General features: G+C 40.8%; 34 protein-coding genes and 1 pseudogene (1 of these 35 running past the window's edge). 2 read left to right on the plus strand and 33 right to left on the minus strand.

Translation table 11 applies throughout. The annotated features are described in order from the left end of the window. The first annotated feature begins 124 nt into the window (after positions 1-124). Entirely contained in the window at positions 125-2,935 is a 2,811-nt protein-coding gene (locus FC093_RS18765; protein ID WP_137263349.1) for a glycosyl hydrolase, read from the plus strand. Positions 2,936-3,022: 87 nt separating this feature from the next. Here FC093_RS18765 and FC093_RS18770 read toward each other — a convergent pair whose 3' ends face one another. The 28 genes and pseudogenes from FC093_RS18770 to FC093_RS18900 form a co-directional block, all read right to left on the minus strand. Further along, on the minus strand, positions 3,023-3,904 hold the full coding sequence (locus FC093_RS18770; protein ID WP_240743364.1) for a sugar phosphate isomerase/epimerase family protein: 882 nt from the start codon (positions 3,902-3,904) through the stop codon (positions 3,023-3,025). After that, the gene (locus FC093_RS18775; RefSeq protein WP_137263350.1) at positions 3,901-5,304 is read right to left on the minus strand and encodes a DUF4974 domain-containing protein; all 1,404 of its coding nucleotides are present in this window, start codon (positions 5,302-5,304) and stop codon (positions 3,901-3,903) included. Before FC093_RS18775 ends, FC093_RS18770 begins: the two co-directional genes overlap by 4 nt. A gap of 794 nt (positions 5,305-6,098) precedes the next feature. Next, positions 6,099-7,052: a dihydrodipicolinate synthase family protein gene (locus FC093_RS18780; protein WP_137263351.1), complete on the minus strand. Its 954-nt coding sequence runs from the start codon at positions 7,050-7,052 to the stop codon at positions 6,099-6,101. Between the two features lie 53 nt (positions 7,053-7,105). Next, on the minus strand, positions 7,106-8,698 hold the full coding sequence (locus FC093_RS18785; RefSeq protein WP_137263352.1) for a sodium:solute symporter: 1,593 nt from the start codon (positions 8,696-8,698) through the stop codon (positions 7,106-7,108). 133 nt (positions 8,699-8,831) lie between these two features. Then, positions 8,832-9,947, minus strand: coding sequence for a sialidase family protein (locus FC093_RS18790; protein ID WP_137263353.1), 1,116 nt, complete (start codon positions 9,945-9,947; stop codon positions 8,832-8,834). Between the two features lie 7 nt (positions 9,948-9,954). Beyond that, complete coding sequence (locus FC093_RS18795) at positions 9,955-10,632, minus strand: DUF3826 domain-containing protein (RefSeq protein WP_137263354.1); 678 nt, start codon at positions 10,630-10,632, stop codon at positions 9,955-9,957. Positions 10,633-10,795: 163 nt separating this feature from the next. Further along, on the minus strand, positions 10,796-13,579 hold the full coding sequence (locus FC093_RS18800) for a glycoside hydrolase family 2 protein (protein WP_137263355.1): 2,784 nt from the start codon (positions 13,577-13,579) through the stop codon (positions 10,796-10,798). A 113-nt stretch (positions 13,580-13,692) separates the two neighbouring features. Beyond that, entirely contained in the window at positions 13,693-15,246 is a 1,554-nt protein-coding gene (locus FC093_RS18805) for an MGH1-like glycoside hydrolase domain-containing protein (protein ID WP_137263356.1), read from the minus strand. Beyond that, positions 15,246-17,054 carry a sialidase/neuraminidase family protein gene (locus FC093_RS18810; protein WP_137263357.1) on the minus strand — a complete coding sequence of 603 codons (1,809 nt, stop codon included), beginning with the start codon at positions 17,052-17,054 and terminating at the stop codon, positions 15,246-15,248. Before FC093_RS18810 ends, FC093_RS18805 begins: the two co-directional genes overlap by 1 nt. Before the next feature lie 51 nt (positions 17,055-17,105). Continuing rightward, positions 17,106-17,867, minus strand: coding sequence for an SGNH/GDSL hydrolase family protein (locus FC093_RS18815; protein WP_137263358.1), 762 nt, complete (start codon positions 17,865-17,867; stop codon positions 17,106-17,108). Between the two features lie 211 nt (positions 17,868-18,078). Next, positions 18,079-21,246: a DUF6298 domain-containing protein gene (locus tag FC093_RS18820; RefSeq protein ID WP_240743365.1), complete on the minus strand. Its 3,168-nt coding sequence runs from the start codon at positions 21,244-21,246 to the stop codon at positions 18,079-18,081. An 8-nt stretch (positions 21,247-21,254) separates the two neighbouring features. Next, a complete protein-coding gene (locus FC093_RS18825; RefSeq protein WP_137263359.1) occupies positions 21,255-22,934 on the minus strand; it encodes a pectate lyase family protein in 1,680 nt (559 codons plus the stop codon). Between the two features lie 52 nt (positions 22,935-22,986). Continuing rightward, positions 22,987-24,795, minus strand: coding sequence for a RagB/SusD family nutrient uptake outer membrane protein (locus FC093_RS18830; RefSeq protein WP_137263360.1), 1,809 nt, complete (start codon positions 24,793-24,795; stop codon positions 22,987-22,989). Positions 24,796-24,810: 15 nt separating this feature from the next. Beyond that, entirely contained in the window at positions 24,811-28,038 is a 3,228-nt protein-coding gene (locus FC093_RS18835; RefSeq protein WP_137263361.1) for a SusC/RagA family TonB-linked outer membrane protein, read from the minus strand. A gap of 154 nt (positions 28,039-28,192) precedes the next feature. Further along, positions 28,193-28,855 (minus strand): DUF3826 domain-containing protein, encoded by a 663-nt coding sequence (locus FC093_RS18840; RefSeq protein ID WP_137263362.1) that lies wholly within the window; start codon positions 28,853-28,855, stop codon positions 28,193-28,195. 15 nt (positions 28,856-28,870) lie between these two features. Continuing rightward, positions 28,871-32,425 carry a malectin domain-containing carbohydrate-binding protein gene (locus tag FC093_RS18845; RefSeq protein WP_137263363.1) on the minus strand — a complete coding sequence of 1,185 codons (3,555 nt, stop codon included), beginning with the start codon at positions 32,423-32,425 and terminating at the stop codon, positions 28,871-28,873. Position 32,426: 1 nt separating this feature from the next. After that, positions 32,427-35,249, minus strand: a complete 2,823-nt coding sequence (locus FC093_RS18850; protein ID WP_137263364.1) for a glycoside hydrolase family 95 protein — start codon at positions 35,247-35,249, stop codon at positions 32,427-32,429. Between the two features lie 3 nt (positions 35,250-35,252). Next, complete coding sequence (locus FC093_RS18855; protein ID WP_449404369.1) at positions 35,253-38,015, minus strand: alpha-d-galacturonidase; 2,763 nt, start codon at positions 38,013-38,015, stop codon at positions 35,253-35,255. A gap of 92 nt (positions 38,016-38,107) precedes the next feature. After that, entirely contained in the window at positions 38,108-39,016 is a 909-nt protein-coding gene (locus FC093_RS18860) for an AraC family transcriptional regulator (protein ID WP_137263365.1), read from the minus strand. A gap of 44 nt (positions 39,017-39,060) precedes the next feature. Further along, positions 39,061-40,140 carry a Gfo/Idh/MocA family protein gene (locus FC093_RS18865; RefSeq protein ID WP_137263366.1) on the minus strand — a complete coding sequence of 360 codons (1,080 nt, stop codon included), beginning with the start codon at positions 40,138-40,140 and terminating at the stop codon, positions 39,061-39,063. 17 nt (positions 40,141-40,157) lie between these two features. After that, positions 40,158-41,003 carry an amidohydrolase family protein gene (locus FC093_RS18870; RefSeq protein WP_240743368.1) on the minus strand — a complete coding sequence of 282 codons (846 nt, stop codon included), beginning with the start codon at positions 41,001-41,003 and terminating at the stop codon, positions 40,158-40,160. Positions 41,004-41,041: 38 nt separating this feature from the next. Continuing rightward, a complete protein-coding gene (locus tag FC093_RS18875) occupies positions 41,042-42,187 on the minus strand; it encodes a CaiB/BaiF CoA transferase family protein (protein ID WP_137263368.1) in 1,146 nt (381 codons plus the stop codon). Continuing rightward, entirely contained in the window at positions 42,184-43,353 is a 1,170-nt protein-coding gene (locus tag FC093_RS18880) for a CaiB/BaiF CoA transferase family protein (RefSeq protein WP_137263369.1), read from the minus strand. Before FC093_RS18880 ends, FC093_RS18875 begins: the two co-directional genes overlap by 4 nt. Continuing rightward, on the minus strand, positions 43,350-44,513 hold the full coding sequence (locus FC093_RS18885; RefSeq protein ID WP_137263370.1) for an extracellular solute-binding protein: 1,164 nt from the start codon (positions 44,511-44,513) through the stop codon (positions 43,350-43,352). The genes FC093_RS18880 and FC093_RS18885 overlap by 4 nt, the downstream gene beginning before the upstream one ends. Beyond that, on the minus strand, positions 44,510-44,953 hold the full coding sequence (locus tag FC093_RS18890) for a MaoC family dehydratase (protein ID WP_170971155.1): 444 nt from the start codon (positions 44,951-44,953) through the stop codon (positions 44,510-44,512). Before FC093_RS18890 ends, FC093_RS18885 begins: the two co-directional genes overlap by 4 nt. Before the next feature lie 485 nt (positions 44,954-45,438). Continuing rightward, the gene (locus FC093_RS24685) at positions 45,439-45,816 is read right to left on the minus strand and encodes an alpha-L-rhamnosidase C-terminal domain-containing protein (RefSeq protein ID WP_394347979.1); all 378 of its coding nucleotides are present in this window, start codon (positions 45,814-45,816) and stop codon (positions 45,439-45,441) included. 27 nt (positions 45,817-45,843) lie between these two features. Further along, a pseudogene (locus FC093_RS24690) lies at positions 45,844-48,209 on the minus strand (family 78 glycoside hydrolase catalytic domain); the annotation flags it as partial. Beyond that, positions 48,209-50,590 (minus strand): glycoside hydrolase family 2 TIM barrel-domain containing protein, encoded by a 2,382-nt coding sequence (locus FC093_RS18900; protein WP_137263371.1) that lies wholly within the window; start codon positions 50,588-50,590, stop codon positions 48,209-48,211. The gene FC093_RS18900 and the pseudogene FC093_RS24690, both read right to left, overlap by 1 nt. A gap of 269 nt (positions 50,591-50,859) precedes the next feature. Between FC093_RS18900 and FC093_RS18905 the strand changes: the two genes are divergently transcribed. Next, positions 50,860-53,154 (plus strand): DUF5703 domain-containing protein, encoded by a 2,295-nt coding sequence (locus FC093_RS18905; RefSeq protein WP_137263372.1) that lies wholly within the window; start codon positions 50,860-50,862, stop codon positions 53,152-53,154. Positions 53,155-53,656: 502 nt separating this feature from the next. Here FC093_RS18905 and FC093_RS18910 read toward each other — a convergent pair. The 5 genes from FC093_RS18910 to FC093_RS18930 all read right to left on the minus strand — a co-directional run. Continuing rightward, a complete protein-coding gene (locus FC093_RS18910; RefSeq protein ID WP_137263373.1) occupies positions 53,657-54,073 on the minus strand; it encodes a zinc-binding dehydrogenase in 417 nt (138 codons plus the stop codon). Positions 54,074-54,227: 154 nt separating this feature from the next. Then, positions 54,228-55,268, minus strand: a complete 1,041-nt coding sequence (fbp, locus tag FC093_RS18915) for a class 1 fructose-bisphosphatase (RefSeq protein ID WP_137263374.1) — start codon at positions 55,266-55,268, stop codon at positions 54,228-54,230. Between the two features lie 27 nt (positions 55,269-55,295). Further along, a complete protein-coding gene (locus FC093_RS18920; protein ID WP_137263375.1) occupies positions 55,296-56,618 on the minus strand; it encodes an MFS transporter in 1,323 nt (440 codons plus the stop codon). Between the two features lie 21 nt (positions 56,619-56,639). Then, positions 56,640-57,299 carry a beta/alpha barrel domain-containing protein gene (locus FC093_RS18925; RefSeq protein ID WP_137263376.1) on the minus strand — a complete coding sequence of 220 codons (660 nt, stop codon included), beginning with the start codon at positions 57,297-57,299 and terminating at the stop codon, positions 56,640-56,642. Next, positions 57,274-57,671, minus strand: the 3' end of a protein-coding gene (locus FC093_RS18930) for a sugar kinase (protein ID WP_137263377.1). It continues 637 nt past the right edge of the window; only the last 398 of its 1,035 coding nucleotides appear in the window; its start codon lies beyond the right edge, outside the window — the gene reads right to left on this strand; its stop codon occupies positions 57,274-57,276. Before FC093_RS18930 ends, FC093_RS18925 begins: the two co-directional genes overlap by 26 nt.

Raw genomic sequence — 57,671 nt, forward strand, 5'->3', positions numbered from 1 at the left:
TATAAACCGGTAAACTTATTATTTTTGACAACTGCTTTTACAGCAAACTATACAACACTTCGCCAGCAAAACAGGTGGTCAATTTGCCACGAAATCACCTGGTCAACTTCTACGAAATATCCAGGTGCTTGTAAGGCAGTATAATAATCAAAATTTTAAAATAAATAAGCCCTGTTACATTCAATATGCTTTTAAACAACCATTTACCTGCCGTTCAATAAAGATCAAATCAAAAGGTTATAATTATCAGGCAAACCGACTGGTTGTAGAAACAAGTAATGATGGTATTCATTTTCAACAGTTAACAAGGCTTGTTCCGCCACGCACGGGATGGGAAGACAGCAGCTCGGTTACGCATTCGGTTCCTGCAACTACCGCAAAATATTTCCGTTTTGTTTACAATAATGAAGGTTCGGAGCCCGGTGCAGAAGACATTGATGCTGCCAAATGGAAACAATCATTGAGTGTGAAAGAAATAACGTTGTCATCAGAACCTTCGATCTACCAATATGAAAGTAAGAATGGGGAAGTGTGGCGCATTAGCAAAAGTGGCAACGAGCATCAATTGCCGGATTCAGTTTGCGTGCCACTTCATTCTATTATAAACATAACAGCTCATGTGGATAAAAACGGAAGATTGAAATGGAATACTCCTGAAGGAAAATGGGTAATTTTAAGAATAGGCCATACATCAACGGGTTCTACGAATGCAACCGCTGGTGGCGGCAAGGGACTTGAATGTGATAAGTTTGATACAGCAGTTGCTGCATTGCAGTTCCGTTCGTGGTTTGGTGAAACCATACAACAGGCGGGTCCTGGCCTTGCGAAGAAAGTTTTATCCATTTTTCATGTTGATAGCTGGGAATGTGGCAGTCAAAACTGGTCGCATGCATTTCCTGCAGAATTTAAGAGAAGGAGGGGCTACGACCTGATGGATTATCTTCCTGCCATGGCGGGCATTCCTGTTGAAAACAACGAAGTAAGTGAACGTTTCTTACATGATATCCGGCAAACAATTGCGCAACTGATCGTTGATAATTTTTATGGTACAATGGCTGAGCTTGCACATAGCGCTGGTTGTACATTTAGTGGCGAAAGTGTTGCACCAACTATGATGAGTGATGGAATGCTGCATTACAAAAAAGTGGATCTGCCAATGGGCGAATTCTGGTATAACAGTCCCACACACGATAAGCCAAATGACATGTTAGATGCCATTTCCGGCGCACACATTTACAACAAACAAATTGTACAGGCAGAAGCGTTCACTACTTTAAGAATGGATTGGACTGAATCTCCAGCGACTTTGAAAGCTACAGGCGACAGAGCATATGCAATGGGCATTAACCGTTTTGTATATCATGTATATACGCACAATCCTTTTACAGATCGAAAGCCGGGCATGACATTAAATGGCGTTGGCCAGTTATTTCAAAGAGATCAAACCTGGTGGAAGCCGGGAAAAGCCTGGATTGAATATGCACAACGCTGCCAGGCATTGCTACAAACCGGAAAGCCGGTGGTGGATATTGCCGTTTTTGCAGGCGAAGACGTACCGGTAAGAGCAGTATTGCCAGACAGGTTGATGAAGGTTTTGCCGGGAATTTTTGGTAAGGAAAGGATTGAAGCTGAGACCAAAAGATTAGCAAATAAAAACAGTCCGATAAAAGAACAGCCTATGGGTGTTTATGCTTCGGCTAACATTGCTAACCCAAAGGATTGGGCAGATGCTTTAAGAGGCTATAAATACGATTCATTCAATAAGGATGCTTTTTTACACACCATTGTAAAAGACGGTAAAGTTGTTTTTGAAAATGGCAATGCATATAGTGTACTTGTATTTCCAGGTTCGATGAAAATGAATCCGAATGGAGGATCTATGTCGCTTGAAGTTGTAAGACACCTTGATACATTACTGCAACAAGGCGCTACAATCATATTGCCACCTGATGCACCAGCAAAAACTTTCAACCTAAACATTGATAAGGACAAGCAATTGCATGCGCTTATACAATCAGTATATCAACAACAAAATAAAAAACGGTTTATTGCTCCATGGCAGCAGGATGATTTTGTATCAACCGGTATACAACGTGATGTGGAAATACATGATGATAAAAACGCCTCAATGACTGATTTTGCATGGACACATAGGAGAGATAATGATGTAGATATCTACTTTATTTCAAATCAAAAAGAAGAAGAAAGGTCAATCAGCATTTCATTGCGCACAAAAGGAAAAGTTCCCGAAATATGGAGTGCTGTTACAGGCTCAATAAATAAAAATCTTACATGGAAGTTTACAAATGGCAGAACAAATATCTCGCTGGACGCAGCCCCCAATCAATCCTTCTTTATTGTATTGGCAAAGCCCGCAGGCACAATAACATCGAATAACAAGATCGCATATCAGTCAAAAAAATTATTCGATTTAAACAAGAACTGGAAAGTACAGTTCGATACCGGTTTTGGTGGCCCGGAGCAGGAGATACAATTTGATTCATTAACAAGTTGGACAAAAAGTTTAGACAGCAGCATAAAATATTATTCCGGAACAGCTTCTTATCATCAAAATTTTATATTGCCATCATTGGATACAAATCAAAACAGCTATTATATACGGCTTGCCGGCGTGCATGATCTTGCAGAAGTAATCATCAATGGTAAATCATGTCGTATAACCTGTACTTATCCTTATCAGCTCGACATATCAAACGCTTTGTATAAAGGCAACAATGATATTATCATTAAAGTAACTAACACATGGCACAACCGGCTTATCTATGACAATAGCTTGCCCAAACAACAACGCATTACCTGGACGAATGCTCCATTCCGTTTGCAAGGTTGGCCACTAACACCTTCCGGTATTACAGGCAATATTTCAATTTTTATTGAATCAAAAAACAGTGATCTCCGTGCGAATAGCAAATAACAAGACTCCACTTAGCCTGAGATTAAAATTTAAAGCTTCCTGATACGATGTACTTAGACTAGAAATTTAGAGATTTTTAAAGGATGACTACCTATTTTGAAACACCCTTTTCATATACGCCGTATTAGCGCTATAGTTTCTTTTTACATTTTTAGGGTCGTTGGCATCTCTGGAGCGTTCAATAACCAACCAGCCGCTCCAGTGCCATTTATCAAGTATCGCCTTTACTTTATACATATCAATTTGTGGATCATTTTGCAGCCAAACGCTATCTTTGTTGGTGCAATGTATCTGGCAAATCCGGTCTTTACCTAAGATCTCCATCTCCTCGTACAAATCGCGGCCAGCAGTCAAAGGAGTCTCAAAATTGAAATAGATTTTTATAGCCGGTGAACCAATATCTTTTAGCAACTGCACTTCCCCTTTTGCATCCAACGATGTTTCAATGCCAATAATAACACCTGCTTTTGCTGCCATCGCGCCTATCCTTTTTAAACGGGTAACAACTGAATCTCTTACATCAGGATTTTTTACTAAATCGCATTGAATACCCATTGGTAAAAAAGCAATGTTGATATGCATCTGCTGCATGGTGAGGATGCAATCAGCAACAGTACTATCTACATTGGGACGGTTACAGAATGATTGCGAATAAAAGCCGGTCATGCCAATGGAACAAAACTGGATATCTAATGCTTTTGCCTTGTTTAGATACTGCCCGCGAACGGAATCTATAGCCAGCTTGTTATCGAATGTAGGTCTGTTGCCAAGCCCACCCATGTCAATCTCCACGCCATCAGCACCAAGGTCTTTTGTTAACTGTAATGCACTCAACTTCTGACGCTTTAATAGCATCAGGTCAATTAAACCGATCTTGTATTGCTGTTGTTTTGTCCCCGTTTGCTGTGCAGTACTACAACCACTCATTAATACAAACACACAACAGATTATTACTGCAAGCAGCTTCACTGGTTCTTTTTTAAATTATTAAAAATGGCTTCGAGTTGATCATAACCATGTATTGCAGTGGCTGGTAAGTCTTTCCCATCCTTACCAAATACAAGCATAGCATCCGTCTTCTCAACAGTTATTCCATGCTCATTAAAGTTCCCGGCAGCATCTAACAAATGTGTTGAATCGAGATTAAAATGCCTGGCTATAAAATGATATAATGCCTGTCGTTTTGAGGGTCCGTAATCATGACCTTCACCGGCTAAATGAACATTTTCAACATTGTTTGCTGCGCCATAATAACTATACATTTTTTTCAGGTATGGAAATTCGATTTGGGGTACATGATCGGTCCAGTCGCCACCATCCGAAACAATCAACTGCGGACGTGGTGCCGCCATAGCAGCTATTTCGGGGTTATTGGTGCCGCCGCCGCAAAGGTGTATTGGCATCCCAGTTTCGCAAGGGCAGCCGCCATACATATAACACGACAGCATAACCACCGGCGCACTCAATTTAATGCGGTCATCCAAAGCAGTAATCAACATCGTTTGGCTGCCGCCGCCTGAGGCACCACTGATCGCTACACGGTTGGTATCTGCATCCTTTAACGATAACATATAATCCAGTATCCGAATACTGCCTAATGCCTGCACCGCCATAGCAAGCGGGCGGCGATGATCTGCTTCATTGAATTGTAACAGAGATTCATTCCAGGCAAACAAATCATAGTCTATTGCCATGCAACCCATCTTCGCCAGCATGGCACAACGTCGCTGGCAATCGGGACGATAGCGATGACCACCGAAATGCCCGTCAGGACTTAATACAACCGGTATTTTTCCTTTGATTACAGCAGGTTTGTATAAAGAGCCGCAGATGTACACGCCGGGCAATACTTCAAAACCAATATTTTCTATAGTATAACCATCCATTTTTCTTTTGTTGGTGATAATCGGTTGTGAAGCTGGCTTTGGCGGGAGTGGCGATAGCTGCAACGCTTTATACATGCAGCTTCTTAAGGAGTCTTTGCGCAGCTCCCAGCTTTGCTGATCGTGATATTGTGCGGATAAATAGTCCAGTTTTTCTTTGCCATCTACAACAGAAGTTCTGTAATATTCGTAAGCCTTGATCTTATATTTTCCCGGATCTGTTTTTGCCGCCACTAAATCAAGTGGTGTGAGCATATTGCTCAATGTTTCATCTACATCTGTTCTATATCGCCAGTCGGCATACGTTAATGTTTTGCCTGTTACCAAACTATCAGGATAGCGAATGGAAATATTGAAACGTTTTTCCACTTGTTTCAACACTTCTGATAAAGGCTTTTTGTATTGCTCATCGGAGTTTTGTTGTGCAAAAGAATTTGTAGCTATTGCACATAGAAAGAGTATCAGTATAAAAAAGTGCTTATTCATTTTTTATATTTCGTGTTAAGTATAGTGTTACATTAATATGTTTAGAATAGAAAAAATCTTTTTGGATGCTGTTGAGATTGTAATTGTTTTAAAATGTGATTGCTTACATATAGTTTTTGTTTGTCATTTTTTTCTTGATAAAAAAGTAACCAAAAAATCAAGGATGGCAAGATCGCTCCGCGCGTTTTCCGGGCCTGCGTCTCCACTCTGCCTAAAGCGCATCTTTGTTTTTGGCTGGATGGTTCCGCTAACGAAAATGTTATGTGCACTTGTGTTCATTGGCCCCACTGAAATTGAAATTAATTTATTGTAATAGTGCGTTGAGTCTTCAATATAATAATCCCTTTGAGTAGTTGAATTAATGAAGTTTATTAATACAGTACCAACTAAACATTTCAGGTTATTGCAGGTTAGTCTCCAACCAAAATGAAGCGATTTCTTCAAAACGTATTTAGCTGACAATCTACTAAACACCACCTACTGTTTACGCTACCTTACAACTTTTGATTTACCAGCTAATGCCAAAGGCAATCCCATCCATCCACTGCGTATTCACGAAAGCCGCAAGTAACACTTTGTTATCCAAACCAACTACCAAGCAGTAGAAATCCCTCTTAGACAATATGGAGGCGTTGGCCCGGCAAAACGCGCGGAGCGATCGTGTTTGCCTTGAACTTTTTTGTTGCTTTTTTCTTTTAAGAGAAAAAAGCAAGACGACAACTTAGTGTAAGCAAGCACACTTGAGAGCTTTAGAAGCATACAGCATGCAAAACAGGTTTTCTATTCTAAATGTACTAATATGCCAGTTCATTTGTATGCACAGGCTCTATTTGTAATCTGTTGCACCAGCTTAAAAAATTATCATATATCTCATCCAGTGTTCCTTTTTGCTGCGGCGTTAGTGCCAGTGCATGTGCCCTGCTGATGGTGCGCACCGGCAATCCCCGCTTTTGCAAAAAATATTTTGCGCTCATGGGATATGCAATATGAATCAGTGGGTCCACTCTTGTCAACTCCGATTGAAGCCAGCGTACTTCTTCCTGTTTATCGGGGTTGGTGGCATTATTACACATCCACACTAAAATTTCAGGATAAAAATTTCCTGAAATAGAGGACATACCTTTTGCGCCCATCTGCAAGGAATACATAGCATTGGGTGTATGTGCATCATAAAACTCCAGCGTATTGTTATTTTTTGCAACTGCCAATTTAGCTTTTACCTGTTCCAGTTCAATAGAAGTATCTTTATGATAAACGAAACGGTTGGTGTCCAATAAAGTTTTAAAGATATCGGCACTTAAAATTCTTTTGTAGGGAGCAGGACATTCATATAAGCCAAGCGGAATATCATCTGTAAGTTGGAGCATTGTTTCAAAATTGCGCAGCAGCACTTCATCATTATCTTCCACTTTTGCATAATGCCCGGTAATCAGTATTCCTGCATCAATACCGGCATCATAAATCTTTTTGGTAAACTCCGCTTTATCCTGAATGGTTAAACCAAAAGAGCTGGTTGCTACAATAGGTACACGACCATTTACATATTGTACCACATGCTTTGTAAGTTCCAGCCGCTCATCTTCGGTTATGCTGTACATTTCGCTGCTGAGGCAGTTGGCAAAAAAACCTTTTACGCCTGCAGCTAAATAAAAATCAATCAGTGCTGATACTGCGTCCAGATCAATCTCCGCTTTCAAGTTGAACGGCGTAATCATTACCGGAACAAATTTTTTTTCTGTCGTGTTCATATACATATTTTTAAGCTCCAAACCCATGAAGGGGAATATAATAAATATTCATCTCATACCGTTTCTTTAAATTCTTCATTCACCACCATTCTGCTTCTTTTTCTTTTCCCTGCCGTTAATAACAATCCTACTAAAAAGATAGTTAAGGTGCCCACTACAACAATCATATTCTGATGTAATGGATTTATTAAAAAGGCATATTTAGCAGGAATGCTGTCCGAAAAAGTCATCCATAAGATTACCATAACACCAATGATGGTTGCGGTAAATGCTTCATGTCCTGTTGCTCTGCGGCTTATAATGCCCAGGAGAAATAACCCCAGCATGCCGCCTGCAAAAATGCCGGAAAGCTGCCACCATATATCGAGTAAACTTTTTACACCAATCATCGCAATGCCTGTGCTCAGCCCCATCAAACCAAACACCATAGTAGAAATATACAATGCACGTAATTTTTCTTTTTCAGTTGCAGTTGGATGAAAGTACCTTTTATAAATATCCATTGTAAAAACGGTTGCAGATGCATTCATTCCGGAACTGATGGTGCTCATGGCTGCAGACAAAATAGCAGAAATAATAAGCCCCGTAACACCGGTAGGAATCTGGGTAACCATAAAATGAGGCAATACTTTATCGCCGTAATCAGCAGGCTTTAAGGTGGAAGCAAGCTGTGTGATTTCAATGGAGGACGCAGTTGTTGAGAGCCTTTCACCTGCCACCTGTTGCTTTACGGTTTCAATCAACTCGGGATGAACCTGGTAATAGGTAAACAAAGCAGTACCGATGATGAAGAACAATAAGGAAACAGGAACATATAAAGCCACACTTAACCAAACTGATTTGGATGCCTGCTTTGCAGATGCTGCCGTATGGTACCGCTGCACATAATTTTGGTCTATGCCAAAATTATTGAGATTCATAAAAAACCCATAGAACAACACCACCCAGAATGTAGATTCTGTGAAGTTGGGCGAGAAACTTCCAAGACTGAATTTTTGATGGCTTTGTGCAATTGTAAATACTGTTTTAATGCCACCAGGAATGCCTGCAATCAAAAGGTAAAGAATTAACAGCGCACCTAACGTTTTAATCACCGCCTGAACAACTTCTGTCCATATCACAGCTTCCATTCCGCCCAAAACGGTATAGAGAATAATGCATACGCCAACTACAATCATAATGACAGACATGGAGTAACCCGTTAATGCCTGCAAGCTTAAAGCAATACCAAAAAACACAGAGCCGATGCGTGCCAGTTGCGTCAATAAAAAGCAAATAACGGTATAGGTTCGTGCCCAGGCACCAAAACGTTTTTCAAAATGTTCATACGCCGAAATGTTGCCCGACCTTCTATAAAACGGAACGAAATAACGTGAAGCTATCCACGCAGCTGCGGGCATTGAAATACTAAAAACAAAAGCGTTCCAGTTGCTGCCAAATGCTTTGCCCGGCACGCCTAAAAAAGTATTGCTGCTTAAAAAAGTGGCATAAATAGAAAGTCCTATTGCCCAGCCGGGAATAGTGCCCGATGCTTTTGTAAACTGCTCCGGGTTTTTGTTTTTTCGCATGAAATAAAAACCTACCAGCACCATAGCAGCGAGATAAATTAAAATGATGGTAATATCCAATATGGGCAAATTATTCATTGAGTATTTTTTGTTCGCTACTAAGTTACAAAGTCATGAAGCAGTGTGATTACAACTTGGAATCTTTATGTTATGATGGCAAAAATGGTCTTATCTATATGGCGTTATCAGTACCGTTGCCGGTTAAATAAAATTACTCTTCCTCTTTATCATTAGCATTCTTTCTATTATTCCAGCCCGATGTATTTAAATCTATCATTTGCAATTGCGATGGATCTATCTTTACATATTTGATCTTCTGCCGGCGCCAGGTGTACACAATGTGTATCATACCATCTTTTGATTGTATTACCGAAGGATAAGAATACTGGCTGATGGGAGAATCTTCGAGCACCAGCGATGCATACCATTGTTTCCCATCTTTCGACAAAGCAATATTTAATGGTGTTCTGGCACCTTTGCCATTCTTTGCATCTGCAGGAGGTAATACATGATTGTACACGATTAATTGCCTGCCATCCTGTAAAGTTACTGCATCCGTTCCTGAGTTGTTATTTGGCAGTTCGGTGCAGGTTAAAGGTGTCCATGTTGTACCACCATCCTTGCTCCAGGACGATGCTACACATCTATTTTTTGTTCTGCATAATAACTGTAAACGACCATCCTTATAAGTAAGTAAACTGGGCTGTATTGCCTGTATGGAAGAGTCTGTTTGTATAGGACCAATCATCTTCCATGTTTTACCTGCATCATGGGTGACCTCGAGATGCACATTCCAGCCTTCACCCTCCGTACTGGATGGACAAAAGAGCTGATTACCCACCATCACCGGTTTGTTTTTGATAGGTCCGAGATACCCTTCGGGTAATGCTTCTGCTGCACTCCAGGTGGCACCATTATCTTTAGAACGCTTCAGCCAGCCTTTCCATTTAGAAGGACTTCGACCCACTTTATAAAACAGCAATAAATCACCTTTAGGCATTTGGTACAAAACGGGGTTCCAGCAGGCATAGCGCAAGGTATCGTTGATAATGCCATCTGCCACCTGCACCGGCGTTTGCCACTTATTATTTACCCGCCTGCTTACGTAAATACAAACATCGGGATTGCGTTCTTTGGTGCCACCAAACCAGGCGGCCACCAGCCCTTTTGGCGTCTCTGCTATAGTGGCTGCATGGCAGGATGGATATGGTGCGGTATCGTAAATAAATTCATCGGTAACAATGCCTTTCTGCCAGTCTGTTGATTGAGAGGAAGCTGATGTTATTATAAATAAAAGAGCGGTTATTGCTATAAAATATTTAAGCATAATTAATTTATTGAGATGATTTAGCGGCGGCAGCTTTCTTTGCTTTTTGTGCATTCACATACGCTTTAAACAACTCGTGCCAGTTGCGACCATTTGCATTCAAATATTGTTCGTTCTTCGTTTTATAAATTTCAAAGATGGCAGAGATCTGTTTCATGCTTTTATAATCCACTGCCTGCGCTCTGGCTTTCTCTAAGTTGCCTTGTATTACAGCCTCTTCCTGTGCTGTTAAATCAGGCACTATTGCCTTATAGCCGTTCATGGTGAAAGCTACTTTACCAATCGTGTATTTATCCAAAATAGCATTTACCTGCTCATCCGTTAAGTCTGTATGCAGCCCGTTCATTAAGTTTTCATGAATAGACTTCGGCATAGCAGAGTTAGCAATGATTTGCCTGTCGAGTTCGCTTAACGGATCACCCGTTCTTGGGTCAATGCCTGCGGGAACGGAGGTGTAAGGATGTGTATTATTCCATTCGCGAATTGCTTTTAGATGCGTGGCAATCACCGCTGTTACACGCTGCGTTTTAGCAGCATCATTCAAATTAAGAGTAGCAACCCATTCACCAGCCTTCTGCTCTATTTCCGTATTGGCCTTTGCTTCAGCATTTGCATCCTGTGCATATATGACTGTTGCTGAACTAACCAGCAGTAACAATAAAAAAGTTTTAAAATAATTTTTCATAGGCTTTGTTTTAAAGATTTGATATAAATGGATTCCTCGCAATCATATTTATTGTTGCTTCTTATGGTCTATCGCCGGTTAACTTCCGGCTTTCATCACTTACAATTGAAAGATGATGCGAATATTATAAGTGATTTGCATAGTATGTACAGCTTCATAAATGTTATTCTCCCGAAAGGTTGAAGTACAACGTTACATTTTTCGAATAAGTACCATCGTTTCCATAATCGTAATACATATTCGGCTCGCCTGAAGGACCCATTTTTTCAGGCTTTTGAGACTTGGTACCAATAGGTGTTATGGCATGCATAAACGATATATCGCCATCAGGAAATGGAGGTGCCGTGTTGTAAGGTTTGGCTGCAAACTTTGGCGTAAACAGGCGCAAAAAAATATCTTCGCTGGCACACACAATCGTAATGGGCTGTGCTGTAGTTATCAGCTTCATCCAATAAAAGTTGGAGTAATAACCTTTAAATTCAGGATACACCCAATCTTCGCCGGTGGAGGTATTGTTGTATTGTTTATCCCATACATTTAGCGTAGTGCCTTTCATGCGATTTTTCCATACACGATAAGGACCATTACCCAGGTATTCAACTGCTTTCACATTCGCTTCGGGATAATGAAAATTGATGCCGAGCAAAGGATATTCATACTGCGCCGGAAAATATTGCGCATCTAATTGTATCCATCCGGAGGGATAAATTGTCCACCTTAATTGCTGCCATAAACTTTTCTTTTTAAATGCAGCTTCCACCACAACAGCCGTATCGTTTTGATGATAAGTTACACTTTGCGGAAGTTCGCTACTTGAGGTGAGCTGCGGACCGTTAGTAAATGGAATAATGCCTTTTTCATTTTTAACCTGCACCAGTTTTGCTGTATTGCGGCTGATATGAAATGTAATATTGTTCGCCGTAATAACATACAATGAATCCTGCTCTGTAACCTGTACTTTATTATTGCCATTTTTGTGTACTATTTCATTAGCAATATCTGCAGGTTGCTTCACAGGAAAACTCCATGTATAAATTTCTCTGCCATGCGGGTCGCTTGCTGTTACATACAACACATCATATTGCATAAAATCTTTCGGTAACTGCAATTGCAAGGTTCCTTTTTCTTCGGGTTTAATATCCGGTGCAGTAGCTTTTCCGGTAATTTCTTTTTTATTGGATGAGTCGTATGGTGTTGGTAATTTGGAAAACTTCCAGCTAAAACTGCACTGATTGATATTGGTAAAGAAATAACGGTTTTCTATCGTAAGTTTTCCATCAAATTGCGGTGTTATTTCCCTGTGTTCAACATACACCGGGCTCCATATCTCTTTGATGGTGTAATAACTTCCCTCTTTTTCGTGATAGGGTCCCACAATACCATCCGGCGCATGATCTTTATCATTATCAATCATGCTATCCCTGTCTGTCCGCACCACCCCCTCATCGGCAAACACCCATAAAAATCCGCCGGCAGATAGCGGATTATTCCACATCAGATTCCAGTAATCATCCAGTCCTGCACCATGACCGCCATCATATAAGCCGTGCAAAAACTCTGTTGGAAAAAATATCTCATGACCATGTGCATGTGTGCCATTGCCATAATCGTAATTAATGTAATGCTGGGTATCGGTATGCCTGAATATTGCCCAGGGATGAATTAACGGGCGATGCTGAATATCATATTCATCAAACAAATGATCGAGGTCGAAATTAAAACCACCTTCGTTACCATTATCCCAAATAACAATAGACGGATGATTTACATCGTGAGCAATCATTTCTTTTACCAGTTTACTGCCTGCTTCCGTATCATAGTTCTGGTGCCAGCCGGTCAGTTCATCCAGTACCATTAAGCCCAACGAATCGCAGGCATCGAGGAAATGCGCATCCGGCGGATAATGACTCATACGCACCGCATTCATGTTCATATCTTTCATCATCTGCACATCGGCAATACTTAATGCTTTGCTGGTTGTTCTGCCGGAGGAAGGCCAGAAAGAATGATGACATACACCTTTGAACTTGATCTTTATGCCATTGAGATAGATGCCATCTCCTGGTCTTAATTCCACCGTTCTGAATCCAAATTTCTGTTCAACAGTATGAATAATATTATTGCCGCTTTTAAGGGTAAAAACGGCTTTGTATAAATTAGGAAATTCCGGTGTCCAGGTTTTTATATCATTAGCTTTTGCTTGTAGTGTAACAGTCGTATCATTGTCCTTTAGTGCAGCGTTGAATGTATTACCAACCTGCTTGCCATCTGAAGTATATAAAGCGCACTCAACAGTATTTGCAGCTTTAATATCATCTAACTGAAGTTGCGCGTTAAAGGAGCCATCCGCCAAAGCATTCACTGCCACATGACTAATATTTTCCGCAGGTAAACACTCGAGAAACACAGGTCTGAAAATGCCGCCGAAGATCCAGAAATCACCATGCCGTTCTGCTTTGTTTACCGATTCATTGGCTGAATGCTTAGATACAGTTACCTCCAGTAAGTTATCTTTTCCGTACTTCAACAGCTTACTGATATTGTATTTAAAACTATAAAAAGACCCCTGGTGTTTAGCACCTGCAGCTTTACCATTTATCTTTACTTCCGTATCTGTCATGCTGCCTTCAAAAACAATATTTACTTCTTTGCCTTTCCATGCAGCTGGCACATTAAAATGGTACTTGTATAAGCCCTGTTCTTTACCTCGCACAGAATCTTTATCAAGACCATAATTGTATTTGCCAAAGCCCTGTAATTCCCAGCACGACGGCACAGCAATAGTGGTCCATTTGCCGGAGTTTCTTCCTGCGGTGCAATAGAACTGCCATTGCCTGGTATCATCTTTTCCGGTGCCTGATAAATATTGAATCTGTGTTTGCTGGGCATAAGTGTGTATGCAAACAAATAACGTAAAAACGATGAAAAATTTTTGGCTCAATTTCATGTATTCAATTCCTGATTAAAAGACTTAAAACTTTAATGCTGATTTTAAATGTGTGATGTTATTTTAGGCAGCGGTGTATGACACTTGTAAGTGTCTGATACCTGTATTGCACACTACATCTTTGCTTCCAACCTTTGCATATGCGCTGCAAAAGCCACTTTCTTACCATCCACCCAAACGCTCAAACCTTTACCACGGTTGTATTTTGTGCCATCTGCATCCCAGATAATAGTAACCGGCTTATTATGATACATCACTTTATCCAGGCAAAACCATTTCCATGTATTTTCTGGAATCAACGGGTTCACTTCAATAATATCATCGGTACGTGGACGTAACCCTACCAGACCAGTTATAATTAAATCATTAAAAGTAGAATGGTTATAATAACGGCTTCGCTCTGCATCGCCTTTCAACCAGAAGCCTGTAGAGTCATCCAGGTACTCACCAATGTAAGGTCTGCCACGGTAATATTGCGATTCCACATAGGTTTCCAACAAATCAAAATAATCGGTTTTGTTAACCACGGTTTGATGATAGTTATTCATCAGGTTTGCCATTGCCGTCATGGTTTGCGAAGTAGCAAACGGCCAAACGGCGCCGTCCCATTCGCACTTACAGCAACCATGTGTTCTGAATGCTGAATCGCTACGCTCTACCGTGGCTATACCAAATGGTGCATTGAATTTTTTGTTATCCATCAATGCATTCCATGCCACATTGTATTTTTCATCCGGCATGTTGAAATACCAGGGAATAAAACCCACCTCTTCCCGTACGTTGGCACTTTGCATATCCTTTTTAGCTGTTTCAAAGAAGCTATCGGTACTGTTCCATAAATATTGATTAACCAATTGCTTTATAGTATCTGCTTTTGCATTGTATAAAGCAGCTTTATCCTTATTTCCTGCCAATGCCTCCATCTTTGATAGCGCCATTGCATTACCATACATATAGCTGTTGATGGTGGGACGTGCATTCTGCTCGTGCCTGCCACCGCTGATGGTTTCTTCCATGCCGTCTTTTACATCGGTCTGCCAGAACAATCCATTGGGTAAACGCTTTTCGTTTTCCCATCTTGCGTAATCGGTTTCCAGGTCGGGCAGCATATCTGTCATAAAAGCACTATCCTTATTTACTTTGTACAAGTTGTACATGGCGTTCATTGTCCAACTGCTAAACGAATGCAGTTTGCTCATAGGCTTGCCATCCTTACCACGATACCAAACATGAATGTCATCTTTTACATATTGCTGGTTGTGAAGCCAGCGTGCTTCGTAAATATGATGCCCCAATGCACAAGCTATCAGGTTGTATTTATCAGCATAAGTACGTGGTACCAAAAACTCCGTAAACGCATAGCCCACCGGCGTTTTGATGATGTGCTTGCGGAATGTCCACCAACGGTAATAATAGATTTCTTCAAAGTTGTATTGCGGGCACTCAAAGAGGGGAATATTGGCTTTCATCCATTGCCACGATGAATCATTTGGGATAGCACCTTTGATATTTTCATCTTCCATCGTATTGAAATAATCTACAAAATGCTGAAAGCTATCCGCCTGCAAAACACTTCTATTAGCATTAGCAGCAGTCATTCTCTGGGTGAATGCACAACTGCTGAACAGTATTATCAAACACAATCCTATCGTATAGCTTCTTATCATTAATCAACCTGTTTTTGTGTACAGAATTGGGTTATATAAAATACAGCAGGTGTAGCTTTTGCACCGGCATTGGGCAAATCAAAATCCTGATCAGTTGGGGTATCTGCATTGGGAAAGCGGTTGACAGCGCCGGTACGGAATGCGATACGTTCTATTGCATGCAAAGGCTGAAAGAAAAGATTATTGCCAATACTTTTTCCATTCACCGAAATAGTGTAAAATCTTGTTGCAGCATTCAATTGTATATGAAAAGAATAAGAAGAATCTGCTTTATAATTAAAGAGCTTTTTGTTGCGATAGCCCGACTTTACATAGCACTCACCGGTAGAATCAAATGCAATGCGGATACCCGGTAAGCCTCCCTTATCAACAAACTCCACCTCTAATAAACCCGCATTATTTTGTGCAGGAACAATAGTAAAGTCGGCAGTCATTCTAACAGCGGCAGGAATGATTCTTTCTGCTTTTGCATAATCAAAAGGATCTTGATCCTGCAGCTTAATTGCCTGAACATTATCTTTTGTTTTTGCCATTGAAACAGGTGCCCATAAAGGACTGTAAATATTCCATTTTTGTAAGGAAGCAAGATTGGTTACTGTATCAAAAACATCATGTGCATCAGTAGTTGCACCTGCGGTAACAGGTACAGGAAGACTACTCACCCAAATGTCTTCTTTGTTCATGCTGTACGTCACCCACAAATTACCATCAGGTGGTGTACCGTTTCCTTCAATGATACCACGCACATATTGCGGACCATACGATTTGTAATTGCCTCCATACCGCATCTGTGTTATTTCACCATTCACCAGCAACAGATTTTTATAGTTCCATCCATCCTCACTAACAGAGATAGCCAGGGGCCAGCGGAACTCCGAAGGGTTATACACGGTCGCATATTTGTTATCCGATGTTTTTTGTCCCCAGATCTTGGCATTTGCATTCACAAAAAAAGGCGCTCTGGTAGGATTATATTGCCACGATTTGCCTTCATTCGTACTTACCGATGTTAAAGCATACTTCCACAAGCCAACTACCTTTCCATTTGGCAGGTGGTAGTAATTAAAAGCTTTATATTCTTTCTGTAATGGAATCAACGGGTCATCCCTGTCAGCTTCTTCATTCCATTGCTGCATCATTAATGATGTTGCCATTAACTCGCTACATGCCTTAATAAAACCCTTATCTTTTGACTTCATATAAAAAGGATAGTCGGTATTTTTTTCATTCCAGTTATGATTATAATGCAGGAAATATATCGGACCATAACTGCCATCTTTATACACTTCTCTCACCACGCGACCAATGCCATTGCCATCATTTGGGTCATCATGCGCATCCAAACAAATACCATAATACCCCAGCACCAGCAAACGGTTGTCTTTTGAAACATAAAAGCCCATGCGCTGATGCATAACGGCGTATAAATTCTTTGCAACATTTGGATTGCCCGGTTTTGTTGTTCCATCAGGAACTTTATACACCGGGAATATAACTTCCGGCTTTGACCACTTATAACCATCTTTAGAATGTAGCAATAAGGTATGACCGGGTGGTACGCTTTCGCCAACAGAATCACTTAAATATTCCACATAAAAAGTGTTGTTCCAATAGCAAAGCATCGGTGCATGATTATATGTCCAGCCAAAGCCTTCCGCTTCCTCCGGATGTTGCCTGTTGGCGCGAAATATTTGTATGTTATGTACACCAACAGCTGGCTGTAACATACCATGATGATAATCTACATTCACCAACGTATTGCCGCAATACCGTATGGTATCCTGCGCAAAAACTTGCTGTGATATCATCAACAACAGAACTAATAGAATTATATGGCTCGTAATACATTTCATGATGACCTATCCTTTTACTGTTTGCATCCAAGCGTCTGCCATTAACTGAGTGCCGGCAACAGTTGGATGAACACCGTCAATCGTCCAGTAAGAGGCCGGTGCCGATTTCATTGCTTTTTCATAAATGGATTGATAAGGGATGAATACTGCATTGAACTCTGCTGCAATGTCTTTTGCTGCCTGCCGGTAGCCATCAAAAGCAGGGAACCATTTATCATCTACTGCTTTAACACCTTTTAATGCGTATGGTTCGCCGATAATGAGTTTAACATCGGGCAATGCAGTTAACGTGCGTTTCAGCAATGCTTTATAATCGTTGGTGTAGGTTTCCAAAGTGCCTTGGTATCCATTTACCAGTGTGTGCCAAAAGTCATTTACGCCAACCAAAATGCTTAATACCGTTGGTTTGATAGCAAGGCAATCTGCTTCCCATCTCTCAGCAAGCTGATATACTTTATTACCACTAATACCTTTATTGTAAATGCTCAAATTTTTGGAAGGATATTTATACAACAATTCAGCCGCAGCCAAATGCGCATAACCACCACCTAATGCGGAAGCATCGTTGGCATCCATATCTGTTTTTTTTCTGCCCGCATCTGTAATAGAATCGCCCTGGAACAGTATTATATCGCTTGAATTTAATGTTATTTTAGGCAATTTTGCTGATGGAGCGGCTTTGAGTATAGCAGGCAGGCTTACAGATGCAATGCCAGATAAAGCAGCACGTTGTAAAAATTGTCTTCTGTTATTTATCTGTTCTTTCATAGTTACGTTGTTTATTATTGCTGAACTTATTTTAATCTCTATTGCAGCTTTTTGATATCTTTTTTTGTGACAAGTACTATCGTTCCGTGTTTATGTCCTGTCGGAATGGATATTTCCTTTGTTGCCCCAAACAGACTTTAATGCGATTTATAAACCATTTAGTTCTGTTTATTCAATTACATAGCAAGATATGTTCTTGTTAATACCATGTTTATTTTGAACTTAACCAAAGCACCAATTCTGTTGACTGCGGCTTAGCTACAGCTACACCTGGGGCTATTTTTATTTTTTTATTTGCGATTGTTTTTCCTGTTGCAGGATCAATCCACACAGCGTGGTATGTTCTTGAAATCACAGGCGCTTCTAAATGAACAGTACGACCGTTATTGTTGCTGTAAATAATCAGGTCTTTTGAAGGACTCATCAGCACCAACTGAGCACTGTCTTTTGAAAGCGGTTGCGGCTGCATCCTGCTTGCTGCCTTTAAAAACGATTTATTTTGTAAGGTAGGAAGCACCGGCAATGAACCACCGCCCATTAAAACAGCCCATCCAAAATGATCATAATTATCCGCATTGTAGATAACGACTTTAGTGGGATAGCGTAATTTGTATTCACTCACTGCATGATACACATCTTCAAAAGTTGCGGCTTTGGGTTTCAGCAATCTTGCATGCTGACGCGGTGCTAAATGCTGTCCTCCTTTCGGTGCGTACAACTCACCTTGGCGTTGATAATTCCAATAACGGATGTCAATTACATCCACCACATCGCTGTAGTTTTTGTTTGTCAAAATAGAATCCTGAACATCCTTTGTGGTACTAAGCGCAATGAGTTCTTTTTTGTTATGCGCTGCTTCCCAATTCCTGATGGTATTGAGCCAGAACTGAACAAAATGTAACGGACCGGTATATTCAGCAGAGATAAACTGAATGACATTGCTGTTACCAGCAAAGTTGTTTAAACAGTGATTGATGTAAGCAATATTCAATTCCCTGCGATGTGCATTGGTGGTATCGTAAAATTGCTCCGCCATGAAATTGCGTTTATCGCCTGCATAATTTGGCGGCTCCGGAAAACCTGTATTGTTGATGTTGTTTGCTGTGCGCCAGGGAAAGTCAACATAGTGCGCCCCTGCTTCTAAAATGTTATGCTGAAAATAATTTTGATGGAACAGTACTAATCCGTTTGCATCTGCTAAATCTGCAAATTTTTGTAAACGGTTCCAGTACCATTTATTGTATTTAGTCAAATTGTATTTACTTAAGCCATCCCATGCGGTATCTTTTCCGCTTCTTGCAAAAGGCAATTCATAATACGGTGGCCATACATCACCATCCATGCGGCGTATGCGTTCATGGTCATCTCTTCTTCTTTCGTACCATAAAGCATAATTATGGTCGATGGTAACGATGTGATGAGCAAGCATTGTATCCACTACATCATGCAGATCATCGGTTAAACCCTGACCTGTTCTGCCCGGCACCCATCTGGTAATGTGTGGCTTTGATTGTAACAATCCTTTCGGATCAACACTGCCATTCCACCATTGCACATCTGTTTTACCGCCGCTTACCACCGTATCATTTATCACCAGCCAACCATTTGTAATTGTAAGCGACGGTTCTTTTGTATGAATAACGGGTTTGGGTTGCTGAATGTCATTTATGGTAATAGCCCCTTGTGCATTGGTATTAACAGGATGTCTTTGTGGCGATTGCTCAATCCAATCTAAAACAGTTATTGCAGGTTGCATAGCAGAATCGGAAAGTGCTGCAGCCTGTTGCACTGTCGGACTGCTGGTTGCGTTTGTTGTTATGTGAAACAAATCATCTCTCCCTTTAGCAGCATCTCCAATGCGCTGTTGTAACTGGTAATAATACAAACTCCAGGGCTCAATACTATTGTTCGATTCAGCCCAAAAACCATCGCCGGCAAACTGGCTCCATGAACCAAAAGCCCAGTTTTGAGCCGTTGGCGGTTGGTAACAATCAATGCGTGCAGCGCTGCAATTCCAGCAAACGCTATTGGCAGATGCCCAGCCTGCACCTTGTCCATCCTGACCTCTGTTCATAAAGGAGATAGCATTGCCATCCACATACATAATATCCATTAAAGTACCCGATGCCCAGCTATTAATGCCACCGCTGAAACTATACGGCAAATACGATTCGCATTGTACAAAAGCATTTGGTCCGGGTGCACAATAGCCTGTTGCAAAATCATGAAAACCATGCTCGGCATAACAATGTTTGAAGAGTATTTGCTGACCATTAGTAAAGAACGTAATGCGTCGCCAGCCACCAATTTCGGATACTGGTTGCAGCGATGCGCAATCTTCAACAGAGATGCGTTTGGTAGTTTCCCAGGCGGCTACTGCTGAGCCTGCAAAATGCCTGAATGTTATCTGCCTTACCCATACATCCTGCGCATTATTAATGTTGATGGCAAACCAGCGGTGTGCCTCATCTTTTGGGTTGGATGTATCATACGCCGACACCAACTGCATGTTCTCCACACCACATTGCTGCACCCTTCCATTCCATGTGTATTTTGAAACAGTGGCATGTGTAAGCGTGGAATCAATGGCAGTGGTGATGGGCGCATCTACCGTAATAATATTGCCGTTAACAGCAGTGATCGTTCTATCCCAATCCAAAAATCTTTCGCCGGGCTTCCAGCCTAAAGCTGATAAGCCGCCACCAAATGTTTTGGTGTGAATGGCATCAATCCATTTTTCCGTGAATGGAACATGAATAATAATAGGATCGCCCTTTTTGAAAGCGTTAGCTGCCAGCGTTAGCTGCATACTGTTTACCGGCACATACGCATCTGTTACTGCAATGGTGTCCAATAGTTTTTTATCGCTAACACCGCCTACATTAATCAGTGTTGCCCGGTCTGTTCCTGCGCCATATAAAATTGTTCCGCCTTCCTGCATGCCGCTGCCCCTTAATACCACGCCGTTTTTATTCAGGTATAAACTTCCTTCAACAGTATAAGTACCTTTTTGCAGCAACACTGCCCCGCGAACGCCATTGCTGTCTGCAGGGAGTTTTGCAACATAGTTGATGGCATTTTGAATAGCTGCTGTTGCATCACCATTCATCACCGGTACAACTATTTTTACCGGAACATCTGGTATTTCCTTTTCACCTGCACTATAACCTGCATAAGAAAAATCGGGTATGCGGTTACCTTGTGCGTCGGTATTAAAGATTAACGAATCATTGCCCGACCAGCAAATAGGATCAGTGCAAACCTTTTTCTTTTGCGCATAAAGAGAAGAAACAGCCGGTTGCATAAAGCAAGCGGCGGCTGTTAATACAATAAACTTTACATAATTCCTTTTCAATTGTACAAATACAGGTTGTAGCATGAACAATCTTATTTAGCCGCTGTCTCAAAACCTGGTTTATCGGTATTGTTGATAATAAGCGGCTTTTCTTTTTGCAAAGCAATTCCATTAAGATAGTTCTCGATATTGCTATAGCCCGATTTGGTGATAACCGATGCATCAGCAGCATTATTAGGATTCAATCCATTCTTCTTTTCATAATCATTCGGCATACCATCATTATCGCTGTCTTTGTAAGGCGTTCCTTTATAATCGGGATAACCACCCACTTCCGCTACATTGGTAATAATGCCTTGCTTGTAAGAATCTTTTGGCAGGCGGCGATGCTTGAACTGGGGCATAGTATCCGGTACATAACGGTGGTCGTAAATGGCTTTGCCTGTTCTTACTTCTGTGATAATTCTTCTGTCAACCGTATCTCTCACGGGTAAATTGGCGCCTACATGTTCCAGCACATAACTATATGCTTCCTGTGCGGGCATAATGGTCATTGCAGGCATTGGCAATGGCTCATTCCACTTCATATCTGCCGTATAAATGCCGGTATTGGCACTATCCTCTACCTGCACACCACCAGCCCAGTTGTTTTGGGTGATTTTTGGATACCCATCCATGATATTTCCATGTACATAACAACGCCCGAATACCAGATAGCTCAGCTTGCTGCGTCCTGCTTCCGGCTTTAAGATGCGATGTCCCACATAGTTGTCTTTAGGCGTTGCAGGACCTGGTTTAAAGTAGTTGTTGATGATGTTGAACATAGCGCGGTAATCGCCGCCATCAATAGAACGATGCACCCAGTTATACACCACATTATTTGCAAAATTAAACACCCCATTCTCCCCCACAGATGGGTTGCGACCGGTATTATTTGCCCATAAATTACGCATGAAGGAACAGTTTTCTCCACCTAAGGTGCTGCCAAATGCATGGTTCCAGGTATCGAGCGATTCTGAAAAAATAGAATTTTGGATGGTGATATTCGCTGTAGGTAATTTTTGTTCAATAGCTCCAGTGCTGTCGTTGTACATGTGCCGGTACATGCTCATGTTTTCATCCAGGCCCCAGCTTGCAGATACGTGGTCCACCATAATGTTACCAACAGGATTGCCACCAATAGCATCATCTCTTCTTCCCACATTGGTTTCGCCTCTTCGGAAGCGCATATAACGGATAATCACATCATGCGTATTAATCCAAACACTTTCGCCGGCAACACATACGCCATCACCCGGTGCCGACTGCCCTTCAATAGTGATGTATGGTGCTCTTACAATCAGCGGTGTTTTTAAATGTATGATACCGGCAACATTAAACACTACGATGCGGGCGCCGCCTTGTTCGCAAGCCCATCTAAAACTTCCTGGTCCATCATCATTCAAATTGGTAACTACATACACCTTACCACCACGTCCGCCAAAGCTGTACATACCACCGCCCTGTGCACCAGGGAAAGCGGCTATATCGGCTTGCGGCAGATCGTAAGGACGGGCAGCCCAGGGAATATAAGGCTTGCCATGCATAGCTTCTTCCTGTATAATAGGATACGCTACTGCCCATGCAGAATCGGAATGCGCGCGGGCAGCATTTAACAGCGAATCGGACCACTTTTGAACGTTTGATGGTATTTGGGGATATTGGGCTGAAGCATAGTTGTACAAACCGGTTAATAATACTAATGCTATAAGTGTTTTTTTGTTCAATGTCATAATACTAATTTTTGCTTTTCTATTTTTAAACAGCAGGTTTGTTGTGTATCGTTTATTGCAATGGATCGAACGTGCCGTTGGGCCAGCCAATTGTTTGTTGCAAAGCCGTATTATTATCCAGTACTGTCTGTGGCAATGCAAAGAAGTAATATTCTGGTCGCCAGTTGATATCGTAGGTATCCATTTGTTTAGGTTCCATCAGCATATTGTTTTTGTATGCTGAATCCAACGGAAGGGCATCGCGCACCTGCAGGAAGGCATCGTGCGTTGGAATATCTGCAGAAGGCTGGAATGTATAAGCAGTACCTGTTCTTCTTTTCCCATTCAATACTGTTTCAAACAATTTATATCTTCTCAAATCCCAATACCTTTTTCCTTCAAATGCAAACTCAATTTTTCTTTCCAGCAAAATAGCATTTACCATCTCCTGCTGTGTCATTCCTGCTTTCAAACCATACATGCCATCAGCACCTTCTTCAATGCCTGCTCTTTGGCGGATAGCGATTAACTGATCATACGCTTCGTTTAAACGGTTAGTACCGCAGGCAGCTTCGGCAAGATTTAATAATACTTCTGCAAACCGTATTTCCATCCAATCGGTCCCGATGTAAGGAACTTCACTGGCGGATAGTAAAGGATTAATTGCTTTTCTGCAAAAGAATCCGGTGTTGGAAGGCGATGTTTCGGTAGTAAGTGCTGTAAAAGGTGCATACGTGCTGCCGGAAGCATAATAGAACCAGAATCTCGGATATTCAATATTATTCAACGTCCAGGTACAGCCATTGTAAGCAATAGTTGCATAAAAGCGCGGGTCTCTGTTGTTGTAAAAAGTCTGCGGATCATACGTATAGGCACTTGCACTAGGCTGCTTTCCATCTATCATAGGATACGCATCTACCAACTCTCTTACCGGTTGATTAGAACTACCCGATCCGCCTGCAACTTTTGGCCGGGTTGAATTATCATACGGATTATTTTTCTTGAACTGGTCGTCGCTGGTTGTATTATATTCCGTTACAAAAACGGCTTCGGGATTATCTACTTCGTCGTACCACATGTTTGCATAATCAGGATTCAAACCATATCCATTTGCTTCCAACACCGTTTTAGCCTGGAGGTTTGCCTGGTATGCTGCTTCCCATCTGTCGGTTAACTGGTTGGGATTAAACTCCGGGCTTGCCCAATACGTTAATACACGCCCTTTTAATGCCAGCGCCGCACCGCTTGTGATACGTCCCCAATTAGCGCCGTTATTTGCCGGATCGTCCCATTTACCAGGCAGCAACAGCGCAGCAGAATCGAGGTCTTTAACAATCTGTGCTACACATTCCGATGTTTTGCTGCGTGGCAGCGCAGCAGCTTCTTTATTAGCTTCGCCTACTGCCGGCAAAGGCGTTAGCACCAGCGGAACACCGCCATATACTTTTACCAATTCGAAATACCGCCATGCACGAAAAAAATAAGCCTGTCCTTTTATCTGATCTTTTAAATTGTTGCTAAGCGTACCTGCTCCTACTCGCTGAATGCAGTCATTGATAGCTCTAATTTTAACCCAGGGACTGCTGGAGGAAGTAAGGGAGGTTCCAAAGTCCTGCACATCATCCACAGTAAGGGTACCTTCTATATACTTGTTATCGCCATACGATTCATCGCTCCGGTCTGCAAGCGTTCCGCTGGTACCGCCCCAGGTGGGCAGGTTTTGATTATAGATGTAGTCGATATAACCAACAGACAAGTTTGAATCGTTAAATACAAGATCGGGTTGTAATGCCGTAAGATCTCTTTTATCAAGCACTTTTGTACATGAAAAAAGTATAGTAAAGGCAAACGCAAAAAGCGGTAATATTTTAAGTGTTTTCATTGTTTCCATTTGAAATTATAAACCAAGGTTGATTCCAAAAGCCCATGTTCTTAACAGTGGATAAGCATCAAAAGAACCAAGCGAATTATCCTTATAACTGTAAGGATTGTAAAAATTGATAGGATTCACCACATTCACATATACGCTTGTATTTGTAAAGCCCAGCTTATCCGAAAATCTCCTTGGTAAAGTGTAAGAAACATTCAGGTTGCGCATTCTGAAATTAAATGCACTTTTAAACCAGAAAGAAGATGCCAGATCGTAAGAGAAATTATAATACGGATTGGGATATATTGCATTGGGGTTTTCCGGCGTCCATACATCCGACCAAAAAGCGGGTCTTGATGAAGTTGCGGTAGCCATTTTTCTTGCCGCACTTTCTACCACACCCTGCCCTCCAAAAGAGCCAGCCATCACCATCTCTACGTGCAAACTTTTGTAGGTGGCACCCAACGTTAAACCAAACTGGTAATGATTTGCAGCTTTTTTGCTGATGAAGTCTATATCGTTTTCATCAACTATTCCATCCGGTGGTGCATATTGATTGGTAACAGGATCTTTAGGTCCGCGTATATCTTCGTAATACAACATGCCAGGTAAAGGTGCCTTACCAAAGATGGTATAATTAGGATTCTTTGCCGTAAAAGCATCTACTTCTTCCTGCGTACGGAACATGCCCAGGTAATGATAACCTTCCACTCCCATATCGGTGCTCCTACCTGTAGGGTCTTCAAACGTACCTAACTTACCTTTCTCCACATCTACTTTAATAGCTTTTGCATCATTCCAGGTTAAGAAAGCATTGGCATTATAGGAGAAGTTTTTGCCGATATCATCGCGCCAGCCTACCGATAATTCATAGCCATAACCATTCACTGTAGCATAATTTTCGGATGCTATGGCAGAGCCTATCAAGATAGGAACAGAGGCGCTTAAAGCAGTAAGCATGTTGTACCGGTGATCGAGAAAAACATCAACACTGGTAGATAAGCGGTTATTCAAAAATCTTGCATCCACACCTCCATTTAGCTTAAGGTCATCATCCCATCTTACATCAGGGTTAGGAATGGCTTCGTTGCGTACACCTAAAATCAAATCACCATCACCGCCAAACACGGCGCCGTAATTTTGCAACGGTGTGTAACGTTGCAGGTAACCATATTCTTTTGTATTATCCGATCCCATTTTACCGGCAGATAATCTTAATTTCAAGAAATTAATTGCTTTTGAATTTTCCAGGAATTTCTCTTGTGAAAGAATCCATCCTGCCGAAACTGAATAGAATGGTTTCCACCTGTTCTGAGGTGCAAACTTGGTGGAGGCGTCATAGCGAATCTGAAACTCTGCAAGATATTTATTGGCATAGCTATAATTAAGCCTGCCTATATAACCCAGCAAACCACCTTCATTTTCTGTTTCAAAAATATCTTCTTCCCCAAAAGCAAACCTTCCATCGGGCGGCGCACCCGGTGTTGGATCTTCTACTAACGTTTGAATATCGTTGTAAGTAAACTCTGTTTGTTCTACAATTGCCAAAGCACTTATTTCATGCTTTCCAAATTTGTTGTTATATCCTAAAGAACCATCAAATTGGTAAGCATCCCTGTAAGATGGTTTGATATAAATACGATTACCATTACTTACTTTAACGGGCGATGTATTGCTGAGTATCACATTATCGGTATAGATGTGATTATGCTCACCCGTCATCTCAAAATTATAGAGGTCGTACCTGGTACCATATTGTTTAGGAAAAGTATTGTTCAACGTTCTGCTATATTGAACTTTTGCAGTTAATCCTTTCAAAAAAGGAGCATCATACTGCAAGCTGCCAATTATATTTAAACTATTATCCCTGCTATTATTATAGTTATCGAGTTGTTGCACCTCGAAGAAATGAAAGGCGTCGATTGTATTTTGATTGCTGGATTGAGATAACCTTACAGGATAACCATTGATGTATGGTGGCGTAAAGCCGGGTGTATATAATAATCCTTTTACATCGTTTTCAGGGTTCTCACCACCCTGTTTCAGCAGGTATTGATTGTTTTTGCTGATGTCGCCGCTTATGGACAAACCAACTTTAAAGCCATTACCCAGTTTTACATCCGTATTTGCCCGGAATGTCCATTTGTTGAAATTGATTCTATCCAGATTACCATCCTGGTTTACATAAGAAGCACTTGCAAAAAAGGTAGCTTTATCAGAACCACCACTTATATTAACTGTTTGCCTGTACAAATGCGACGGCTTCCATGCATTGGCAAGCCAGTTATAATTATGTGTTTTAAAATATGATAGTTCATCATCTGTATAATAATTGCTTTGTGCCAAATACCCATCTTGTCCATCTGCTACAAAACCTCTCTGCGCCTGTATAGATGCATCTAAATAGTTAGCTAATTCATAACCATTCATCATCGTTGGCAACATGGTTGCATCATTCACCGCATAAGAACTATTTATATTTACCTGTGTGCGGCCAACCTTACCTCTTTTTGTTCTTACTACCACGGCACCCTGACCAGAACGAACACCGTATATCGCCGCAGCAGCATCTTTCAAAAACGAAATGTCTTCTACTTCTGATGGGTCTAAATTATTAAAATCACTTTCTGTTCTTATCACATCGTCAATAACATATAAAGGGCTTAATGTTCCCCCATCTTTAGAAAGAATTACCGGATTACGCAACTGTAAGGTAGCATCTGCGCCCGGCCTTGCCGTACCGCCGTTAACACTCAAGCCTGGGATACGACCCGTTAAACTGGCAGCTAAATTGGTAACCGGATAATCTTCCAGTTTGCTCGCATCAATGGTACTGATGGCACCTAAAGCTTTAGATCGTTGCTGTGTTCCATACCCTACTACAATTACATCGTTCAATTCATTGTTGTTGGGCTGCAAAACAATGGTGAGTTTAGCGCCGGATTTTGCCTGTATTTCCTGGTACTTCATACTCACATGCGATACCTGCAACACATTGGAAGCAGCAGGTGCTACCAAATAAAATTTGCCTGCTGCATCTGAAATAACGGTTTGCCCTGTTCCTTTAATACGGATGGTAACATCGGCGAGCGGAACACCTTTACTGTCCGATACGATCCCGGTTATTGAATTAGCTGATGAATTCATGCCGGGACTTGTGTCCTTAGTTGGAGATGGATTACCTGATTGTGCCTTAGCTGTGTTTGCAATGGTTAAACAAAACAACAGGCTGATGGCAAGCAAGCTGTACTTCATAAAAAATTAAATTGTTTCGTTGGATAAATGATCTGCCGAATTGGTTAGAACATAAGTTATTAATACAATAAAGGTATTATCTCAATGAAACGGAAAGAATGACAGGTTTCACTATGCTAATGGATTATTTTACTATTTTAAATGAAGTTTTAATTTATTGCTTTCCTGCTTTAATCCTGTTTTGCCATTCAGTAGTTGCTTTGTTCAAATCATAGCCCTGCGCTGACAGATAATTATTGATTCTGCCTTTATACTTACCAAACCAGGCATGTTTTTTCTCTGATGATTCTGCGTCCATTGCATGCTCTCTTGCTTCCACCAGCCATGTATAAATTTGTTGTTTTTGCTGGTTGTTTAAAGTTGGCAGCATTTGCTGATAAGCGTTATACGTAACATGCAAAACATCGTAGGTCATTCCATCTTTTACTTTGTTTATCCCCGCTGTATCAAGATTTTTGGCCAGTTCTGCAATAAAAATATGATGCAAGGAATCAACCGAAGCATTGGCAGCATCTGTTACGGTTTGCTTACGTTCGGCTGCATTCACCTTATCTTTTTTTACAATAGCTAAAGCGCTGTCGCGTTTCTTGTAAATTTCGTTTAAGTTATAGTATTGCCAGGCAATTTTATTTTGAACATCCTCCTTATTGATACCCGAAGGCAGGTTCATTTTATCTACAATCTTCGCAGCTCTTTGTTGCACCACGTTCATGTAGGCAGTATCCTTTACCTGTACTATATCACTACGCTGAGCTTGCGTTCTACACATAGCAAATACTAATAGTACGATTGTAAGACCGGAATATTTCATTTTCATAATGGTGAATTTTATTTATTGTATTTCAATAGATGCCAGGCTCAAACCTTTGGCATTGTCAGTAATAAAAGTGATGGAATATTTTCCTGCGTTGATATAAGAGCCGGTGTTGGTTTCATAAGTACCCCATTTCTCTTTTTGATACAATGGTAAATGGAGTGTTTCTTCTTTTATAACGATGCCTTCGGCAGATTGGATGATCATTCTTATGGCTGCGTTTTCATCATCATTTGTCCTGTATCGCAATTTGATAGCGTACATACCCGCAACGCCTACCGGAATATGGAACTGAACAGTATCGGTACTGTTGTCTTTAAATGTGATGGCTTCCTTTTTATACAGAGATACACTTGTGATACGATTCCCTTTTACCAAAGCATCTGTTACAGGATAAGTAACAGAACTCCTTAGGTCATAGGACGAAGGCAATTCATCTGCCTGTGTAGCTGCTACGATAAATGGCTGATGTGAGGATATATGTATCTTATCATTCTTTTCAAATCTTTTTCTATAAACATGCCAGTGCCGGGCAGGGGAATCAGCAATACTTATAAAGGTAATAGCCGGACCAAAGCTGCTGTCTAATTCTTTACCTGCATCCCTTTGAAAAGCAACATACACATCTGCTTTCTGTGCAACAGTAAAGCTGCATGCATGCACATTGTTACCTGTATCAAACGCTGTTTTTATCCATTCGCCACCATACAGCGCAGCAGGTAACAGGCTGAATGCAGAAGCTGTGTTTGTAAATGCTGTATCGCCGGTGTTCTTCCAGTATTGAACAGTTGCCGGTACTGTTTGATTATTAGTAAAATATTGGAGTTGCTGTATAATTCCGTTGGAAGCATTAGCAGGTTGTAAGATTTTATTTTTTGAAGCAACGGCGATTGCCATGATTACTGCTTCACCGGCTTTCTCTTTTGGAAACAAGATTACTAACTCGCCACCTGTAACACGTACATTGAACGATTTTTTTACTGCATGACTATATCCCGCTTCAGCATACAAATCCACATCGCTTGCAACAATACTATCATTGATGGCAATATCAAATAAGCGCCAGCCTTTGCAGCACATATTAGCTAAGCCATACCAGGGTTCAGCAAAATACAATTCAACCAGATAATGACCATCTGCTACAGGAAAGGTATATTTCAATTCACTTAAACCATAGCGAAATGATTGAAACAACGGCCATGCATTGGTACCCGTAACAGGATCACTATTCGTACGCTGACTGGCAAAATTTGCAGGAACATTTTTAAAATCATCAGCCCAGGACGTATAGCCCCATCTATTATCATCCAAATGCATATCAGCAGACCAGGTATTACCAAATGCATCTGTATAAGCCTTTCCACCGCAATTCACGCGGTATAAATAGTTGTAATCTTTTTGGGGCTGAATAACATCCTGCTCTCTTGAAGTAAGTAAAGCATTCCAATGCGGTGCTTTTGGAAGATGATGCAGTACAATGATGTCTTTTGTTACTGCCTTACCGTTCACATAACCAACCGCATACAAAACGTTATATTGTATGCCAACATTATTCCATTCGAAATGTGTACCAATGCCGTTACGCTTTTGTTTACCAAGTGATAGATTATTTACATCATTAAACAACTCCGCCTCATCACAATTGGAATAAACAATAATGTTGTTTTTTATACCGGCTTCCGTCCATCTGTCCGGCCATTGATGTGAAGCGATATACACCATTGGCTCTTTAGCAGCATCTACATAATTAGAGCGATACATATAAAAAGCGTCCACCGGTTCGCCCCATAATGTGAATAAGCCTTTGTTATTTACGGGACCAATCCGGTCTATGTCCCGCATCCCTTCACCACTTTGTACACGCCCGGGATTTTCGTGCGAATACAGCAACCAGTTAAAATGACCTGCCACTTCGTTCCTTACCGATTCTGCCAAACGTACTTTTGTTTCCAGCACACTGGTCATATAATTTTCAGTAAGCTTCATGCCCTTGGCTGTATCCTGTTCTGCATGCAAGCCAACGCTGCGCCATGCTCCATACTCACCAACAAGCACTTCCTGTTTCAATTCATTACCATACTGAGCAGTGTCGCCGCCATAGGTGCCCGACCAGTTTTGCGGCACATTCCAGTCGGTGCCGCTGCCACCATTACAGGTAGCTATTTTACGTTGAGAGGAAGCAGTTGGGTCTAATGAACGAATAATATCGGAGCATTCTTTTGCAAAATCTTCCGGTAAAGTGCTTTCATTTTCCAATCCCCATAAAATTACCGCAGGGTTGTTACGCCGCTCTTTAATCCAGTCTTTAAGCAACTGTTTGAAGTTGTTTTTAAATGATGGATTATCATACCAGATATGTGCAGCAAATTGCGGCCACCACAGTAAACCATCTTCCTCAATCAATTGCTGATAATACAAATTATGCGGCTGATGTGCATCGCGAAAAGCGTTAAAACCGGCAGCTTTTACCTGCATCATTCGCGCAGCAATTTCTTCATTTGTAAAAGCATGGCTTTTACCTAAGAGATGTTCATACTCTGCAGTTCCATTTATAAAAACCGGCTTACCATTGAGGAGTAATTGCTTATGCTGTGCATTTGGCCAACTAATAGTTCTGATGCCAAAATCATTATTTACTTCATCAACAATTTTACCTTGCTGAAGAATAGTTGTTTTAATATGATATAAATAGGGATTATCTAAATTCCATAATGTTATATGCTGCAGATTCTTCATTTCCTGCTGCACAACCACTACTGAACCGGAAGGGAGCGTAACAGGCTGTTGTACAGCAAAAACGGCTCTATTATTTGCATCCAGTAAAGACTGCTTTATGATAATGTGTTGGGGTTGAGGTTGATAATTCTTTATTTCTGTACTAATGTTTACTGTAGCAGATTGTGTATTGGCTGTACTGTCATTCCATATATGCACACCAAAAGGCGTAACATTTATTGGATTGGTAATGATGAGTGAAACCGGCCTAAAAATACCTGTTGGCTGCGAGCCTTCCGAAAAGCCAACTTCATCGGAACAGCCGCCGCAAACCCAAGGCAAATCCTTAATAAATGCAGGCTGCGAAGCTTTTACAACAAGTAGATTTTTCTTACCGGGATAAATAAAATCAGTGACATCTATAGTGAATGTCGTTCTGCCGTCAGCGTGTTCGCCCACCTTCTTTTCATTTAGCCAAACCGTTGCAAAAGAACCCACACCTTCAAAAAAAAGAAAGGAACGTTTATTATTCTGTGCAGAACAAATAAAAGTTTTTCGATACCATGCATCACCATGATAATCGTTATGCTTCATGCGCTGAACGCCTTCATAGGTATTTACGTTATCTGGTACATTTATTACATGCCATCTACCGTCGTCATAAGCCGCTTTTTCTACATTAGTAAATACAATGTTGCTGTCTTTAGCTGAAGCCCTGTGCCAGTTATCATTTAAGGAAATAATAGTGCGCACAGCAAGATGTGGTTTTGCAAAACACAACACACTCAATAGCATACATCCTGCAAATAACAGCGGATGCAAATGAACCTGGCTTTTTATTGGATAATACCGCTTCAAATCAAAGTATATTCAGCTTGCCATCAAAGTGGTAAACGCCATTTTTTGTGGTTAAAAAATCAGTGACATATTGTTTATACCTGAGCCTGCACGGCAAACCAGAAAGTGAGGTGACGGTTACCTGCTGCAGGCTTCCGTCTTTCCATGAAAAACTCAATTTAAAATCGCTAACGGCGCAAATACCTGACACGTTTCCATGGGGAATTTTTGTTGGCAAGGCTGGTAATAATTCTATTTTATTCATATCACTTTGCACCAGCATGTTTGCAATACCTGCAGCACCACCAAAGTTGCCATCAATCTGGAAGGGTGGATGCGCGTCAAACAGATTGTTATAAGTGCCACCGCTTTCCTTGCCGTTTTGTATAGCCGGGGTCAATAAATCATTTACCAGTTGAAATGCATGTTCGCCATCCTTTAATCTTGCCCATAAATTTATTTTCCAGGCAAGGCTCCAGCCTGTTCCGCTATCACCCCGATACAACAACGATTGCTTTGCCGCCTGCATCAACGCACTGTCTTTCGGGGTAATATCAGAGCCGGGGTAAACGCCCCATAAAAACGACACATGACGATGATGGTTTGCAGTATCATCTACATCCTGCAACCACTCCTGCAACTGCCCGAATTTGCCAATTTGATTGGGTGCTATTTTCTTATATTGTTGTGCCAATGAATAGGCAAACAAACTGTCTGTATGTAGTATCGCAGCAGCCATGATGCAGTCTTTATACAATTGCCTGATGATCTGATGATCCATTGTAGGACCAGCCACCAAACCACCATTTTCGGGTGAGTTGGAAGGCGAACTGATCAACCAGCCGGTTGCTGAATCTTTTACCAGAAAATGTTTATAAAAATTAGCAGCTTTCTTCATGATTGGATACGCCTCATTACGCAGGAAAGCCGTATCGGCAGTGAATAAAAAATGTTGCCATAAAGGAAGGCACAACCAGCCGGAGCCACCCACCCAAATACCATGATTGGATGCATTTACCGGCACTGTTCCGCGCCATATATCGGTGTTGTGATGCAGCACCCATGCATTGCTTATACCGTAGTAATTTCTGGCTGTTTCTTCACCTGTTGTACTTACATCATTGATTAAACTAAATAAGGGCTGCAGGCAGGAAGAAAGATTCAAGGTTTCGGCAGACCAATAGTTCATTTCAAGATTGATATTCGTGGTGTACTTACTGCCCCAGGGTGGTGTGAGTTCATCATTCCAAATGCCTTGCAGGTTGGCAGGCTGTGTGCCCTTTCTTGATGAGGAAATCAGTAAGTAACGTGCATATTGCATGTATAAAGCCAGCAGCGAAACATCCTGATTATTTTTGAATTGAATCAATCGTTGATTTGTTGGAAGCAGATTGTTTGGTTTACCAAAAGAAACAGAAAAGGTATTAAACAGGCTTTGATAATCTTTTATATGTTGCGCTTTAATAGTAGCATAAGACAGCCTGTTTAAAGCTGATAATCTTCTTAAACAACTGTCTTCAGGATTGCCGGAAATATCGTGATAATTCTTAAACGAAGTGGCTGCAACGAGATAAAATGTTACTACATCTGCATTGCCAACCACAATAGAAGAATCTGTAACGTGTGTATTGCCATTAATTGCATGAGCAGATAAAAAAGCGGTTGCTTTTAAAGCACCATGTACAGGTTGCAGGTAAATACCAAGTGTGGTATCGTTTATCTTTTTTAAAGTATAATTAGGATGCAAGGTTGAAAAAACTGCCTCGAGGTTAATAGCTTTTTTTGCATCAGCTATACAATGCATGACCATTGCCTGTTGGGGGTAGCTGATAAAATAAGTTCGCTTGTAATGGATATTATTATTGGTAAAAGTAACAGTTTGCAATGCACTATCCAGGTTTAGTATTCTTTTATATGCCGTAGTTGGACCGTTTAATTTCCATTTAAAAAACACATCCGCAAAAGCCAGATAAGAGGCATTGTAAGCAGGTAATTCAGGCGGTGTTCTGTCTTGTATAAAATACTTCCAGTTATTATTGATGGAGATTTTTTGAGCAGGATGATGGGCTGCGCGAATGGTAAAATAACCCGGTTTAATACTTTTATCAGCAAAGCCGCCTTTATCACCAAAATTCAATATCTGAACCGCAATCGTATTCTTTCCTTTTTGTAGCAGCGAACTGTTGAAGTGGTATTCCCGAACTGTATTAGCACCAGAGTCAACGCCCACCAGTTTACCATTGATGTACGTATAATCAATGTCTCTTACTTTACCGAGATTAATGATGAGTTCTTCATTATTAAATTCATTTGAAACATCGAAAGTCGTTCTAAACCAGACTGCACCATCCAAGCCTGCCAAGCCTTCTTTTTCCCAGCCATCTCTTGTAGGTACTTTAGCAACAAGCCATTTTGCATCATTAAACAAGGGCAAGGCATACACCGTATCTGAACGCACTTTATTGAGCCATTGCTGCTTTTTAAATGGATATTCCACTTCATTACTTTTCATACCCATAAAATGCTCCTGTGCCAGTTCTTCTGCCTCTGCTTGTTTATCTTCCACAAGTAATGTTCTGATAGGTTGTAAATATTGATAAGCATCTTTTCGGTTATAATCACGTGGTCCGTCACTCCACAATGTTTCTTCATTAAATTGTATATGATCTTCCTGTACACCACCATACACCATGGCACCTAAACTTCCGTTTCCCAATGGCAAAGCATCTGTCCATGCTGCAGCAGGTTTATCATACCACAACAACAAAGACTGTTGCGCATGACCAACACTGGTAATAACCAATATAAAAATGATATGGTATAATAGCTTTTTCAAATCAATCATTCTTTAACGTTCAAACAACCAATCCACTTGTTTTACTTTGCCTCCTGGTGTAAGCCCCGCATCATAGGTTTTGATGGGCTCATCCCCCTTTATAAAGCCGAGCAGTAGTACTTTCCCTTTGGGTAAGACCAATTTATTGTTTCCCCGCTCAAATAAGTAAGTATGGATATTGACAGGCGGCATTTGTTTAATAACCAGCGCATTGCCTATAATCACTTCCCCTTGTCCACGGTCGTTGGCTGTCGCATTCGTTTCCAGTTGTGGTTCCTGCAGATAGCTGCTGTCTTTACTTACAAAATAGCCCACAAGCAATTTAACCGGCTCCTCATTTTTAAACTGCAGCAATGTTTCCTGCTGTTGCTGTGCCAATGTATCTACTACAATTCCTTTCAAATGCTGCAACTCAGGAACAACATCACTGATCGTATTTGCTGCATGTAAAAACGGTTTTGCTCCTGCTGTAAATGGATAATATTGTACGTTGCTATTGATGGTAACCTTTGCAGGCTGCAACGGTTCAAGTGCGGTATTACCTTTTCCTGCATTTGCTTTCATGGAATCAATGTGGTACTGAAATGCAGCTACTTCTTTTTTAAATTCAGGTAGTATCTCACTCCATTTTTTATACGTTGCATTTACACCACGAAACGGAATTTTCCGTTGTGCCGTTTGCATACTGTTGGCATAGCGATAGGTACTATCAGTAAGCCTCGTTAATGTGGTGTACCACTCCACGCTTTTTTGCAAAGGAAGCAGGGCGCTATCCAGATCTTTTATATCATCGGAATATTTATAACGCAATACATGCAAGGCAGCTTCTGCTTTATAAGCATAATGGTAAGCCAATGCACGATAGCAATACATATCGTTTTTAATACGGTTAAACTCCTCTTTATCAACTACAATATAGGGTGCTGCTTTCTCCACCGCAGCTACGGCGCTGTCTCCTTCGGCTTTCACCTGATTAATAATATCCACCGGCGTTTCACCAACATGTGGCTGATGATTCCACTCTTTCTGTGCATATTCGCTCAGCGTTTCCCCTTCCGGCGATTCAGAGGTGTACAATAATGTAAATAAATTAAACCGTTCCGGATTCACGAGTTGTGCCATACGCATACCCAGCGTTAATGTTTGCCTGTTGCCATCTGTAATACCAAAACGGCGCAACAGTTTCGGAGCAATCTCACCGGCTTTTTCATAAGCCATTAAGATATCCGTTGCAGGTGCATCATCACAACCCAATCTTAATGCTATCTGGTGGCTCCAGTATTTTACTTCGCCCTCTCGGTTGCGGTTGCAGTTCCAGGAATAGCGGGCCCATTCTTTATACCACAGCCAGTCACGGTCAATCTGTAACAATAAAGGTTCTGTACTATCAGCAGCATACGGCCAATCCCAATAAGAAGCCTGCGGATATACATGCACGCCATTTGCTTCATAAATTTTGTGCATGCCCTGCACACATTTCTGAATAAAATCATCGGCAGCATACCGGAAAGGCTCAAGATTAGCAAGAATATGTACATTTTCAATTTGCACAGATCCTAAACGGCTTAAGGTGCGATGCAACTCTGCCCACGAACCACGCGGCTCATACGTGGTTAAAGCCTCACCATTAAACTTTGCCATCGTGTACAAATTGCTGTACAAGCCTTTGGCAGCCTTGATATCATCCGGTGCATCGGTATCGTGCGCGCGTAAAATAATTGGTGGTTCTGTTTTGATGTTGGCAGCCCGTAACCCATCCTTTACGCCCGGAATAATGGTTTTTGTAAACCAGTCAATATCTTCCTGACCCGCACCTTCCATGGCTTCACCTAGTGTAAACAATAAACCAACATTTGGATATTTTGCGATAAAAGCAGCAATTGATTTTCTTGTGTAATCGGCTATCAGCGGAACAATATGGCGCTCCCTATCCTGCGTTTTGATGCCATAATGCTCGGCAAAAGGTTTTGAAACGATAATGTTGTAAAACATTTGGATAATCCAGATGCCCCGCTTATCTGCCTCTTTGGTTAGAAAGCGATAGATGTCTTCATTTTTCTTAAACGTTGCATCATCTACTTCTACGGCAAAAGGGTATTCTTTTAGTTTAACCAGTGAAGCAAAGGGATGTCCATTCCATAAATACAATGAATTGATGCGGTATTCAGCCAGAGAATCAAGGTATTTTATCCAAAGCTTTTTATTGTAAAACCAGGGAAACGTTTGTTCGGTATAAGGATATTCATATACCGTTCTTCCGGGTAGATAGTAAGGCTTCTGCAATCCCACACAAACGCCACGCATCACCATTTGCGGCTTGTCTTTTATATGGATGGAAGCAGGAACTTTCCCATTTAATTTAATACTATCTGCCAGTTCAAAACAACCATACATCACGCCCGAAGCATCACTGCCCGTAATAATAATATTATTGTTTACAGAACGAATAATAAAGCCTTCCTTACCAGGTATTGAATCAATTGGCAACTGCAATTTTGTAATCGCTGATTGAATCAAAGGCTCTGATATTAATCCGACAATTATTGCATTAGTCGTTGGTACAGATTGATATTGATATACAAGTTTTGAATTATTATTCGTGTTGCTTAGTGATGCCTGCAGTTTAGAAATACCATAAAGGATGCGCTTACTTTGCCCTTCCTGTGCGTAAATGGTATAGTCCTGCCTTTCAACGCCAGCATTTGTACTTTCAACAAAAAAAAGAATACAGATTATAATACAAAAGCATCTGTACTTACAGAAAGAATTTTTCAAGATATCAATCGTTATTTTAAAAAGCTAAAACTAAGCAGCCGGCATCAGCCTTAAAATAACACATACGTGCTTACAGATGGATAATCTTACTATTAGTCTTTTTGCAGATTGCGATACCTGGTTGGAGATACCCCAATAATCTTTGTAAAGCGCCGGGTAAAATAATAGGGATCATCAAACCCCATGTCTATCGCAATTGCTTTTACGGAGTCATTACTTAAATCAAGCTTTTGGCTGGCACGCTGCATTTTCATCTGGATAAAATAATCAATAGGCGCATAGCCTGTTTTCTGCTTGAACAATGCGGAGAACCGCGAAGGAGAGTAGTTATACAAGCTGCTTAATTGCTGCAAAGAGATATTTTTTTGGATATTCTCCTGCATATATAAAATAGCCTTATCAACACAATCGTTGGTTTCGGGGTTTTTGGAAGCGAAGTGTTTGGAGTTGTGAATAAAATACGAGATAAACTGGTTAAGACACATATTTACAAACAGCAGGTTTTCGTAGCTATAACCTAATTCCAGTGTTTTATACATTTTTTCAAACAGTGAAAACACCTGCTCATTGCTTTTTATATAGGTAGGCTCAAAATGCTTTTCAACAATGTGCATGGAATTAAACGCGGGCAATCCATCTCCTCCAAAATGTATCCAGTAAATCGTCCAGGGGTCGTTAGGATCGCTGCCATAAGCATGCTCCACATTTTGTGGTAAAATGAAAAACTCGTTAGCATTTACTTTATAGGTCTTGTCTTTAATTTTATAAAAGCCTGCACCATCAATACAATAAAAGAGGAAATTTTCTTTAAGTCCTTTTTTCCGGTACGTATAATGCCCTTCCGCCTTTGGATAATAGCCCAAACCATGCAGGTACATATTCCGCATAAAGTCGTTCTTTGTTACCAAAGCATTTAATACAGATTTGGGAATTTCAATCCGCTGGCGACCAATGCCATACCAGACATTCTTAAGAGATCCACCCTTGGAGTTTGCAGTCATACAAGCAAGCATTAATGATAATGGCGCAAGCTTAGTAAAAAAGATTAAATATCTAAAGCAATGGAAGAAATTTTATCAGATTGATAAGCAGCTTCCACGCACGCCATGGTGTATAACGCATCCTGTACCCCATTATCCGGCAATTGTTTCTCACCCGTTGCAGCCAGCATCAATTCGTTCATGGAGCCAATAAAAGCATCCGGAAACCAGGAGCCTTCCAGCTTCAACTGCTGCCATTTGCCTTGTCCATCGCTACTCTTTAAAACATATTCAAAACTATCTTTTATCCCTTCCGGGTAGTTCATCAAAGCGCCTACATTAATTTTGATAGCACCTTTTGCACCTTCTATTTTTATATAAGCATGCTGATTGTGCAAACCATAATCGTGGGTGTGATTGGTATGAATAAAAGCTCTTGTCTGGCTACCATAATCCATGATAATATCGCTTCGTACAGAAGACAACTGTGGCATGGCTGGATGCTTAAATGTTTTGGCAATCATACCGGAAGGATTACCCAGGAAATGCCGAACAAGATCAATATAATGTATGCTATGGTAGAGTATTTCCACGCGTGGCGCCGTATATAAAAAACTCCACAAATGCCAGGGTGTAAAAACATTGATATTAATTTCTATATCGGAGATTTCACCGAAGCGGTTTTGTACAATCATGCTGTGCGCTGCATTGATATACGGCGCATAGCGCAGTTGAAAATTAACTGCTGCAAGCATATTGTTGTTTTCCGTAAATGCAACAATTTCTTTTGCTTCCTGCAGGTTTTCACCCATTGGCTTTTGTATCAGCACATTTGCACCGTGTGGCAACTGGTGCAGCACCTCCATTATCTTGTTTGCAGGAACGGCAACATCATAAATACATTTTACTCCTGCATGTTGCACCATTTGATTAATACTTGTATACACATGGGGAATATCGAATTGCTTTGCCAGTATGCAGGCTTTATCATAATCAAGATCAAAGATTCCGCTTACAAAAAAACCTGCTTTTTTATAGGCAGGCAAATGCGCATCTTTTACAATTCCACCAGCCCCGATGATGTATATAGGAAATCTTATTTTAGATAGCGTTATTGATTGTTGTATGTTTAATTCATCCCGCATTTTCTTTATCCTTTAAATCACAGGTCAAGTTTATAGAAATTTGCCGCATTATCATCATATACTTTTTTTAAGGCTTCACTATCCAGCAAAGCAGCGAGAACAGAAGTATAGATTTCCCATGTTTTTTTATAGGAGTTTGCCAGTAAAGAAACCGGCCAGTCGCCACCACAAAAACACCGGTCTGTACTAAACGTTTCTAACACAAATGCAATATAGGGCATTGCATTCTCAACAGATAAAGAGGCATTTTCAAGACAGGTTCCAAGCCCTGAAATTTTTACATATATGTTTGGATACTTTGCAGCCTCTTTCATTAAAGCATACCAGTTCGTGCTTATCAGTAGCCGGTTAATCATTGGATGATTCATATGATCCAACACCAGCTTAAGTGAAGGTATTTTTTCTGCAACAGCAATAGCGCAACGCAAGTGCTCATCCAATATGCCTACTACATCATAAGCGAGCTGGCAGTCAGCAACCAATTGCAAGCTTTCCATTACTTCCTTTTGCAACAGCCATTTTGAATCGGGCTCATCATGTATTAAATGCCTGATACCTTTTATATATGGCTCGTGAATATATTGTTGTGATAATATTTTTTCAGTTGCTTTCGTATCCATCAGGGGCAACCAGCCCACCACCCCTTTTATCCAGGCAGTTTGGTGTGCAACGTCCAGCATATAAGCTGTTTCTTTTAAGGTGTTGGCTGCCTGCACCAGAACACCTTTTGTAATGCCTGCCTTCTTGCGCTCAGACTCCAGTTCTTCAATAAAATAATTGCGGTTAAGTATCGTGGTATTATTATCGAGCCATTCATAGTAGGCGCGCTCAAAATTCCATATATGCACATGCGTATCTGTCATAAACAGATGAAAATTATTACAGCAAATATGCGCAATTGTTATTGTATACCAAACTGTTGATTGATAGCGCAGGTATCCTCGCCTAATACCGGCGCACCCTTTCCGGAAGTGAGTAGTTGTCCGTCCACCTTAAAAGGACACCGCGTGGTTTTTACCGTTAACCCTGCAGAGGTTTGCACTTCCAGCTCCATTTGTAAACACTGGTAACCTTTTTCCTGCATCAGCATTTCATAATCCAGCACCTTAGCACACCATATATCTTTTAGTCTTAACACTGCCAGCCATTCATCCGTAGTTTTCGCTATCAAACAATCTGCTATAATGGATTTGATCTCATCGCGCCGGTTATACCATTCGGCAGGTTCCGTATATACAAGTAAATCTTTACATTGGATGATATGTCCCAACGCTACAATATTCGTCATTGACAAAGCAAGAAAACCATTCAGGGTTTTATAGATTCCATAAGGTGCAGCGATATAAGCATTGGCATTATTAACAGCAGACCGCACCGGTAATTGCTCGCCATCATTGTAGAAGCAAGTGAGCACTTCAAACTGAAAATCCAAAATACTTTCCAGCATACTTACCTGCACCAAAGCACCTTCGCCGGTTTGTATCTGCTGATACAAGGCTGCCAGGATACCTTGTGCCAGATGCGTTCCGGCAACAATATCCACTACTGCAACGCCCATGGGTGTAGGATTTGTGTTGGCATTATTACTTAGCCAGGTAAGTCCGGATACAGATTGCAGCAACAGATCCTGACCGGGTAAATCTTTCCAGGGCCCCTCGTTGCCGTAACCGCTTATTTCACCATAAATAATAGACGGATTAAGCGCTTTTACTGTATCATAATCCAGCCCCAAACGCTTCATCACACCCGGACGAAAATTATGAATAACCACATCTGCCTGTTGTATGAGCTCCTTTATCTTGCGTAAATCATTCGCCTCTTTTAAGTCAGCAGCATAGCTTTCTTTATTGCGGTTGATAGCATGAAAAATGGTGGACTCTCCTTCTATCCTGGTATCGGAAACATATAAGTACCTGCAGATATCTCCGGTTGAAGGCTTTTCTACTTTAATCACCCTTGCACCCATATCTGCTAACCGCAAACTGGCGGAAGGTCCTGATAAAAACTGACTAAAATCAATTACCAATATATCTTCCAATAATCTCATGCCATGCTTTTAATAGTGTGCTGCTGCCCGCTGCACTCATTTTGAATCAATTCATTCTGCTCGCCCAAAGCCGGTGCTTTTACCGGTGATTGCAAATAGGCGCCATTTATTTTTATGGGACAACGGGTGGTAATAAAATGCTTTCCATTACCAAGGTCAATTCTTTGTTCCATTCCTAATTGTTTATAACCATCCTGTGTACGCAACTGGCGCCAGTCAAGTACATTCATTGCCCATATTTTATGATCATGCAACTTTTCTAACCAATACATGGTGGCATGCGTAATAAGGTGCGCTGTCAAAATATCTTTAATGGCATCCCGCTCAACAAATGCATGCTCCTGCTTGTATTGCAGTATCGCCAAACAGTCAATTGCACTGGCTAATACATCAAGGTTGGTCATTGCAATGGCAATGTATCCATCTCCGGTTTTATATATGCCATAAGGTGGTGCCAGCAAGGGGTTGCCATTACTTACGGCACTGCGTTTTGGCTGCTTTTTGTTTGCGTAAAAAGTGGTCAACAATTCAAACTGGAAATCCAAAATACTTTCCAATAAACTCAGTTCTATCAGCGCTGGTTGCTTTGCTTTTTGCCTGCGGATGAGTGCAGCAATAATTCCCTGTACCATCTGCGCACCACAGATATAATCGGCTATGGATAAGCCAAACGGAACAGGTGCATCCTCTAAATTACCGGTTGTATAGGTTAATCCACTAATAGCTTGTAACAACAAATCCTGCCCCGGTAAATCTTTCCATGGACCTTCATTACCATAGCCGCTGATGGTTGCATAAATGATAGATGGATTTATTTGTTTTACACTGTTAAAGTCCAATCCATACTTCTCCATAACACCGGGACGAAAATTATGTGTAATGACATCTGCCCTTTTTATAAGCTGATGTATAACAGCTATGCCTTCTTCATTTTTCAAATCAGCCGTTATGCTTTGTTTGTTGCGGTTGATGGTATGGAATAGGAGTGAATTATCATCTATCCACAAATTTTTGATGGCTAATTTCCTGCCGGCGTCGCCCTGTTCAGGCCGCTCTACTTTTATAACGCGTGCACCAAAGTCGGCGAGGCGCAATCCTGCAGAAGGTCCGGAGAGGTATTGACTAAATTCTAATACTGTTATTCCGTTTAAAGGCAAGTGTTTCATGCTGCTGGGGTATTATCATAAATGGGTAAACTTTTCCTGTACAGGCTGTTTAGCTTATCAAGAATTGTCTTTGTATGCGTTCCTCTATTTTTTAGAAAGTCATGCAATACTTTACCGGCAGTATGCTGAAACTGCAGGTAACCTTTATATCGCGGACGTAAATAGGCACGTTGCAATGCAGGCAAAGTGTTTTGGAAATAATGATTGCAAAACCGGTTGACTTCCTTGTTTTTCCATGCATCCAGGCAAGCAGGCTGACCACCATATTCAACATACAAGCCACGCTGCATTGCAGGCGAGGCTAACATACAGGCAACCTCCACTGCCAAATTAATATGCTTGCTGTAAGCAGATACAGCTATACCCGTACCACCTAATGTTGAACGTAACTTTGTACCATTATAACTTATTACATCATCATACGCCAGGAGTTTACTCGCATAATTTTTTCTTACATAGTTGGAATAGCCATAGGTAAAAGGGCAATACCAGTATTCATCGGCCGAACTCATCATTTCAGCTACCGCAATGGGATTGCAGGAGAACATCAATTCATCAAGATAACTATATAATTCACCCGTCATCTCTAAAGCCTGCAAGCCGGTTTCTTCATTTATCATCTCCTCTCTGCTAGTAAAAGGCTGATGACCACAGGCTATGCAGAAGGTGTAAAAGTTCATGAGTATATCCACCGGAATGGCAGGTATAGCCACTTTGTTTTTTTTAGCCAAAGCAATTAACTCGTCCCAACTTTGCGGTACAGGCTCCCTGTTTTCTTTCAGTAAATCTTTGCGATAGCAGCTTACGGGCGTTGCCGCATCAACAGGCAGTGCAAGCTGCGCACCATTATAAGTATAACTCTGATAAGATAACCCTGCCGAGTCATGTAACCGATCGTCCAAAAAATGGTGATCTATGTAATTATTAAGATGAACAAAACATCCGCTGTGGTATGCTTCGCCAACAAAAGGATGGTCTATAATAAGCAGGTCGTAATCATTCGCCAGTGTTTCTACAGGAAAATCGGCAAAGGATTGTAATGATCTTTTATACCATTGCACATCCACATAAGGATGCTGCTCATGATAACGCTGGCAACAGGCAACAAGCGGTGTGAAACCTCTGCTGTGATCCCAGGTTATACCTTTCAATTCAATCATATATTGCACTTTTTTACTAATAAAAGGTGCTCGCAGGCCATCACCAGTTTTTCGTTCTGGTTATATACTTCCACCTTTTCTGTTATTAATCCATAGCCGGGCTTTTTATAGTCCTCCTTGGCTGCAATCGTTAAAACTGTATAAATAGTATCCCCAATGAATACAGGCAGTATAAAACGCAGACGGTTATAACCGTATGTCATAGAAGCCTCGTTAATAACCGTTGCAGTTAAGCCAATGGCAATGCTGAATATCAATGTGCCATGTGCAATCCGCTTTTTGAATGGCTGTGTTTTACACCATTCCTCATTCATGTGATGCGGAAAGAAATCGCCTGTTTGGCCGGCATGCAATACTATATCGGTTTCTGTAATGGTGCGCCCCTGGCTCACTCGCTTTTCATCAATGGCATAATCGTTAAAATATCTTGTCTGCAGCATAATAAATAAACGTCCTGAAATGTGGTACAAATTACTATGTATGCTACAGGCAAACAATGACAGATAATAATAACAAGATGGATTATTTTCCTACATCATCACAAACACAATTATCTTTTTGTATAGCATCAACGAAAACATTCCGTTCATAAAAAGATAGAAGAACTATCCTCCCCACAACCAGTCAGAAAACAAGACGACGCCCATCAACAACCTAAAAAACATTAATTTTAATAAACTGTCCGCCGGTATATTGTAGCATCAGGATTATCAACATCCACTGTATAGCTAATTTTAAGATGAGACATAGTTTATAAGAAGCCATGCTGAAAGTCATACCAAAGCCGTAGCTTTCTTATAACAGCCTGGGATATTTCGCTCATCCTATGTTTTTTACAGCGATTGGTAATATAAAAACCAGGGAAAAAGCAAGGGTATAGAGAAGAATGTAAATACACACTATCATACCATTAAGTGCAAACGTATTAATTGATCACATCAAAATCGTATACGCCAGAACCGGTTTTAATATTCATAGTTGAATAATTACCTGTAGAGGTCTTTCGTACATTTTTTACATCAACAGGTTTGCCATTCATTAATACTATTGATTTTTCTCCGGCAGGCAAATACATTGTAGTCGTTGTGTTAACAGGAATTTCAACATGCAGTTTGAACGAGCTATCTGTTTTAAACCAGCTACTTTTAATTAAGCCATACAAAGAGCCGAAGGATGCTTCGGCATGATTAATATTGCCAACAGGTTGGGGGGCAATAATACTATTTTTATACGCTACCGAATTAGAATCCTGACTAATGCCTGCCAGTCCGCTATAGAACCATTCCTTTAAATGCCCCAGCATAAAATGGTTGTTAGAAACATTAGGTAATGCCTGCCAGGATTCCGTTAGTGCAGTTGCTCCTTTTGTTAACTGGTAGCTATAACCCGGCACATCACTTCTGCTGTTCATATCATAAATCACATTGCTTTTTCCTGCTTCATCTAATACTTTCAACAAGTAGCGATAACCAATATCACCGGCTGATAAACTGTTATTGTGCTGCCGCAAATCTTTTACAATATTATCAACAACAGCTTCTTTGTATTCATCGGGAACCAGTTGCATGTACACTGCCATTGCATTGGCTGTTTGACTACCGGTTGCATATTGTTTTGTTTGCTGATTAAAGAATTTATCGTTGAAAGCATGCTTTACTGTCAATGCTAATGAACGATAATATTGTCCATCCCGCTGATTATTTAATAAACCGGCGATTTGCGATAAAATGGTAAGATCGTAATAATAAATGGCTGATGCTGTAACCCCCGGAGGTGTAAGCTGCGAAACACCAGGTGGTTGCGGACCGAGATCATACCAATCGCCAAGTCCCTGGTATAAAATATTATCTTTTGCCTTTGATTGCAGGTAAACAATATATTTCTTCATCATGTCGTAAGCTTCCTGCAATACTTTTTTATCTCCAAACCAACTATACATATACCAGGGTACGAGAATACAACTACTCCCCCATTCCGGTGAGTCGCGAAACATACCATCGCCATAGGTAAACTGTACAAACTCTGGCGCAACTTCCGGCACCAACCCATTGCTTGTTTGTGCCTGCATCATATCATGTACCGTCTTTTTGTACAGAGTAGCTACATTATAATTATACTGAACAGAATTACCCATTAAATGCGTTTGTTCAGCCAGCCAAGCTTTTCACGGTGCGGACAATCCGTAAACACACTCATCATGTTACTTTTGACAGCCCAACCAATTAAAGTATCTATACGATTGAATAAGGGATTAGAACACGAAAAATGGCCAATAGTTTCTGCTGCATTTCTTATATGCAAAGAAGCCAGTTGTAAAACTTGAGGAAGTTTTGCAGAGCAATTTGCCTGCTGCGGAACAGCACCTTCTACCTGCACATAGCGGAAGCCATAATACGTAAAACGGGGCTGCCAGCTTTCAATGCTATCACCTTTTAAAATGTACTAAAAATGGTATGGCTTGCCGGTTGCTTTTTGATTCACTGTGCCATCTGCATTTAATAATTCCCCTGGAATAATCTTTATCGCATCTCCTTTTCTGCCTTTTATGCTGATAGATGGAATAGCTGATGCATTTTGTCCAAAATCATACACATATATAGAATCATTAACAGCAGTTACTTTTTTTGCAGTAAAATAGTCCATCACCTTTATCGGCGGCTGCATTTGAGTAATCAGTAACGACGGACCAACGACTACCATAGCATTCTTCCAGCCCTTATCATTAAAATGTATATCATTCCAGCCCTGCTGCTCCTTTGTTGCATTATAATCTTCACCACCATAAATACTTGAAAAAGTGATCGGGCTTTCAGCAGTTTTCCAGGAAGTATCACTAATAACATTTTGCATTGTGCCATCATTATATTCAATCGCTAAACGACAAATCATTTTAGGATAGCCGAATGTAGCTTTTAACTTCCTATATCGCTTTTTTACAGGTGGAATATAATAGAATCCATTGCCCAGCATAACACCAATTGCGTTATTGCCTTCCCGAATAGTGGAAGTAACATCAAAACAAACATATTGTGCCTCCTTGCTGTACTGTGTCCAACCCGGATCAAGAAAATGGTCACCGGTTTTTTTACCGTTGATACTTACTTCAAATTGCCCTAAGCCGGAGATAAACAAGGTGGCTTTTCTGATTTGTTTATTAGATGCAAATTCCTTTCTTAGTAAAGGCAAAATGTTGGCCCCTTGTTGTTTGTCTTTTGCTGTATCCGCGTTTAAAACGGTTCTGTATGGTGCAGGTAATTCCTGATTACTTATCCATTCCGCATTTGCCCAATCGTTTCGGCTTTGCAAACCCATTTGCCAGTTTGCAATATTGCTCCAGGCAGATTCATTGCCATAATTATCCCACACCTTTACTTTCCAGAAATAGGTATGTGCCGGGAGTAGTTGTTTTCCTTTATAGCTAACCTGTATTGAACTATCGCTTTGTACCTTTTTTGAATCCCAAACATTGGCATCATCATTTGCCAGTGATGCATAATTATCACACACCAGTATGCGGTAAGCTGTTTGCACTACATTCTGCTGATCTGATAGCAACTGCCAGCTTAAACCGGGTACTGCCGTTTCAATGCCTAACGGCTCCTCTGCATATTCACAACGCAGATGAGCAACTTGTATTTGCTGACCCAAAGCAACAACATTCATCAGGCTTAATATGATACAGGCAATCACTTTCATTAATCAACCTTAATAATCAATTCTTTACTTTTTAATGCCCCTGCTGTTGCAGTAATATGTATGTTACCTTTTTCTTTTCCTGCTTTTACAATCAATAAACACTTTCCCCGCCATGTCTTTCTTGTATCAGATATACAGCTTTCTACACTTTTCGGATTGGCATTACCCACACCGGCAATGGTTCCTGCGCCCGTTACATTGAATTGTACAGGCACTTCAGTTGCAGGGTTTGTTGTGCCCTTATCATCTGCCAAATCAACATCTATATACACTAAACCCTGATTGTTTGCACGTAATGAATTCTTATCAGCATTTAGCAAAATAGCAGTTGGCTCACCGGCAGTCTTTAGTACTGCTTCCTGTACCTTTTTTCCATTTGTATAACCAATTGCTTTTAATTCGCCGGCAGTATAAGACACATCAAACGGAGCAATAAATTTGGTACTGCGATCTGTCTGCTTTCTTCCTAACGATTTTCCATTTAAAAACAATTCCACTTCATCACACGAGGAATAAGCAACTACATGTAAGGTTTGGTTTTCATAACCTTTCCAGTTCCAGCCTGCCACCACATCATTCCACTCCCAGCGGCTCCAATCTGCTCTATCCTTGTTCAAAGGAAATGATGGAGAAGGTGGTTGCACAAAAATGGATAATTGATTTTGTTTCCATAACACATCACGGTAAAACGATTGCGGACGTTTCCATCCGCAGACATCAATATCACCACAATAGGCCAGATTCCAGGGATAAAACGCCTGTGTTTGTGGATAGCCTAACCACCCAATACTTGCTTCGCCTATGTAATCAAATGCAGTCCAAACAAAGTCACCAATCACATACGAATGATCCTTAACTGCCATCCAGTACTCAAAAGCATCTAATGGGAATGATTCTGTTGCGAACATAATCCTGTTTGGCAAACGCTGGTGATCGTTTTCATATTTATCAACCGCATAATTATAACCGGCTACATCCAATGCTGATATAAAATCATCTTTATCTTTATCAATCCCGTTCACACCGGCAGTTACCGGCCTTGTACTATCCAACTGTTTTACATAAGCAGCTAATGTATGCGCAACAGCAGCCACTTCCGGCTTTTCGCGATGTGGTATTTCGTTACCAATGCTCCACATAATGATAGATGGATGATTGCGGTCCCTTTCAATCATACCCGCAATATCTTTTTGCCACCAATCATCAAAATATAAATTATAATCAAACTGATTTTTAGGATCGCCCCAGGTATCAAATGCTTCATCAATTACCAACATTCCCAAACTATCACACGCATTCAACAATGCAGGCGATGGAGGATTATGTGAACAGCGTACCGCATTAAAACCGGCAGCTTTCAACAATTTTATCTTTCTTACTTCAGCATCATCATACGCTTTTGCTCCTAACGGACCATTATCATGATGGATGCAGCCACCTTTTAATTTTACGCTTATACCATTCAATAAAAAGCCTTTATCAGCCGAAAAGGAAAGCGTACGGATACCAAATGTTGAAGTGTAACGATTTACTTCTTGACCACTGTGTACTTCTGTAACTGCTTTGTAGAGTGCAGGATAATCAGCAGACCAAAGTATTGGTTTTGTAATTTGCACAGTTTGCTGAATGTCGGAAATATTACCTGCTTTAATGTATTGAGCAGAAGTAACCGATGCTACTTGCTTGCCCGATGGATCAATAATATTAGTAACAAGTTTTATATTGTTGTTGATGGAATCGCCATTCTTAACTGATGTATTTATATTGATTGTTGCAGACTGATTGCTTACCTTTTTTGTAATGATATATGTCCCCCAATTTTCAACATATACAGGCTCGGCAACCCGCAACCAAACATGGCGGTAAATACCCGAACCTGCATACCAGCGGCTGTTTTCACCCTCATTCTTTACCTCTACGGCAATCGTATTAACAGTGTCCAACTTTATTCTATCCGTTATGTCAAACCAGAAGGACGTATAACCATAAGGATGTTTGCCAAGGCTTTTACCATTCAGCCAAACCTTACAATTCATATATACACCATCAAACTGTATAAAAAGTTTCCTGTTTTTATAAGCAGCAGGTACAGCAAAATGTTTACGATACCAGCCAACACCACCTTCAGTAAAGCCGGTGCTTACCTGTCCTGCTGCTCTTTTTATAAAAGGTGAATTTGCTCCAGGTATATCTTCAATACTCCAGTCGTGCGGCAGATCAATTGTTGTCCAATCATTGTCTGTAAAAGAGGGGCTCTCGGCACCCTGCGCAGCCCCACGATAAAACAGCCAGTCATCATCAAACAGGATGTAATTATTTTGCTGTGCAAAAACGTGCTGAAAGCAAGTGATTAATATGGCAATGGCAATACTTTTCTTCATGCGTAAACATAATAAAAAATGGGGCAAAGCGGGAAACCACTACCCCAGAATGATTGCTTGTCAATAAAATTTTACTATAATTAATGAGCTATTTATTACAAATTTTTCCAGCGTTATTTCTTTCCTTAATTTGATGTAAAACTACAACGCCCATATCCGGTAACAATTGCAGTTATAACTAAAGTAATGGATTATTTTACTACACACCCAAACAACTTATGCTTTTGACGAAGTATTTGTAATATTGATTTTTATAATCATTTCTGCTGATGAAATTTGTTTTCTTTTTATTTATTCAGTTAATAGCAGCTTCCTTATTTAATAGTTGTTTATCACAGCAAAACGGATTGGCATCCTGCAATGTTAACTGGCACAGGCAAAGCAAAAATTCATCCGGGTCAATGCCTTGCAGCGGCGGTGATATTGGCTTAAATGTATGGGTGGAAGATGGTGATATTCTTTTTTACATGGCACAAAGCGGAACCTTTGATGAGAACAATACTATGCTAAAAATGGGCCGGATAAGAATAAAAATGTCACCCGACTTACTGAGTAATACAACGTTTCAGCAACAACTGAATATATATGATGGTAATGTAATTATTCAGGCAAAAGATATTAAAGTGGTTATCTGGGTGGATGTTTTTAAACCGGTTATTCATGCAGCTATTCAGACGAAAAAAGCAGTCAGTATAAAAGCTTCTTATGAAACATGGCGATATGAAGACCATTCAATAAGCGAATCAAAAGAACTCCGGTCCTCTTCTTATAAAGCATCACAACCTTTTGATGTAATCACATATAAAGATGTTGTACAATTTACCAACAACAGCATTGTATTTTACCACCGCAACCGCAATGATGTAAGAAATATATTTGATTATACGGTACACGCGGAACACATGGATTCTGTAAAGGAATCAATGTTTAATCCCATAGCCAATAATACTTTCGGCGGGATGATGCTTGCTGATAACATGAAAACAGCAGGTGTGGATTCAGGAAAATATGCGGGTACGAGTTTCAGGTCGTATTCCCTGCAAACTACAAAACCTGTTTATCAGCAAAACATTGCTATTATTCTGAATACAAAACAAACTACTACTATTGGTAAGTGGATGGACGATCTTACTGCAATCAAAAAATCTTATAACAGCAAAGAAAACTTCATTAAAACTAAAAACTGGTGGCATCAGTATTGGAACAGAAGCTATATTTTTATAGGCGGTATTGATAGCAGCATGAGCATTAATTATCAACTATTCCGCTATATGCTTGGCTGCAATGCTTTTGGGAAATACCCAACAAAATTCAATGGTGGGCTTTTTACTTTCGATCCTGTGTATGTAGATAGCAGCTATCCCTTTTCACCCGATTTTCGTTTATGGGATGGCGGAACCTTTACTGCTCAAAATCAACGGCTTGTATATTATGGCATGTTGAAAAGCGGTGATTATGATGTAATGAAACCGCAGTTCAATTTTTATACAAGGATTCAAAAAAATGCTGAGCTAAGAAGTGAAGTGTACTGGCATCATGCAGGTGCCTGCTTTACAGAACAGATTGAAAATTTTGGACTACCTAATATTTTTGAATACGGATTGAAGCGTCCTCAAAACTTTGATCCCGGGCTGGAATATAATGCATGGCTGGAATATTCGTGGGAAACCGTTTTTGAATTTTGCAATATGATGCTGGAAACCCAACATTACAATAATGATGACATATCTTATTACATTCCTTTTATAGAAAGCTGCCTCCGCTTTTACGATGAACACTATCAAATGCTTGCAAAACAACGCGGCAGTAAGGTATTCGACAGCAGCGGACATTATGTGTTGTACCCTACATCAGCTGCAGAAACCTATAAAATGACCTATAATTCCACAACTGTAATCGTTGCATTACAAACAGTTTTAGAAAAGCTGCTTTCATTACCTTCACCTTACCTTGATAGTGTAAAGAGAGATAGATTTACAACAATGCTGCAACGCATTCCACCGATCTCTTTTTCCAATATAAACGGACATACTACCATTGCTCCGGCACAAACCTGGCAGCGCATTCAGAATACGGAATCACCACAATTATATCCTGTTTTTCCGTGGGGTATTTACGGCATTGGCAAACCGGGGCTTGATACTGCTATCAACACTTACAAACAAGATCCGCAAGTAATTAAAAACAAAAGTTTTAAAGGCTGGCGGCAGGAAAATATTTTCGCTGCAAGGCTTGGGTTAACAGATGAAGCATTTGCATTAACCAAAGCGAAATTTGGTGCCGGTAAACATCGCTTTCCTGCTTTTTTTGGACCGGGATATGACTGGACACCCGACCACAACTGGGGTGGCACCGCGATGATTGGCTTACAGGAAATGCTGCTGCAAGCAGATGATGAACATATTTATCTATTGCCTGCATGGCCCAAAGACAAAGATGTATCCTTTAAACTACATGCGCCGCATAATACTATAGTAGCAGCTAAAGTAAAATCGGGAAAAGTGGTGTATTTAAATGTACTGCCTGCTTCAAGAAAAAAGGATGTAATAATTATGTTGAAGTAATGATCTCGCAGGTATTCGAAACCTGCATTCCATATTTGAAAGTAAAGCAGCATGGTCATTGCGAGCGGTAGCGAATCAATATGTGGGTGTTATTAAAATCAATATGGATGGCTGAGTTGGAGAACATTAACCTGACAGGTTAGATTATCATAAAGGTCAAAGTAAGCCATCTATATTGACTTAAGGCATAGCACAGATTGCTTCGCTACCGCCCGCAATGACGAACAGTATATAATCGAAAGCTAATCATCGCTTTGGTTACTTTATTTTCAGGATTTATCCAGGATGGAAATTGGTCTCCTGCTTCCATAAATGAAGCCCGGTGTGTAAGGTAATTTTCGGGCTTTATAAAATGATTTTCAAAGCTGAAATAACGTATGAAAATTGTCTTTAGTTGCATTACGGCTGCTCATTAAAATGGCTTCTCTTTTATGAAATTCGGGATGGCTGAAGCACATGGCTTCTTTTTGCAATCCCACCAAAACATACCTGCCGCTATGAGCTAAATAATGGATACTGTATTGATTGATTTCAAATTTCCGGTTGCATCAAATACAGCGGTAGGCATATCGCCGTTAGTAATGTGTAGCAATTCTTTTACTACGTCCTCATGTAAATCATCAATAGTATGTTTGATATGTAATTCTTGTGTGCAAAACTGCAACCGGTGTTCATTCACTTCTATAGCAATTACAGTTACATACGCATTTTTTGCAAATTCCATAATACCCATTCCAATCGAACCTGCCTCCATCACCAACACAAATTTACCTTTTTGAAAATGTACATGCCTTACAGCAGGTGCGCCTACAGCCAACGGCTCGATCAAAGCCAGTTCATCCAAGCTTAAGCCTTCGCTCTTCAGTAATTTATCCTGTGGCACAGTAATGAACTCACGAATGCCGCCATCTATATACACACCAAATACTTTTATGCTAACACAACAGTTAGGTTTATACTTGTATAATCTAATTGTTGGGTGTTGTACAGGTAAGTGATCTCACTGTTACTATTTTAAATTACAATTCCGGAGACAAAAGCATTCATCGTCTATAAACCTATTTACTTTATGTTCATATTCTTCTATTGCCAATATCCCATTTCAAATACTGTTTCAACCTGTTTATCATATTACTACTGCCGCAGTAAAACTGGCTCCGCTGATGCAGCTCCTTAGGTACAATATCCAAAATTCTTTGTTTACCATTTGTAGCTTCTCCTTTAGCCGCTTCAAAAATAAAAGCAAAGGGATTGCACTCATACATTAATCGTAGCTTACCCTGGGGCTTATCTGCATTGCCGGGGTATAAAAAGATGCCACCTTGCAATAACGTACGGTGCATATCTGCCACCATGCTGCCTACATAACGCTGCGAAAAAGCATCGGGCACCTGTTCATTCCATCGTTGCATATCATTAATGTATTTTCTTACACCTACAGAATACTGGAAGAAATTGCTATGATTGATGGAATAAGTAGAACCATTTGCCGGGCAAATAATATCGGGATGGCTGAGGCAAAACTCACCTATAGCCGGATCGAGCGTAAAGCCATTCACACCATGGCGGGTAGCATATACCAACACCGTGGATGGTCCATAGATAACATAGCCTGCCGCAATTTGCCTGTCACCGGGCTGAACAAAATCGGCAGTTGTGCAGGGAGAACCAACAGGACTGTTACGCCGGTAAATACCAAATATAGAACCGATGCAAATATTGTTATCAATATTGCTGCTGCCATCCAGCGGATCGAAGAGCACTACATACTTGCTTTGATTACTTTTTGCATCATCAAATATGAGTGTACCCTCCCATTCTTCACTGCCAACACCCGCACAGCTTACACCATTTTTCAGCACGTTTGTCAACTCGTTATTAGCAAACACATCCAGCTTTTTCACTTCCTCACCGTGTTTATTCAAATCGCCGGTAACGCCGAATATATCTAATAAACCGGCTTTATTAATCTCTGCATTAATACGCTTGGCAGCCAACCCAATATCACGCATCAGGCTGCTTAACTGCCCGGTTGCATTCGGGAAAAGTCGTAATTGCTGAATAGTAAATTCATCCAGCGTTAAGAGTTTTTTTCTCTCGATAACAGTAGTCATAAACGATAGTTTTATAAGTAAAAAGGGTTACAGGCGCACCTGCTTCATAGAAGGAGATAAAAGATTCATCATAAACCAGGCTAACAGGTAAGCACCGCCACAAATACCGAATATGATGTTATAACCTGTGTTTAGCGTTCCCAGTGCTTTAAAATGGTCTAATAAAATACCTATGAGTAAAGGAAATAAAATGCCGCCTACCGATCCTGCCATGCCGCCAATACCTACCACAGAACTTACTGCTTTTTTGGGAAACATATCGGATGCAGTGGTAAAAATATTGGCGCTCCATGCCTGATGTGCAGCCGCAGCCAAACTTATGAGTATAACAGCAGTCCATGCATGTGTAGTAAACTGTACAAAAACAACGGGCACTACCAGCAAGGCAAAAAGGAGCATGGCTGTTTTTCTTGCTTTATATACGGGTAAGCCCCTTTTTATCAGCAATCCCGAAAGATACCCCCCGAGTACGCTGCCAAAGCTTGCTGTTACATATATGGTAGATACATAAATAGCCGATTGCGATATGTCTAAATGGTAAGTAGTATTAAAGTAAGAAGGAATCCAGAAAAGGTAAAACCACCAGATAGGATCTGTCAAAAACTTACCAACTACAAACGACCAGGTTTGCCGGAAACCTAATATTTTAGACCAGCTCACCCTGCTGTCATTTTCCGGATCGGCTTCCGGTGCATCGCTGTTGATGTAAGCCAACTCTGCTTTACCCAATCTTTTTTGGCGTGCAGGAATTTCATAAAATATCCCCCAAAACAGCAGCCATATAAAGCCCAATACGCCGGTCCATATAAAAGCTTCGCGCCAGCCGTACGATGTATAGATCCAGGCAATTAATGGCGGACCTGCAATAGCTGCTATGTTGGAGCCGCTATTGAAAATACCGGTTGCAAGTGCCCGGTCTTTTTTGGGAAACCATTCTGCTACCGATTTAATGGCAGCCGGGAAATTACCGGCTTCGCCTAACCCTAATGCGGTACGTGCAACACCAAAGCCAAAGGTACTTTTAGCCAATGCATGCGCCATAGCAGCAAGGCTCCAGATAACAACAGATATAGTATAACCCAGCTTGGTACCAATACGGTCAATCAATCTGCCAAACAGGAGCAAGCCTAAAGCATACGCTGCTGAAAAAGCCATTACGATATTGCTGTAATCTTTTTCCGACCAGTTAAACGATCTCGCTAAATCATCTTTGAGCAAACCAATCACCTGCCGGTCGAGATAGTTGATGGTAGTGGCAAAAAACAACAGAGCAACAACTACCCATCTGTATTTACCTGCGACTTGTACATTGGACGTCGGCTTTGGGCGCGGTGGCGCGGTTTGTATCATATCAATCTCTTTTAATAATTTTTATCGGATGGCTGCAATAGTTTGCAGAGCGTTCGCTGTAAAGTGGCTAATGCCTGTATAATTTTCTTCTTCCATGATTTTTTTGCTTAATAATTTACTACCCATACCTACTGCGCTTACGCCTGCGGCAAACCATGCTGAAAGATTTTCATGCGTTGTGTCTACGCCGCCTGTGGGCATGAAAAGCATACCCGGAAACACATCTTTAACAGCACTCACAAAAGCAGCACCTAATACGCTGCCCGGAAAGAGTTTTACCATCTTCACTCCAAAAGATTCTGCGTGCATAATTTCGCTTGGCGTCATACAGCCGGGCATCCACAATATGTTTTCATGTTGCGCTACTTCAGCAATGTCTTCTGCTATACCGGGACTGATTAAAAAATCTGCGCCGGCAGCTATGAATACTTTTGCTGCGGCTGCGTTTTTTACGGTGCCGATGCCCAAACACATGTCCGGCATTTCGGCATCGCAAGCCCCTTTCATCGCTTTAAAATTCACGAGCGCTGCTTCACCACGATTGGTATATTCTACTGCCCTGATGCCTGCATGGTATAATGCTTTCAGTACACCAATACAAATGCTTTGGGAAGAATGAAAATATAAGGGGAGTAAGCCTTTACCGGTAATTTCATTAATGATATGCTGCTGCTTGTTCATGTTGTGTTGTTCTTTGTTTGATTGCTTCTACATTTTGTTGCGTGGCATCGCCTTTTTCATGAAGTTTGCCAACCGCTGCAGATGCTGCAAAATCAACAATGTTTTGTAGTTGCCAGTTATTACGCATGCCGTACATCAAGCCTGCCATAAAGCAGTCGCCGCTGCCGGCTTTATCTACAATATGCTCACTTCTGAATTCTCTGGATATAAACTGCTGCTCCTGCTGCTGTAACGTAGCATAATAGTGTATGCCTTTACCTTCATCAAACCGGAACGTGTTGGCTACAGTCTTACAATTAGGAAAGCGGCTCATAATTGTCCGGGCAGTTTCATAAGCATGATCTGTATAAGCCTGTTTGCTCTTTTTATCAT

It is taken from the genome of Ilyomonas limi (assembly GCF_005233845.1).
Lineage (GTDB): Bacteria > Bacteroidota > Bacteroidia > Chitinophagales > Chitinophagaceae > Ilyomonas > Ilyomonas limi.

What these genes read in the sequence shown, in the direction of transcription:
- FC093_RS18790 (WP_137263353.1), bottom strand. Translation starts at nt 9,947, where the DNA reads ATGCTTAAATATTTTATAGCAATAACCGCTCTTTTATTTATAATAACA.
- FC093_RS18800 (WP_137263355.1), bottom strand. Translation starts at nt 13,579, where the DNA reads ATGAAATTGAGCCAAAAATTTTTCATCGTTTTTACGTTATTTGTTTGC.
- FC093_RS18820 (WP_240743365.1), bottom strand. Translation starts at nt 21,246, where the DNA reads ATGCTACAACCTGTATTTGTACAATTGAAAAGGAATTATGTAAAGTTT.
- FC093_RS18890 (WP_170971155.1), bottom strand. Translation starts at nt 44,953, where the DNA reads ATGCTGCAGACAAGATATTTTAACGATTATGCCATTGATGAAAAGCGA.
- FC093_RS18880 (WP_137263369.1), bottom strand. Translation starts at nt 43,353, where the DNA reads ATGAAACACTTGCCTTTAAACGGAATAACAGTATTAGAATTTAGTCAA.
- FC093_RS18795 (WP_137263354.1), bottom strand. Translation starts at nt 10,632, where the DNA reads ATGAAAAATTATTTTAAAACTTTTTTATTGTTACTGCTGGTTAGTTCA.
- FC093_RS18875 (WP_137263368.1), bottom strand. Translation starts at nt 42,187, where the DNA reads ATGAGATTATTGGAAGATATATTGGTAATTGATTTTAGTCAGTTTTTA.
- FC093_RS18905 (WP_137263372.1), top strand. Translation starts at nt 50,860, where the DNA reads ATGAAATTTGTTTTCTTTTTATTTATTCAGTTAATAGCAGCTTCCTTA.
- FC093_RS18865 (WP_137263366.1), bottom strand. Translation starts at nt 40,140, where the DNA reads ATGCGGGATGAATTAAACATACAACAATCAATAACGCTATCTAAAATA.
- FC093_RS18835 (WP_137263361.1), bottom strand. Translation starts at nt 28,038, where the DNA reads ATGAAGTACAGCTTGCTTGCCATCAGCCTGTTGTTTTGTTTAACCATT.
- FC093_RS18830 (WP_137263360.1), bottom strand. Translation starts at nt 24,795, where the DNA reads ATGAAAACACTTAAAATATTACCGCTTTTTGCGTTTGCCTTTACTATA.
- FC093_RS18920 (WP_137263375.1), bottom strand. Translation starts at nt 56,618, where the DNA reads ATGATACAAACCGCGCCACCGCGCCCAAAGCCGACGTCCAATGTACAA.
- FC093_RS18860 (WP_137263365.1), bottom strand. Translation starts at nt 39,016, where the DNA reads ATGACTGCAAACTCCAAGGGTGGATCTCTTAAGAATGTCTGGTATGGC.
- fbp (WP_137263374.1), bottom strand. Translation starts at nt 55,268, where the DNA reads ATGACTACTGTTATCGAGAGAAAAAAACTCTTAACGCTGGATGAATTT.
- FC093_RS18825 (WP_137263359.1), bottom strand. Translation starts at nt 22,934, where the DNA reads ATGACATTGAACAAAAAAACACTTATAGCATTAGTATTATTAACCGGT.
- FC093_RS18925 (WP_137263376.1), bottom strand. Translation starts at nt 57,299, where the DNA reads ATGAACAAGCAGCAGCATATCATTAATGAAATTACCGGTAAAGGCTTA.
- FC093_RS18840 (WP_137263362.1), bottom strand. Translation starts at nt 28,855, where the DNA reads ATGAAAATGAAATATTCCGGTCTTACAATCGTACTATTAGTATTTGCT.
- FC093_RS18775 (WP_137263350.1), bottom strand. Translation starts at nt 5,304, where the DNA reads ATGAATAAGCACTTTTTTATACTGATACTCTTTCTATGTGCAATAGCT.
- FC093_RS24685 (WP_394347979.1), bottom strand. Translation starts at nt 45,816, where the DNA reads ATGCTGGGGCATTTAAAGGAATGGTTCTATAGCGGACTGGCAGGCATT.
- FC093_RS18870 (WP_240743368.1), bottom strand. Translation starts at nt 41,003, where the DNA reads ATGACAGATACGCATGTGCATATATGGAATTTTGAGCGCGCCTACTAT.
- FC093_RS18785 (WP_137263352.1), bottom strand. Translation starts at nt 8,698, where the DNA reads ATGAATAATTTGCCCATATTGGATATTACCATCATTTTAATTTATCTC.
- FC093_RS18810 (WP_137263357.1), bottom strand. Translation starts at nt 17,054, where the DNA reads ATGATATCACAGCAAGTTTTTGCGCAGGATACCATACGGTATTGCGGC.
- FC093_RS18850 (WP_137263364.1), bottom strand. Translation starts at nt 35,249, where the DNA reads ATGATTGATTTGAAAAAGCTATTATACCATATCATTTTTATATTGGTT.
- FC093_RS18900 (WP_137263371.1), bottom strand. Translation starts at nt 50,590, where the DNA reads ATGAAGAAAAGTATTGCCATTGCCATATTAATCACTTGCTTTCAGCAC.
- FC093_RS18885 (WP_137263370.1), bottom strand. Translation starts at nt 44,513, where the DNA reads ATGATTGAATTGAAAGGTATAACCTGGGATCACAGCAGAGGTTTCACA.
- FC093_RS18805 (WP_137263356.1), bottom strand. Translation starts at nt 15,246, where the DNA reads ATGATAAGAAGCTATACGATAGGATTGTGTTTGATAATACTGTTCAGC.
- FC093_RS18815 (WP_137263358.1), bottom strand. Translation starts at nt 17,867, where the DNA reads ATGAAAGAACAGATAAATAACAGAAGACAATTTTTACAACGTGCTGCT.
- FC093_RS18780 (WP_137263351.1), bottom strand. Translation starts at nt 7,052, where the DNA reads ATGAACACGACAGAAAAAAAATTTGTTCCGGTAATGATTACGCCGTTC.